Origin of the sequence: Paenibacillus sp. VT-400, from assembly GCF_001029205.1 — a bacterium.
GTDB classification, from domain to species: Bacteria; Bacillota; Bacilli; order Paenibacillales; family Paenibacillaceae; genus Paenibacillus; species Paenibacillus amylolyticus.
In genome coordinates, this window is record NZ_LELF01000059.1 from 288,357 (window position 1) to 345,906 (window position 57,550).

A 57,550-nucleotide genomic window follows, 5' to 3' on the forward strand; every position below is an offset into this window, starting at 1 on the left:
GAACCGAGTAGCACGATCGATTCAGCTCGCTTTTTAGAGTCATCCGGAGGAAATGAACGAATCGTACCATTTTGATACACATATTTGATATCATCATACTGATCATTTGTGATACTGCCTGTTCTCCAGATGTTGGTATCATAATCTGGCATACTGGCAGCAGATACGATTTTCCCCGTATCCACTTCCATCGCAACTGCAAATCCGGTCTTGGCATTCGGATGTAATCGACCGGAAACCTGATTCCGATGAAGCCAACTCAACTGATCCAGAATAGCCTGTTCTGTTTTCACCTGAACGTTTTTGTTAATGCTGGAAATCAGGTCGTACCCTTTCTGCGGCGGGGTAGAACCTGCTACACCTTCAGGCAAGTTACGCAAATCAACATCAACGGATGTATATCCGCTTTTGCCGCGGAGAGCATCCTGATATTGCAGTTCCAGTCCATCAAAGCCTACAAATTCATTCTCCGTATACACCAGGCCCGGATCCGTTTGCGTTTTATTGGCCTCGTCCACCTCTTTGTATTTGTTCAAGGACTTCGAACTTCTGAACTTCTTCAGATAACCGATGGTCTGAACCGCTACCGTATCCGGATCGTAGAATCGTACACTCTCCTCGACGATCTGAATACCTTTGAACTCGTCCTTGTGCTGTAGGAAATAAGCAACTTCTTCCTCGGACAGATCACTCTTGATCAGACGTGGCATAAAACCGTTCGCTTTGCGGGAGTTCAAGTCCATCTCTTCAATAATTTTCTCCACCGTAAGTGGCTCTGAGTCCTTCAGCTTGTACTGTTCAAACACATCATGCAACCGGGTTGCAATATCCTGCACTTCCCCTATGTTAGGACTCGGTTTCCCATCAACATCCCCATAGTTTTTATACAGTGTCAGGTAGAGAGACTGAATGGGCTTGGAGTAAGCCAACTTCACCTCACCTGTAGAATCATAGATCGTGCCTCTCACAGGAGGAAGTGGTACATCCTTGGTAATGTTACTTGCTTCTTCCTGGCTAAGTTCAGGCCCTTCCACGAATTGCAAAAAGGCCAAGCGTACAATAATAACGCTAAAAATAACAAAGGAAGCGAAGAAAAATACGTTCATTCGGTAACTGAAGCGCCGTTTGTCCGTAAGTTCATCCTTCTCATTGGAATGTTTTTTCATCCATCCTACCTCTTTCATGACTTGATGCATACCGCTCAAACTGATTCTCCGCGGCATGATAACCTGGCAACGTCGTCATATTCCGGACCCATGTCCGTTGTATTGCTAAGCTGATTGATCCTTTAGATGGGTGTCGGCAAAATTCGGAGGATTAAACCAGTCTCCACTGATCGCCCATGTCGGGTCAAGCGGAACCCAGCTCTCGGAACCACTCAAATACACCTCATTCCACGCATGCGGACCGTACCCTCCCTGGCCGTTATAACCAAGTCCTGTAACAACTTTGACTTCAAGTCCTTGTGAACGGGCCATCACGGCATAAAGACGGGCATAATCAATACATACGCCTTTGCGTGTATCAAATGTATTCTGTGGATTTTGTTCATGCCATATGCCCTTTTGCTCATAGTCATCCACTTTACCATAGTCATACTGAATACGTGAACCTACCCAGTCGTAAAGCGCTCTTGCTTTGGCTTCATCTGTCGATTGGCCTTTGACAATCTCACTCGCTGCAGATTCAATATCCGTCGGAATATTGTGGTCGATGACTTCATATTTGCGTTGCAGGATGCCGCCCAGTTCCTTCTGCACAGCCTGCGTAAATACGGGTAGCTTGTCCTTAATGAACGTGCCGGACAACGGTTCGATGACTGATTTGGCCCCTTGCATATAGATCGGGGATGCTTCCACATATCGGCTGAACATGCTTCCAGGGTAAAGACTGACAATCATGAACAAAACTGCGATGACAATCATTCCGCGGACGGAGCCTATGATCGTGCCAATGAATGCACCCGTCAAGCGACTAAACATACCTTTAGGCGCACTTTCCTCGGCTGACCTCTGCCTGCTACTAAAAATAAATGAAGAGAGAAACCCGAGAATCAGTCGGATGAGTCCATAGCTAAGTACAAATAATACAGCGAACCGCATCAGCGGAAAATCTGCAATCGCCGTAACCAACGTATAATACATCTGTTCCCACCGGTTCAACTCACGGTTAGGCATGGCTGAAGCATACTCAGACAGCCACTGCTGTACATATGGCGCAAGCCACAACGTTAAACCGATCGACAACAGAATACCAATGACCGCCATAATGCCATCCATCAGGAACCCAAAGAGTCTGCCTGCTGAACGCGAAGCCCCTCTGGACCAACCCTGCAATAATGAAGCAGCCACAATCAGCAACAGCATAATCGTGATGCCATTCAATTCCTTCAGGCTGTCCAGCCAATTCTGCAGCACGTACCGATTCCCCCTTTACTACGATGCTGGTGCTGTTTTGTTCTCCTGTGCCTGTTCGACAAACGTACGTATAGTTTCATTGTCGAGTTTCCATTCGCCAAGTGAAATTCCGCGGAAGGTCACATCAACTTTATCCGATTGAGTTCTGCCCTTAATCTCCACATTGGGACTTGTGATGGTGAACGCTCCATCCTGTCCTTTGACGTATTTCGCTTTGGAAGCCTCCTTAAGCATCATGCTGGTTGCTTCCTTCTTCAATGTGTCCATCGTGCTGGATTGTACGTCTGTCACTGTCTGTTTGATCTGATCAATGGAGATGCCGCTGTATATCAGTAGAGCCGCAATAATGATGATGGCAATCGCCCATTTCAATACGGTTTTGACCACATTTAGAACAAAGAACAATATGATCAATGCAACCACGATCACCAGCCAGTTCTGCATCACAAACTCTTTGATTACTTCTATGTTCATGACTACACCTTCCGTATTAGAATTCATTCGTAACACTCCCGAATATTATACATGATTTCCGAAGCTGCTGTCAGCTAAGCCCTCTCCCTTAAAAATAAACGGTCTAAGTTCGTCCCGCCGGGCGTACAAGTAGTACCATGAGGTTCTGCCGGGCGAACGGGGAACACGTTCAAGACCTGTAGTTTGAACATGCATCGCTTAACAAGGAGGGGCTTATGTGAAAACGGCCATCTGGCTATACCTGTTTTTGTTCCTTGCCGTATTTGATTTGCACGCCCAGTATCCCATTTTGACCCCTTTTGCCATCTCGCTGGGAGCCGCCCCTACTTTCATTGGCTGGATGATGGGCATCTATTCCTTAACACATCTTCCTGGCAATCTGATTGCTGGAACACAAATCGATAAACATGGCAGTCGCCGCTACATTGTATTCAGTCTGCTCGGTGCAGGATTCATCCTGCTCTTACAAGCCTATGTCCAAACACCATGGCAACTGCTGGCGCTGCGTTCCATCAGCGGGTTTGTGCTGGCCTTCCTGTCTCCTGCATGTCTCGCTCTGCTTGCACAGTTATCCAGCGATCCGGTGAAACAGGGGAAGTATATGTCGGGTCACGGGGTAGTGCATACCCTTGCATCTGTCGTATCACCAGCAGCCGGTGCGATCATTGTGGGTTCCATGGGATTCTCTGCTACATTCTCAGGTTTGGGCTATCTGCTTATTCTCACAGGTGTCATTGCTTTCATGACCATGCCCCGTGGTATCGTCAAACAGCAGGAGAGAGTAACTGAACCTGCTAAACCTGACGCTTCACCAGCAGATGCCACAAGCGCATTCCTGCCGGTGTCCTGGCGATACTTCGCCTTGCCTCTGGTGATTGCCTGTGCCCAAGGGATTCTCTTCTTCGAATTACCCCTGCGGGGCGGAGGACAATCGTCCATCATGTCTACCGGACTGCTGTTCTCTATAATAAGTATTGGGGCACTCTTCACCCTCAGCATGTTATTTCTCAACCGGTATTCCCCCAAGCTGCGTCTGGTTGCGGGCGTGCTGTTAATGTCCTTGTGTTTTTTTGTGATGGCAGCCATTCCGCAAGTTCCGTTGTCTACTGTATTATTTGTACTTGGGATGTCCAAAGGCATCATCTTTCCAGCTATGGCTACTCTATTTATCCGTCTGAGCGGAGGAAGCAAGTTGGGCCGCATTTTCTCGCTGCAATCCATTGCCACCTCCATCGGTTCTTTCATCGGCCCCATCACTGCCGGGCAACTCCGTGTCGGGTTATCACCCTATTTCATCGCGTTTCTTTTGTTAATGATTGGTATGCTACTGCTTCCATACTATACATCCAGACGCGAAGCTCCCCTGTCCGATCCGAAAAGTATATTGAATTAGGTCTGTATCAAGCTCTTCTTCCCTACTGTTATGACAGCAATTAGGTCTGTATTTTCATTAGCTTTGCATCATTCCCCCATTTACAGCTAAACTATATAAAATGGACTAACGTTTTACACGTTAATAAAAGCTAACTGGGAAATCTATCTTTTACAATCACCGAAGGTTTTATCTTATTGAAGATCATTAAGGTTGAACAATTAGCCAAAAGTAGTGAAGGGGACGGAATCGATTTTGAAGAAGCGGTAGCGTTCGCCTTTGTCTCCAAATATTAACTTTATAAAAGCAAATCAGAAATATATGGAGACAACAGCGATCGGAAGAACGACCCGTAACCGGAACGGCCACTGCTAGCTATTACTGACCTAATGATGCACATGAGATAAGATTTCAGAGAATTGTCTTAATGGGTTGTTCTATCCAGTTAGCAAACGCGTAAAGAAAGAAGTCCATTTTATATAATCAGTCGATTTTCGCTGCAACATTTCCCGGGGAATGTCGACATAAGCTCTCGAACAAGAGGTGAATATCATGCCTATTCATGTCATTGTGGAAGGTAAGAATGACCGAAGCAAACTGAAACGTCTGGTTGGACCCGAAATCAACATACTATGTACGTTTGGAACACTTAATTCCCTCAAGTTGGAGACCCTGCGCAAGCAAGTCGGTTACGACGAAGTCTTTTTATTTATGGATAATGACAGTTCCGGCAAAAAAATTAGAGGTGTACTTCGGGATGCTTTCCCGGATGCAGTACAGATGTATACACGACGAGGATATGCGGGTGTGGAAGGAACACCTGATGAGTATATCATTGCCCAGCTGGAGAAAGCCGGGTTAGAGACATACATCCAATACCCTGAACATCCTTCCTATTAAAATGAAATACCAAAAGGCTGCCTTTGGATTGATATCCAACCAGAAGGCAGCCTTTACAGTATGATGATCAGATGATTATTCCTTAATCAGATTGCGAATATCCTCGGCTATGACAGCAGGCACAACGTCCTCTGTATTAAATGCATTATATACCTTGCGCAGCTTGTTGTTCTCATCCACCAGACCAATCATATTCATATGGGCAAAATCATCCTTACTCTCCCCATCGATCAGGATCTGGAATGATTCCCTGGCAAACTGTTTGGTTTTGTCCATATCCCCTCGCAAGAAGTACCATCCGGAATAATCCGCGTGGAAGCGGTCCGCAAACGTCTTAATCTTCTCTCTTGTATCGACTTTCGGGTCGAATGAAATAGATACAAATGAGACATCTTTACCAAAGGTGTCGTCCTCTTTCAACAGATCCTGCACCTGGGATAACGTAAAGGTCGTAATAGGGCAGACATCCGGACAACTGGTGAAATAAAAGTAGAACAAGCGGACTTTCCCTTGGGTATCCTCCAGCGATACTGTACTGCCATCTACATTTTCCATAGAAAAGGATTGGATTTCACGAATCTCGGGTAATTTTTCCTTACTGGCAAAAACGGTGCCCCACATCAGATACACAGCCATAATCAGTGCGAGCCCGAGCAGCATCCATGTCCATTTGTACTTTTTCAGCATCTTCCTCGTCCCTTCTTTATCTCCTCTTATGAATACGCATACATATGTGAATCCAAAATCACGTTTGTTTCGCTTTATCCATCTACTGTGACATATGTATTCAAAGAAACCTACTTTTTATGAGATTCTATATTATTGTAACGGTTTAAAGGAACAATGCCCATAAATTATTTTAGCATTGTATATCATTCGAATAGTATCGTACGTTCTCTGGCGATTTTCTCACTGTATCCGATATAAAGTTTATCATAGGAAATACCAAAATAGTTTGACAAACTACGTACATTTATTGGGTATGGCACAGGAAATTGTCATAAATTTGAAATTAGGGATGTTTTGCATCCTGACAAACGGATATTATACACTATATATGGGTATCACCTAGATAGAGAAGTAATATGCCTTAGAACGATATACCACACAAAGGAGACGTTTATGGATACCTCTACACATTTTGTCATGGGGATTGGTCTAGCCGGTCTGGCTTATGTCGATCCTGTCGTCGCGGCGAGTCCCATGCTTGCAGCTGCGGTAATGGTTGGCACGATCGCCGGTTCCCAGGCCCCGGACATTGATACTGCGTTACGTCTCAAAAGCAACTCGCTTTACATTCGGAATCATCGGGGCTTGTCACACTCTCTGCCATTTCTCCTGTTATGGGTTTTGCTCATCACCGGCGTCATTGCACTGATATTCCCTGGTGTCCCTATTGGACACGTTGCCACCTGGACCGCTGTGGCCGTAGGCTTTCACGTATTCACCGATCTGTTCAACACCTATGGAACCCAAGCCGCCCGGCCTTTTACGGAACGCTGGATCGCCTGGAACATCATTCATATTTTTGATCCGTTTCTATTCACTACACATGTCATAGCTATCCTGTTATGGGCCTTTGATCTGATCGCCCCTGCACCACTCTTCGTTACGTTGTATAGTTTGACCGGTTTATATTATATATGGCGAACGATTGCTCGTGCACAAGCAGTCAGAAAAGTTAGACGTCTCGACAACAGCCCAGAGCAGGCAAGATACATCGTCATTCCAACGATATCCTGGAACCGCTGGCATGTGGTTAAACGAGTTGAGGACGGCAGTTATGTGATCGGTAAAATGGATGGTTCTAATCTGGTATGGAGTCTGCACGCCTCGTCTTCTACTCACGCGGCCGTTGCTGCTTCACGTAAATCGCCGGAAGTCAGTGCCTTCCTCTATTTCACCTCCTATGCGGTGGCAGAGGTTGAAGAACTGCCTGCTGGTTACAAGGTCCGCTGGGCAGATGTACGTTATCGACACCGGAAACAATATCCATTTGTCGCTGTGATTGTGATGGATCGGAATTTTGAGACGATTGATACGTATGTAGGCTGGTTAAGCGATGAGAAAATGGATAAAAAACTTTTATCTGCACGCCCTTGACGAAGTGAGCATGGCAAGGCACAATCAGACATAGGAACTGATACGCGAGAAAGCCCGGAGCGTTTCCGCTCCGGGCTTTCCGTTTATCCTGTTTTGTTGCTGTTGGTTAAAATAAATTATTTGCCAGACCCAGCCAGAGACTGCTCAGCGATTTGTACCAGACGTTTGGTGATATATCCACCCAAAGATCCTGTTTCACGGGAAGTGTAGTTACCATAGTAACCGTCTTGTGGGATAGTTACACCCAGTTCCTGTGCAGCCTCGATTTTCAATTGTTGCAGTGCTGAATTTGCCTGAGGTACCACCAAGTTGTTAGAACGAGATCCTTGAGCCATATTTATAATCTCCCTTCAATCTGTGTCTGTAATGTAATTGCAAGCTTGCAAGATTATTATGGCTCGTAGGCTACAGGTTATACGGAGTTTTACTAAATTTGTAGATGGAGGTTTTTCCCAATGAGTAAAGGCTTGTCCCTATGGTTCGCATTCTCTTCGATTATCTTGTTAACGGTTTCAGCAATTATGATCTCCTACTCCGGTTGGTTTGCTGCACTACTGTTTGTCCTGTCCATTGCCAACATTGGCTGGGGATTTGTGATTCGCGCCAAAAAAGAACGTCAGGAAGTTCGCTCGGCTGCTTCAGAGCCCACTTCTTGAGCAGGTCATTTGATAGTTCAATAATGAACACATGAATAAAGAGGAGTCCTTCAATAGGGCTCCTCTTTATTTATGTTAACTATTCATTGCATGAAATGAAGATCTTTGTTCACGACTACTGTTTACGTCTCGGAACAAATCCCATACGTTCTTTCACTGCATCCAACGTTTGAGCAGCAACTTCTTCTGCACGACGGGCTGACGTATCCAGAACATCCGCCAATTCGCCAGACTCACGAATCTCATTATATCGTTGTTGCAGCGGTTCAATCACAGATACAACCACTTCAGCCAGTTCCTTTTTGAATGGACCGTACATCTTGCCTTCATAACGCTCAGCTACTTCCTTAAGCGTCATACCTGCACATTCAGCATAGATACTCATCAGATTGCTGACTTCCGGTTTGTTTGCCGGATCATACACGACTTCACGTCCCGAATCTGTAGTGGCACGACTGATTTTTTTGCGAATCACATCCGGCGGATCCAGCAGGGCAATATAGCTGCCAGCGTTAGGGTTACTTTTGCTCATTTTCGAAGAGGCATCATCAAGTGACATTACCCGAGCACCCACCTGCGGAATATACGGATCTGGAATGGTGAAGTACTCCCCATAACGGTGGTTAAAACGTCCTGCCAGATCACGTGTCAGTTCCAGATGCTGCTTCTGGTCCTCACCTACTGGTACAAGGTCAGCATTGTATAACAAGATATCAGCCGCCATTAATGATGGATACACAAACAGTCCGGCACCAACCGAATCTTTACCGGATGATTTATCCTTAAACTGAGTCATGCGTTCAAGCTCACCCATGGAGGTCAGCGTTGTCATCAACCAGCCCAATTCCGCGTGCTGCGGTACATGGGATTGCAGAAATACGTTAGATTTCGAAGGATCAATACCTGCTGCAATAAACAGTGCAGCTACCGCTTCCGACTGTTCACGCAATGCTGCTGGCTCCTGAGCCACGGTGATGGCATGAAGATCAACCACCATGAAATGACATTGATAGTCATGCTGGAGTTTTACAAAATTTTTGATTGCACCAATATAGTTGCCCAATGTGAGCTTACCGCTTGGCTGAATACCTGAAAGTACTGTTTTCATTACACATAACGCCTCCCTGATTGTATATAAAAAACTCCTGCCATTCTCTGCGAACGCAAAAAGGCCCCACATCCGCAAGGGACGTGAGACCGTGGTGCCACCCTTATTCGCTTTTCTTCGATTGCTCCTGACCCTGGATCAAGTCAAGCCGAAGAAATGCCTTCATTGTTCCGTAACGTGGATTATACGGCAGACTCTAGTGGGGCAAGCCCATCTCTGGCTTAACCTGTTCAAACCTACACTCAAGGGTCCATTCGGTAAAGAGCTCACACCGGTTCACATCAACCACCGGCTTTCTGGAGAGGATTCTCTTGGCCTACTTATCCCTGTCATCGATTTCATGTCATTTAATTCTAATAAATGCTTTTAGAGTTCCATCTTAATGCGCACAGGCGTGAATGTCAAAATGAGTTGAACTTTTTTACCCGAGACATCAAAATCTGTTATGATGGAATTGCTTATCCTGTTGCCTACTTCACACGAAATAGCGCAGGAAATCGCTGGCATGTACACAACGACACGCCTGCAGCAGTAGCTTCATCACAACTGCTTGCAGACAGATTTCAAGTGGGAAAAGGAGCATCGATATGAAACAAGTGACCAAAGGCCAATGGAATGGTTACGACACGTATATCCTACATAGCCGTGAATTGGAAATCACCCTGCTGCCGCGTCTTGGAAATAATATTATTTCTATTCGCGATTTAGTGCAGGACAGAGATGTCGTCCGCCGTCCGGATGAAGACGATCTTGCCTTTTATCTGCAGAAGCCGTACCATTTTGGCGTTCCTCTCCTGATTCCACCAGGGCGCATTCATCGTGGACAATTCGAATATGAAGGCGTTCGTTACCAGTTTGATCAGAACACGGCGAATGACAACCATATTCACGGTCTCCACCGTACCCAATCCTGGTGTGTCAGTGACATTGAGGAAGATGAAGACGGCTGTGCAATTACGACTGAATTACTGACCGAAAATGAAGAGCATTGGATGGCCCAATTCCCGATTCCCCTAAAACTTGAGATGACGTTCAGTCTGCAAAACGCTGTATTTAGCCAGCGTCTGCGAGTCACCAATCTGAGCTCAACACCTGCTCCTTTTGGGATGGGATATCATACATGGTTTTTGTTAGACGGCAAACCTGCCGACTGGACACTGCAACTGCCTGTTTCCGGAATATACGGACAGAATGAAGAACAACTACCGACAGGTGAACTGGAATCCCTGGGTGAATGGTCTGCTCTGAACGAAGGCATCAATTTGCAGAGACGTAACTGGGATACCCTGTTGAAAGCTACCGAAGGTGAACCGGCTACGGCTTACTTACGCAGGCAAGATGGATATACATTGAAATATTCAGCAGATGAAGCATTTTTCAAACATTGGGTTCTCTTTACCAAAGGTGAATCCGATCAGTTCTTGTGCATTGAACCGTACACTTGGCTCCCGGATGCACCTAATTTGGCTTTATCGGATGAACAAACCGGGTTGATTCGCTTGGAACCGGAACAGCCTGTTGAGTTATTTACACGTATTGAGGTTATACCTCCTACAGACTAAGCGAGCTGATCATGCTCTATTTTGCTTTTACGCATATCACCCTATATTTTGATATCCAAATACAACTTGCCGACCCGCATTGGGTCGGCTTTTTTATGTGTCCTGTGCACTGATAGTTATCCATATTTTCCCTTACGCCATATCATGTATATTTCCGTATTCTCTAACCATACTAACATCACCAACCCATAAGGAGGTGACACATATGTACGGAAGTCAAAACCAAGGTAGCGGTAGCCGCTCCAACAACCTGGTCGTTCCCCAAGCAACAGCAGCATTGCAACAATTGAAAATTGAAGCTGCTCAAGAGCTGGGTGTAACTATTCCACAAGATGGTTACTACGGTAACTATACTTCCCGTGAGACAGGTTCTCTGGGTGGATACATCACTAAACGTCTGGTGCAAATCGCTGAGCAGCAATTATCGGGTCGTTCGTAAGCTCGTAATTATTGCTTGAGCCTAAGCAGAATCCAAAAGTAAAAGCGGCCTTCTTCGGAAGTGCCGCTTTCTCTTGTGCAACTAATTAGGAGGTCGACTCCATATCTGATTCCTTGTATGTATTGGTTCTAGGGTAACGAATCATCAGGCTCGCCATATTGTAATTAGACTCCATCGTTGCATCTACCAAAATCATACCTTGTCTTACTGTGAAGTCGTACGATATTTCGCCATGTGTCCAATTGCGTTTGAATTTCAACGTCTCCAGTGCCATTGACCGGAAAGAAGTTCTCTGGGTTTCATTTAGCCCCCCTTCCTCCACATCCATCTGCCCATCTCGTCCAGCTATCGGATTATGTCGAATACCGAATTTCCCAATTACGTTGTTTCGTATTTGCACAAAAACTACCCCTGAATCTAACCCTGATAACTCATTATCAAGCTCTTTGAATACCAGATCCAACTGTCTCGCTAATGAAAGCTCATCAATTTTCATATTAACACTCTCCTTATATGCTTATAGTCCTATACAGCAAGGACTTACGACTCATTATATGACATCATATGTGCTCATTCAACAAAGAACGGCAAAGTTGGGTATTTCTAACTATGATTTGCACAATTAATTGCCATTCCACTCCCTTAAACTGAGCTTTTTCACTTAATTACGACAAAATCTTCGAGAATCAAAAATGAGGATTCTGTACAAAAAAAGGCTGCAATCCTGTGTCTGTTAACACGGAATTGCAGCCTTTTCATATATATTCAACCTATTCTATTCAACCTATTTTTCGGTTGCTGTCATCTGCAGAAACTGCTCAATATCGGCAATAACCAAGTCCGCAGCATTTTGCCAGAATTCCGGTTGTGTCAGGTCCGTACCCAGATGTTTCTGAGCAAGTTCTTCGACCGTCATACGCCCTGTATCCCGCAACAAATCATCGTATTTATCTGCAAATGCCGTTCCTTCTTGCTGTGCTCTCGCATAGATTCCCGCACTGAACATATAACCGAACGTGTATGGGAAATTATAGAATGGCACACCAGTCAGATAGAAATGCAGTTTGGATGCCCAGAAATGAGGATGATCTGATGCAAGTACACCGCAGAACGCTTCCTGCTGCGCCTCCACCATTAATTTGGATAATTCATCCGCGTTGACCAAGCCTTTTTTGCGTTGTTCATAGAAACGATTCTCAAACAGGAACCGGGCATGGATGTTCATAAAGAAAGCCACACTTCGCTGTATCTTGTCTTCCAGCAAAGCCAGCTTCTCTTGCTCATCTGTTGCCGCCTGCACCAGGGCATCTGCTACAATCAGTTCAGCAAACGTGGACGCTGTCTCAGCCACATTCATCGCATAACGTTGATTCAATGCAGGCAACTCTTCCATAATGTGTTGATGATATCCATGCCCAAGTTCATGCGCAAGAGTCGACACATTAGATGGTGTCCCGGAGAAGGTCATGAAAATTCGGGTTGCTTTGCTAAGTGGCAAAGACGTACAGAATCCGCCTGGACGCTTGCCAGGACGGTCTTCTGCTTCGATCCAGCGTTTCTCAAAAGCCATCTCTGCAAACGAGGAAAGTTTAGGACTGAACTTGGCAAACTGTTCAACAATATTGATGGCTGCCTCATCGTAAGTGATTTTGCCACTTGATTTACCTACAGGTGCATCTACGTCGCTCCAGCTGAGCTTGTCTACCCCCAGCAGTTCTGCCTTGCGCTCCAGATATTGAACAAGCGCAGGTTTGGCACCGTTAATCACATCCCACATCGTATCCAGTGTCTGACGTGACATCCGGTTGATGGCCAGAGGTTCTTTGAGGATATCATCCCAGCCACGTTTCTCATATAACTTCAGACGGAATCCCGCGAGGTGATTCAGCGTGTCAGCGCAGAAATCTTCAACATCGGTCCAAGCCTGCTCCCAGTTTGCGAATACCGTCTCGCGTACATTCCGATCACTATCGCTCAGCTTGTTGGCAGCCTGTCCTGCGGAGAGCATCACCGTTTCCCCATCTCGCTCAAATGGAATGTTCACCTTGCTGACAATCGTGTTGTAGAATTTGCCCCAACCATGGTAACCATCCACACCCAGATCCAGAGCAAGACCTTCCAGTTCAGGCGACAGCTTCTCACGAGCCAGCGTGCGACTCTCGTTCAGTACAAATGCCAGCGGCTGAATATCTTCCCGAGCAATCCAAGCGTCCCACACCGAATCCGATGTCTGACTGAGTGTATTATCAAACTTCGATTTGCTACCGTTCAGCATCGCTGCAATAGAACTGATGGCGCCTTGAAGCTGCGTTGCCTTTTTGTCCTTCTGGTTTTGCGATGAGAGGCAGGATACAAACGCAGATCCTTCCGATATGCGGATATAACAGCTTTGCAGCAGTTCCAAAATCGGATCAAATGCAGCCGTCTCTTCTAATGAAGTCGGTGCAGCTGTTTCGTTCAAGAGATGTTGCAGTTTACGTACATCCTCTTCCAGTTCAATCAGATACGCAGCAAATGTCTCGGAGGAAGAACCTCCACTAAAAATGGACTCCAGATCCCATACGGGGTGTAATGGCGTTTTCATTTAATAAGGCACCTCTCTCTATAAATTGGATGGTTAGGATTGAATTAAAAACTGGTTTTCTGTCAGCCATATCTCTATACTAGAGAAATACTTATAGCAACCTTCAGGAGGTAAACGTATGAAACCTTTACAAGTATCGGCTGATACAGCCGTCAAATTAGCAGAATCCCTGGGCGTACCTTTGGAGCACCTGATGCACATGCCCCAACATATCCTGATGCAGAAGATTGCGGAACTCGCCAAACAAGAAGCCTCCAAACCTTCCGCACCAGAAGGCGAACAAGAATGATTCCGTTTGAGAACAGCTGGCCTTACGATATTGTGATGGGAGACATCTATGTACAGCAATGTCCCTACTGTCACGCAAGCAACGTGCTGCTCCCCCTCAAACCCAAAGAGCTTGTGCTCATTCGCGAAGGCAAAAAGAAATTACTGGTCTTTCCCTGCTGTAATACAAGCATGACCGTGATCGACAACGACAGTGACTATTTGTTATCCAGCCGTCCTGTCCGTAACTAATGTAAGATCAACCTAGAGGGGGCTGCGCTTTGCAGCCTCTTTGTCTGTTTCCAGCATCTCTTCAGGGAGTTCCAACTTACTTGAAATCATCTGCTCACGCAGCACGGCCCACTGTTCCCTTGAAGCACGAATCATGGCCGCATCTGTGATCCGCTTGTCATGAATGACCTTGCTGAACCATTGCACTGCTTCATTAAACCGTCCTACCCTGCGGTTCAATTCCCCGAGCAAATACAACAGTTTGGCTTCATTGCCACCCGTTCCTTCACGTTCGAACACCTTCACATAGGCTTCCAGGCTAAATTCAAGAAAACGATGTTCCTGTGCATGGTCCTCCATATAACGATACAACCAAGCTATATGATGCAACAGACCAGCGACGACACGATCTTTCTCCTGGATAACCTGTGCGCACAGCAAGGCAAGCTTGTACGTTGCCAACGCATGTTCCAGTGTTCGTGCTCCGCTATAATCACGTTTAACCCAGCGGTTACCGATCTGTTCCTTAAAAGCCTTGCGCTGAGCATCATTTAAATGCTCCGTTGCGTTCTCCGTCGTGGCAAACCCGCACTGCGGACAGATGCGAACCACATAAAAATCTGGATTCTCCAGTTTGTAGTAAGCACAAAAATCCGAATCCGTCCGGTAGGGCCTTTTCAAACTCGGTCTTACCCGTGAGGTTTCATACTCGGTTTCGCAATAATGGCAGGTCACTTTCACCTTATACAGCGGCTCTAATTCCAATCTATTCCATCCCTCTCCCGTACGCTTGTAATCATATTCGGATCTACGGTGTATTCACAAAATGATGTGCAGGCCCGGATAAACGCTGCAGGATAAACGAATGCAAGGGCTCCTCCACACCAATCTGTGTTAAGGCTTGATCCATACATGCAAGCCAAGCCTCAGCCCGTTCAACCGTCACTTCAAAATGCATATGACGGGCACGCATCATCGGATGTCCAAACGCCTCGGAAAACAGCCCTGGTCCTCCAAAAAACTGAGACAAAAACATATACTGCTTGTCGATGACCGGCTGAATATCTTCCGGGAAAAGCGGAGCCAGCTGCTCATTCTGCTGAACGATCGGATAGAAAGCCTCGACCAATGCGCGAACACCTTTCTCACCGCCAAGATTATCATAAATACTCAAACTGGGATTCATTCGTCTGATTCCCCTTTCTGATGTCGAATTTTGCCATATATTACACGTTCCGTGAACATTGTGAAAACAGTAACAATATCCAGGCCACAAAAGCCTTTATCTCCATTCTATCAAAAAAAACCAAAAAGTCCTATATAACATGAAATCATCAGGACATGTAACCTGCCATCTGTATATAGGACCTTATTCGAAACATAACACAAAAAAAGCGCCAACCGCTTGGGTTGGCGCACTAGATATTTCATTAATAACTCCGCCAGTCCTCTTCCTCAGAGCGTACCAGCGAGGCACGTATCACATATACAAAAGCACAGACCAGGATTCCGGTGACAAGACTCATGATCATCACTCCATCCGAATTGAATTCCACCTTGGAGACAATTAGGTGACGTTCAGGCGTTTTTCTCATTTTAGCACACATCACTCAAAAACACAGCCACTTTTGCAAGCGCTTTCCACGTATAATTTTGTACTGTTTGTCCACTTTTTTTCATATATTGATGGCAATAACATCACAGACTTCCGCACACCGACCATTCCAAATATAAAGGAGAAGAATTCATGGCTGCTTCACAACGACTCACCCATGTCCTGGTCACAATCGCTCTCCTGATCCTTTGTGTGTTAATGGTCTTGTATCCAGCGGAAACCTGGCATGCAGGTGTACGCGGACTGTCCATCTGGTGGGACGTATTGTTTCCCTCCCTTTTTCCTTTTTTGGTGCTGTCCGAGCTCCTACTCGGCTTTGGCATTGTTCATTTTCTAGGTACCTTGCTGAATCCACTGATGCGTCCATTGTTTCGTGTTCCCGGAAGCGGTGGCTTTGTATTTGCCGTGAGCTGTGCATCCGGTTATCCTACAGGGGCGAAACTGACCGCTCAGTTATGGGAACAAAAGCTAGTTACCCGGGAAGAAGGAGAACGGCTCGTTGCCTTCACTACATCATCCGATCCGATCTTCATGATTGGAGCGGTATCGGTTGGATTCTTCCATAATGTCGCCATTGCTCCAGTATTGGTTGCGAGCCATTACGCTGCAGCTTTTCTGGTGGGTATGCTCATGCGTTTTCACGGGGGTACAGCAAAAGGCTCACACCCAGACAGTTCTTTTGGATCTCCATCGGAGGGGATACCTAGAAACAGACTGGTCCGGGCCATCTATGCGATGCATGAAGCAAGAAAAGCTGACGGACGGGCATTCGGTGAACTGCTGCGCCAGGCAGTCTCCTCATCCCTTCGCCTTATTATTATCGTAGGAGGGCTGGTTGTATTCTTCTCGGTCATGATGGAGCTACTTGTCCAGACCGGTTGGCTTGGCGGATTATACGGGATAACCGAGCAATTGTTACGACATAGCGGACTGCCTCCATCCTTATCTCCTAGCTTGGTCGGTGGGCTGTTTGAAGTAACGCTGGGGAACAAAGAGGCTGGGAGTGCCGGGGCATCCATCCCACTCGTCTATAAAGTAGCAGCAGCAGCCTTTGTTCTCTCTTGGGGTGGATTATCCGTCCATGCACAGATTATGAGTGTTCTTAGCAACACACCCATGAGATACGGTCCATTTCTATTTGCCAGAGCAATCCATGCGCTAATCGCACCTATGCTGGTCCTGCTGTTGTGGACACCCCTGATGGGGCGTTCCTCTTCACCCGTTCTCATGGAGCCCGGTTTCATCCCATCGTTATCAACGTATACACCGGACTGGGGACTTATTTTCTTATCCGGAATGATTGTTTTTGTAAGCCTCATCGTGTTGTTGTTATTCCTCGCGATATTAAGTTCCATTCTCAAGCCTAGACGACATACCAAAAAATAAGTGAACGATTCATCTGTATTTAACTGAATATGCGCCCAAACGTTGTGTTCTTCCGCGGAATTGATTATCATCGGTAGTATAATGACCACAAAGGAGCTTTCATCTTGAGATACTATGTTCAAGACCGCGGAGACCAGTTATCGATTGATCTCAGTCAGCAGTTTCACGCGCTGGCGAAGGAAGAAGGGTTCAAGCTGGATGCAGAATCGCCGGAGATTGTTATCTCCATCGGGGGCGATGGTACGATGCTACAGGCATTTCACAATTTCATCGACCGCATTCCGGATATTGCTTTTGTTGGGGTTCATACAGGCCATCTCGGCTTTTACGCCGATTGGAAGAAGGAAGAATTACGGGAGTTAGTCAGGCTGATGAGTGGCAAAGGAGATCCGGAGCGTCTCAAACCACGCATTGTACAATACCCGCTACTGGAGCTTGAGATTCGGAAAAAGTCAGGGAATTCCTCTTACATCGCCCTTAATGAATTTACGTTAAAAGGTGTAGACGGTACCGTCGTGGCCCAGGTCGATATTAACGATGTGACATTTGAGATGTTCCGTGGGGATGGCATCTGTGTATCCACGCCATCAGGCAGCACGGCATACAACAAGGCCCTTGGCGGTGCCATGGTTCATCCAACCATCGAGGCGATTCAGATTGCGGAGATTGCATCGATTAATAACCGGGTCTATCGTACACTTGGTTCACCGGTTATTTTGCCCAAGCATCATCATTGTGATATTTTCTCCCGCAAGGATCAGCGGTTATTGATGACGATTGATCATGTGAATGTGATGGTGGAGGATCTGATCTCCGTCCGTTGTCAGGTATCCAGTCACAAGGTCAGTTTTGCACGTTTCCGCCCTTATCCATTCTGGAACCGGGTTCGCACGGCATTTCTTGACTAAAATAACACACCAAAAAAGCGGTCCTTCTCAGGAACCGCTTTTTGCTTTGGCTTGAGGCTGATCCTTGCTCTTCTGAAGCACAAAGTACGCACAGCCAAAGTTACAATATTCATTGATATAATCCACCATACTGGCGATTGTGGAATCCTTCGTCGCTTTTGGATGGTTATCACGGTAAAAACCTTTTAACCTCAACTGGCTATAACCCCAGTCCCCGATAATATAATCATAACGCTCCAGCACTTCACTGTAACGATCACGGAAGACCTCTGGATTCCAGCCCTCTTTGTGGTTCTGGACGATTTCATAATTTTTGCCGCCGATCTGTACAATGACCGGTTCTTTGGGCTTTTCCTCAACTGATTCAACAACTGATTCCTGAACCGGCTCCTGGATCTGCTCCTGAAGTTGGTCCTGAATCTGTTCTGTGATTTTTTCTTCTTCCAATCCGGTATCCTCCATCACGCGTGTGTTGCCGCCTGTTCAGCATGTTTGGTAGCCGATTTCACCTGTTCATGCGCATGGTAGGAGCTGCGTACCATCGGGCCGGATTCGACGTGGCTGAATCCACGTTTTAATCCTTCCTGTTTTAATGCAGCAAACTCCTCTGGCGGATAATACTTTTCAACATACAGATGTTTCTCCGATGGCTGTAAATATTGACCAATCGTCATAATATCACAGTTCACCGCACGAAGATCATCCATTGTTGATAAAATTTCATTATATTCCTCACCTACACCAAGCATGATGCTTGATTTCGTAGGGATGTTAGGTTGCATTTCTTTGGCACGAGCAAGCAATTCCAGTGAACGTTTATATTTTGCCTTGGCACGCACTTTGTCTGACAACCGCTCAACCGTCTCAATATTGTGATTCAGAATGTCCGGTTTGGCATCCATTACAATCTGCAAAGATTCCCGATCGCCCAGAAAGTCTGGAATGAGTACTTCAACGCTGCACAATGGCAACCGTCGCCGTACGGCCTTCACCGTCTCTGCAAAAATCGTAGCTCCACCATCTTTCAGATCATCACGGGCTACACTTGTAATTACGCAGTGTTGCAGATTCATCTGCTCTGCTGCTTCCGCCACACGTTCTGGTTCCTGCAAATCAAGCTCCGTTGGCAAGCCTGTATTCACCGCGCAAAAACGGCATGCCCTTGTGCAAATGTCGCCCAAAATCATAAAAGTGGCCGTTCGATTGGCCCAGCATTCATAAATATTCGGACACCTTGCTTCCTCACATACCGTATGCAGCGTTTTGGAACGCATCATCGATTTCATTTCCTGATAGTTATCGCCGGTTGTCAATTTGATCCGAATCCAATCCGGCTTCGGTTCTTTAACACGTTTAGCCAATGCATAAACCTTCTTTCTACTGAAGTTAGGCTGTTGCTCGGAACATATTATACCATGAAAGCGCTGGAAAAACCCCCATTTGTCACATCTTGTGCATTCATGCCCGATATGGACAATTTGTATAATTGGATCCCCCCCAAGAGCTTACATGGATAAAATGAGAACTTTTGAAGAACGCTAATCTTTAGCTTGGTTCATCGGGTACCTTGTATCATTCTAATGGAAAGGGGCTGCATCCCAGTGCAACAACGCTTGACCTTCAGGCACACGTACCGCTTTTGGATCAAAACATTACTTGCAGGTACTCTGCTTCTCCCATTCTTGCCTGTTGAAGTTTACGGTGAACCCGCCCAGGCCGCTCCCAAACCACAGGCTGCCGAGTTAAAACCCGCAGAAATTTTCGCTGCACGTCGCCATTTATATGAAACCATTGGTCAGATGACCCAGATTCCCTGGTATAGGCTGGCCGCCATTGATCAGTATGAACGTACGATTACTCGCGCACATCCAAAGGATCGCAAGCATCCGGAGCGGCTTACGGGTATCTTCGTGACCCCTCCGGCCTGGAGAGGATGGCTAAATCCCGATGAGACGGATCAACATCCGGAATCCATTCTTTTTTTCAAAGGATATGGACGTGATGGTTCAGGAGACGGTATAGCGGATGCCAACAATGATCAGGATGTGCTGTACAGCATGGCTTCTGTTATTCAAGGTTACGGGAACAAACAAGAGGACTTCAACATTGCCTTGTGGGAATATTATCACAACTCCCGTGCTGTGCAACGGATACAGCAATTCGCGAAGTTATATGAGCATTTTGACAATCTGGATCTATTCGGACATGCCTTTCCGGTCCCGCTCGGAACCAACTACTCCTATCGCAGTACCTGGGGGACAAAAAGAAGCTGGGGCGGTTATCGCATTCATGAGGGAACAGATATTTTCGCTCCGCATGGCCTGCCTGTACGCAGTACCTGTTACGGTGTCGTGGAGATCAAAGGCTGGAACCCGTTTGGCGGCTGGCGCATCGGAATTCGGGATTTGAACAACCATTATCACTATTACGCCCATCTTTCGGGTTTTGACAAAAGTGCACGCATCGGTGAAGTTGTGATCCCCGGTCAGGTTGTAGGTTGGGTTGGCAGTTCGGGTTACGGGAAACCTGGAACACAGGGCAAATTTCCTCCGCATCTGCACTATGGTATCTACCGGGACAGCGGACTGCACGAATGGTCGTTCGACCCTTATCCACAACTGAAACATTGGGAACAGGATGAACGCAAACAAAAGAACAAGAAAAGTAATTGAGACGAGGATATGCACGATAAGTATTCGAAAAAGGGACCTCTTTAATAGAGGCCCCTTTCTTTGCTTACAATTCAAATTTGTGTGTATCATGGGTGCGCGTCCTTATTGAGCTGTAATCCCCCATTCACATCAGGCAGATCATCCGGTTCAATTTCTTCAAGTTCATTCCCTTGCAAATGGTCTGACGGCGTCTGTTGCTGATTCTGGCTAGGGGGATTCGTAGTTACTCCATTACCGCTTGATACACCCGTATGACCTGATGGCAGCGCAATAGCTGGGGCATTACTACCGTTACTGCCCACTGGCTTGCCCTGATTATCGTAATAATACATTGGCACATCCCCGACAACCAAAAGGTAGGAAATCGGGATTTCCGTATCAACCGTTTCGGGCTCCATGTCGAAGGGCACCACGACCGCGACCTCAGCAATGATGTGAATGTACACTTCCACCAAAATCATGTTAATACCCGCATTCTGTTGACGGGTGTTCAGATCCACTTTGACAGCGCCTTGGGGCTCAATACGAACCGGTATACTCGGGCCAAATGAAGCCAACACCGGACTGCCCAGCGCCTGCCCCAGCGGGATTTTTTCTTTTAACATGTGTACATTCTGCAGCGTCGATTGCACAATATTCATCGTACTTGCGGTGATTCGCATATGCTCATTGTAGTTCAGCATGAAACCGGACACTTTCCCGGCGGTATCCGTCTTCCAGTCAATCAGTCCTTCGTTGGTTTTGCCATCTGCAACCTGTGCTGTAATCGCCTTGTTGATCGCTTCAGTCGCAATCTGTTTCACTCTGATCTTGGCCAAGTGCATGATGGGGGGCTTCATCTTTTTATCCACATAAGCAAAGCCCTGCATCAAACAAAACGCGGTGACCAATAAAATGATCAACCACATTTTGCGTTTGCCGCTTGGCGGCTTACGGCGTCTCCGGCTTCGCCATTTTCTTCTCATCATCGAAGTGTCCCTCCCCTACGGGATGAGCTATAGGCTATATGTTAACCTTATGCACCGTTGTCCCGAAAAAGAAGGACAGTACGTGGACACTGGACAGAAAGTAACAATAACATGAAAGGGACAAGTACTCCTCATTGGTTAAACTAACCTCGAATCGGAAACTACATAAACAGAGATAAAAAAACCTTTCGCCCGCAAATTACTTTGCAAGGCGAAAGGTTTTATGTTCAGACCACCCAAAGATTCAGGCCAGGTCTATCCTTTTATTTCGGAACAGATTCCCAGTCTTTCAGGAAACGTTCAATCCCGCTGTCTGTCAGTGGGTGTTTCCAAAGTGTCGGCAGAAGCGAACCCGGAATGGTGGCAATATGCGCACCGGAAAGGGCTGCATCCTCTACATGTTTGATATTGCGAATGCTTGCTGCGATAATCTCGGAAGGCAGATCATACATGTCCAGAATAAGACGCAGATCACGAATCAATTTCATACCATCCACCGCAATATCATCCAAGCGACCAACGAATGGACTGATGTAGGTTGCACCGGCTTTCGCCGCCATCAGGCCCTGTGCTGCGGAGAAAATCAGCGTTACATTGGTTTTGATCCCTTTTTGCGTCAACTCATGACAAGCGTACAGCCCATCTTCGGTCATCGGCAATTTAATGACTACATTCGGTGCCCATTCTGCAATTTCATAAGCTTCCTTCAACATATCCTCGGCTTTGAGACCGATGACTTCAGCACTGACCGGGCCTTTAACAACGCCACAGATCTCCTGAATGACTTCTTTAAATACGCGACCTTCTTTGGCAATCAAAGACGGGTTAGTCGTGACTCCATCCACCAGACCCAGACGTTCGATCCGTTTGATTTCTTCCACATTCCCTGTATCCAAGAAAAATTTCATGATATGTTACCTCCACTTGATGAATTCGTAAACACGATATAAGTCATTACCCGATTCTCATCATATGTTAACAGTTATATATAAAATTAATTTTTCTCTACAGCGTGACCGCCAAATTCGTTACGCAATGCTGCTACCACTTTACCTGTGAATGTGTCTGTTTCAAGGGAACGATAACGCATCAGCAAGGACAAAGCGATAACCGGTGTTGCGGTTTGAAGGTCAAATGCCGTTTCTACCGTCCAACGTCCTTCACCGGAAGAGTGCATTACGCCTTTAATCTCATCGAGGTTTGCATCTTTGGAGAAAGCACGTTCTGTCAGCTCCATCAACCAAGAGCGGATAACGGAACCGTTGTTCCATACGCGAGCCACTTGTTCGAAGTCGAAGTCAAATCCACTTTTCTCCAATACGTCAAAACCTTCACCGATGGATGCCATCATACCGTACTCGATACCATTGTGAACCATTTTGAGGAAGTGACCGCTGCCCGCTTTACCAGCATACAGGTAGCCATTCTCCACGGAAGTATCTTTGAATGCCGGTTCAACAATTGCCCAAGCTTCCGGGTCTCCACCGATCATATAACATGCTCCATTACGTGCGCCTTCCATACCGCCAGATGTACCTGCATCCATGTAGTGAATGCCTTTAGGTTTCATCTCTTCGTAGCGACGGATGGATTCTTTGTAGTGGGAGTTACCCGCTTCAATAATGATGTCGCCTTTGGACAACAATGGGCTAACTTCAGCCAATACTGCGTCTACCACGTTGTGGGGAACCATGATCCACAATACACGTGGGGATTCGAGTGAAGCCACCATCTCTGCGTAAGAAGATACGCCTTCAGCGCCATATTCTTTCATTTCATTTACTGCTTCAGCGTTCAGGTCAAAGGCAACCACTTCGTGTTTGTGATCAATCAGGTTTCTACCCAGGTTCAATCCCATTTTTCCTAATCCGACAAGTCCAAGTTTCATTTCAAAATCCTCCTGTTATGAACAATGTTTAAATTTCATTTTGTTGCAGAGCGCCAGACTACATTGCCGTTTCGCAGCAACCGTTCCGGTTACGGCTCGTTCTTTCAATCGCTGTTGTATCCAAATTTCTTTTCATCAACCTTTAAATTGATGAAATTTGGATACAAAGGCGAACGCTTTGCTTCTACAGAATCGATTCCGTACCCTACACTACATCGCTACTTAGGCAAAAAATTCAGTGCGTCCGCTAATCTATATTCAAAAATTTTCACGGCCTTCCGGCAATCATAACCGGAAGGGCTTATGCAAAATTGGAACGGTATGATTCGTAATAGTTACTTTGTTATATCAGCAATTTGCTTCCATCCAACTCGCTTCTGAGTACAAGCTCTAGGGGAATAAAACATTTCGTTCTATATCCTGTTAACTTGGAAAGGTTTGTTTGGATTTGTGCAAATGATTATTTGTGAGCAGAACGGATTGTAAAGTTGTTTTTACTATTTGTGTTCTCTTATGCTCACTATTTCGTTTCACTTACCACCAACGGAAGCCGTCTGCTGCTGTCAAACGATCTGCTGACTCTGGTCCATGCGAACCTGCACTGTACGTATCCAGTGGCACGCTGCCTGTTTCGAATGCTTCCTGAATCGGTTGCACCCATTGCCAAGCCAGCTCCACTTCATTCCAGTGTGCAAAGAAGGTGGAATCTCCACGCATCGCATCATAGATCAGATTCTCGTAAGCTTCAGGGATGTTACGTTTACCTGAGTTGAAGGTCATATGCATTGGTTCCACTTCACCATGGTTCAATGGATTCTTCGCATTTAATTGAAGCGAGATGCTTTCTCCCGGACCAATTTCAATCGTCAGCAGGTTAGGTTCCGTTGTATTTTCGGATTCATGACCGGTCTTCAGTGGTGCCTTGAACTCAACAACGATTCGGGTGGATTTCTCAGCCAGGCGTTTACCTGTACGGATATAAAATGGAACCTCGCTCCAGAACGGATCATCGATCCAAAGTCTTGCAGCAACATAGGTCTCGTTCTGAGATCCGGCTGGAATGCCAGGCTCGTCCAAATATCCAACAACCGAGGAACCTTGCAACTCACCTGCTGCATATTGCGCACGAACAACTTCAGAAGCGATATTTTCTTTTGTCAATGGACGAAGTGCTTCAGCAATTTTTTGCTTTTTGAATTGAATTTCTTCCGGTGTGCAACGTTTTGGCAAATGCAAACCAATCATCATCAGCAACTGAAGCATATGGTTCTGGAACATGTCACGAAGGGCACCGCTTTGGTCGTAATACGCGGCACGTTCTTCAACACCCACCGTCTCACTTGCCGTAATCTGTACATTGGCAATATAACGGTTAGACCACAACGCCTGAATCACCGGATTTGCATAGGTGAGCGTCTCAATATTTTGAACCATCGGTTTACCGAGGAAATGGTCAATGCGATAGATTTCTTCTTCCGCAAAGGTATTGCTCAGTTTTTCGTTCAGATCACGAGCCGATTGCAGATCGTGTCCGAATGGTTTTTCGATAATCAGTTTCTTCCAGCCTTTGGTGTTACCCAGGCCACTTTCTTGAATGTTCAATGCGATTGGCTCAAAGAATTCCGGTGCCACCGACATGTAGAACATGCGGTTTTCGGGAATGTTAAGCTCTTGTTCACGCTGTTGAACCAGTTCCAACAGTTTGGTGTAATCTTCAAGCTTCGTATTATTTAAAGAACAATAACGGAAAGCTCCAATGAAATCACGAACCTGAGATGCTTCTTCCGGAGTCTGACGTGAGAATTCATGCAGTGACTTTTCAACATTCGCCTGGAAGTCCGTATCCGACAATTCACGTCGTCCCAATCCGATAACGGAGAAGGATTTCGGCATTTTCTGATCCATGTACAAGTTATATAATGCAGGGTAAATCTTGCGTTTGGCTAAATCGCCTGTTGCCCCGAACAGGACAAATGTCATTGCATCCATTGGAGTGCCTCCTGTGATCTGTGCAGTATAGTATATGATGTTGCAAAATGTTCAAATCCAAGCATGACAAAAGACGGAATAAGTGGGTGTGTTCCCCGCCTTGCCTCCGTTTATATAACGCACCTGAATTCAACCATGGAACATTCCTTCTCTCCACAACCTGTGTTTAGGTTATAAATTGTAACCATTTGAATTAACGTTACCCATATTACACCTGTCGTCACAATTCGTCAATAATCGTGTCGAACCTGTGAACTCCAGTGTTTATAGGGTTTTTATTTGATGATAACGCTTTATGTGGTAACATTAAGAACAATTGGTATGTGACATTTTACACATATGGCCTGTGGACAAGTAGGTTACAATAAGTATACTAATGATATTACAAGCAATACTAAACCAAAGGAGTACAATCATGAGCGATGATGAGAATGCCAAGCAAATATGTACAAAAGTGGAACAATCTTATCAGATCATTGGCCGAAAATGGGTAGCCCTCATTATCCATGCGTTGATGGAGGAACCCAAACGCTTCAGTGAGATTCACGCTTATATCCCTGACTTGAGCAAACGTGTGTTAAATGAGCGAATGAAGGAATTGGAGGAAGAAGGACTTGTGGTTCGCCATGTGGTCACGGAACGTCCAGTTCGGACTGAATATATGTTGTCACGAAAAGGAACGGAACTTGGGAGAGCGCTAAGCGCCGTGGAACGTTGGGCTGATAAGTGGCTGTAACAGCTTGAGGAAAACCTTAATGTTTATTTAGCTTGAAGGTTACCGATGTGTAATCCCGGAGGTGAGTATCGCATTTAGCAACTGGCTAGTGCAATCCACAGCCGGGATTTATTTACTTCAAACGGTAAATACTAATTGTATATATAGAGACGTAATAACGCTATTATTTTGCAAACCAAATTAATGCCTACTGTTCCGTTCAAATTGTTGCCGATACTGAATTGGGATCGTCCCAGCAGTTTTGCGAAATAACTGGATGAAATACGGTCCATTTGGAAACCGGCGCGTCTGCCCCTCCTCTTCCACCCAAAGTGATGTTGTCTCAAGTAGTACTTAGTCCTGCTTCAACCTCTGGACTGTGATGTAGTTCGTAATGTTGCTATCTATCTCTTGATGAAAAATGCGGGAAGCATACGATTTGGACAGGTGAACATCTGCCGCCATCTTGCCCAATCTGATCTCATAATCCAAATGCTTTTCAATCCACCACATCATCTTCTACAAGTGTCTAAAATGACGTGAATCCGCTAACTGTGAAGGCGTTACATTTGCACCCTCTTTCTGTTGAACCAACACGCTCAAAAGCTGAAGCTAAACAGCACTGATTCTTCCTATTCTCCCTCACACGACTACGAGACTGATTGTAGCTCTCATCGATCCAATCCCTGACTATGGAGATTATGATCTTGAAGTGAATACGAGTTACATGGATGGAAAAACCAAGTGTATTGATTTTTTATGGTGATGTAGGTGTAATCGACCTAGTACAAAAAAAGATGCCCATTCTCACTTATGTGAGGGGCATCTTTTTCACGTAAAACACTACGAATCCAACTTCCGCCCGAGTGTAATACTCGAATCCTCGAAGTTGTCCACCGTCGTCTTTTTTTCATAAAAGTGTACGGCATGTTGCATAATTCCTTCTCTTGTGTAAAACGCGTCTTCCGCTCCTAGTGGAAAAACAACCTTTTCTCCCGTACTTGCCGACTTATAGATACCCACAATCAGTTCAAGCGTATTCCGACCACTTTGGCCATCCACCAGAAGGGGAGATCCTGTCTCAATAGCATTTAACACATTCTCAACTTGCCCAGCGTGACCGACATGAGTAACATCCGGTAATTCGTCAGCGAGCTTCTGAATCTGGTGTTCCAACTCTCGATTCGGTTCCGGAAATCCGTTATTCCGCGCGGTAGAAGCAACCACTTTCCAAGGTGCAGATACCCGGGCTTCTTTGCCCTGAAAAATTAACTGTTGCTCCTCTCCGTGATGTACGACGGAACTGGTAATCATGCCAAGCGCCCCTTCCTGGAAGCGAAGCATCGACATGGATATATCCTCAACTTCGGCATTATCATGTGCCGTATTTGCCATCATGGCCTGTAATTCCACTGGAGGTCCCATCATCCAAAGCATGGCATCAATATGATGCACCGCATGATTAAGGGTACAGCCTCCGCCTTCTTTTTCCCATGTCCCGCGCCACCACAGATCATAATAATTGTGGCCCCGCCACCAGAACGAATCAACCTGCACATGTACAATCGGTCCCATCCGTTTACTGTCCAGCACACCTTTTAGCTTCATCATTGGTGTCGTAAAACGATTCTGTGCTACTACGGATAACAACTTGCCACTTGCTTGCGCTGCTCTCACCATCAGATCCGCTTCCTCCAGGGAAGATGCCATCGGTTTTTCAACCAACACATGCGCACCTGCTTGCATGAAATCACAAGCAATGGGAGCATGCGTATATGGCGGCGTACAAACTGATACCAGATCAATGTTTTGGGCAAATAACTCTGTGTAATCCGTGACAGCTTGTGCACCTTTCAGACCATATTCATTAATTCGCTTCTGTGCTTTTTCCACGTAAATATCGACCACAGCAACAATCTGACATCGCTCAGGGAATGCCAAATATGCTGAGATATGTGCTCCACTAATAGCACCTGCTCCGATAATCGCCACTTTTAACATCGTTGCATACCTCCCTTATTCCCTTCACAATACACAATAATAAAGCGCTTTTATGCGTTCATCTTGTGCTAAAATAAAACTATCTTGCGCATGATAAGGGAGGCATTCATGAAGTCCATCTTTCTGGGAGAACAATTTAATCTGGTCTGTCGTCGTACATCCAACACTACGTCTCGCGAAGTGTTCCATGCTCATTCGCAGCTGGAGATAACCTATATTCACGAAGGATATGGGCAGTTGATAACCGAAGGTCAGGTTTTCTCCCTTGAACCCGGTATGCTCATGATTTTTCGACCTTTTCAATTGCACCACATCCAGATTCAAGTATCCAGACAGCAGCCTTTCATTCGAAATGTACTCATGGTTGAACTTGATCTACTGAAGGCACATTGGCCCCAATTTATCGTTACTTACGACTTCATACAGGATCTGCTGGAAGAGCAATCCCCCATTCAGCCCATCCGACTTGCTGCCACATCTCCACTCGTTCAACGAATGGAACAATATGCAGATACGTATCCAGATCTGCTTCCTCACGAAGTAGAGGAGGATACACGCCTCTTTTTATTGGATCTGCTCGCACAACTTCGCTACCTGTGGCAAGACGGGCAGCAACGCCGCTCCGAAGATGTACTCTCGTCCAGTGCAAACGTTCTTCACCCTCATGCCGAAGCCATCATGCAATGGATTGAGCAGCATTACCAGGAGCCTTTTCGTTTGGAGCATATCGCAGATACTCTTCATCTATCCCCCTATCATCTATCTCATGTATTTAAAAAAGCGACTGGCACCACGATTGTTGCTTATGCTCAAGCCACCCGCATTCGTCATGCCTGTGTGTTGCTTACCCGTTCCTCGCTAACCGTTCCCGAAATCGGTCACCGTGTCGGTATGACCAGCCCCTCCTACTTTTGCAAAGTATTCCGTACTACCACAGGCTCAACACCACATCAATATCGGCTGAAGGTGCAGGGGAGGAAGTAACAAAAGAGCGAGAGGAATTGGAGCTCCTCTCGCTGCTATAAACAAAAATACTATTTTAAATCTACATATATTGTATATCCACTTGTAAGGCTTAATTTAAATTGTCCAGGTTGTAAATCACTGGTATCGAATTCGAAAATTTCTCCTTCAAAACGTTGTGGAATAACTAATTTCATACCATGGCCATCAGTGACTTCCTTATCAAAATTTGCATATGAACCATAAGTATCCCTATAAACTAAATATGCTGTATCCCCACCATAATTAACTGTGAATTTAATTACAGTTCCTACTGGGACTTGAATAGTTGATTTAGTCGGATAATCTACAAAAACTGGACGAGTGAATGAAACAAATTTAGATGACGTGAATACTTCGTTTCTGTACACGCTGTCTGTTGTTGAAACTGCACCTTCTAATATTCTAAAATAAGTACTTTTCCCTAAGTTCATCTGTTTAGGGTGTATTTTGATTTCATTGTATCTTATTGAAACCACATCTTCTGGATCCAGAGAAACGAATACAGGTGTTTGAGAGTTTGTAGATACCTGAATATGATCTCTTAGACTGCCAAGTTCGGATTCCATAATCATACGATTAAAAAAAATTGAGTACGTTTCTATGCTATCACTCCAGCTTCCCCTCATACTTGATCCGTTTTGAACTAAACGTTGATTTGGGCCATCCAATACTGTCACATATTGAGTTTGAGAACTCTTATCTTGTGAATCAAGAACGAAAATTCTAAGTTGTCCATATTTTGTGATTAGCGTTTCGGTTTGGATTTCAGTTCTCTCGTTTGCAACAATAGGAAGCTTCATAGCTGCGCCAGCATTAACTGCTTCTTCAAGGAGGATAAGATTACTTCCATCAATATTTTGAGTAGTCACATATGCATAACCACTTCGAGGACTGTATAAATATACTGATTCCGTTACTGTTATTGTGTTTGACTCTACACCGAGCAAGAAGAATGAACCACCCTCATAACTACCATATTCATTTCCCGGTAAAGGAGTAGTTGGTGTAGTTCCTCCGCCATTGCCCGTACCCGGATTTACAGGAGTTGCACTACCACCACTTCCTTCTGATGAACCTGAGGATGATCCTCCACTAGCTGATGGAGCAGGCGTAACTGGAGGTGTAACTGAAGTCACGGGTTTACTTGTCCCACCAATTTGTACTGTTGTATCGGCAGGTACACTCTCTCCCAAGTTAACCTTATTTGGTGCTGTCTCCATGGTCACGCCTACAGCGTTAACTGTAGCCTGCTCAATGGTTCCTGTCCCTAACATTCTTACAGCTGCATTAAGAATAGCTGATATAATTTTGGCTTCCTGATTAGTCTGAACCGTAGTTCCTGACGCAGAATCGTCAACGTTCAGTTGATTAATCGTACCCGATGGAATTTGAATGTTAATGCTTTTGGCAACCACATTAACCGTTTCAAAATTACCTTTAAGGTATACTCTTGATTTTTCCGGCAGTGCCTCGGACAATGTCAGTTTGTCGATCTTTGCCCCCATGTCAGACTCGATGTTGGCCGCCGTTTGAACAGTGATTTCCTGAACCTTTGTTTTTCCTGTTGCAACCAAACGCACAGTACCATCCTGTTTATTCACAATAACCGTCAACAGGACCGAATCTTCCAGATGTACGCTATTTTCACCGCCACCATATACATATGTTTTCCCCTGCACAGTTACGTTTTTGAGGAACACATCGCCATCACCGACCGCTTTACTAATGATCAAATCACCTGTAATATTCATATTCTGAAGTGTAACGCCTGATGTACCGATCACTACACTGCCAGATATCTCTTCCCTTTTTTCTGTAGATCCATAGGTTCCTTCTTGCCCATACCAACTGCCATATGTACTAAAAGCTCGATCCAAAATCTGTACTGCTTCAGCTCTAGTAATTGCCTTGTTCGGCATAAAATTGCCGTTACTGTAACCAACGATAATCTTTTTGTCAGCTGCTCCACTTACTGCTTCTTTACTCCAACTTTGGATATCCTTATCATCGGCAAAATTAGACTCCCCACTTCCCTGCAATTGCAGTATCCGTGAGATCGTAGCTGCTGCTTCTTGCCTTGTCACTGAACCAGTCGGCCGAAATGAGTGATCTGCATATCCTCGGATATATCCGGCTTGTACTCCTTTAGCAATATCTTGAGCATACCAACCCGATGATGTTACATCTGAAAAAGTAGTATTGCTTACCTCTTCATACTGGAAAATTCGGTTAATCATCGCGACCCACTCAGCACGCGTAACTTCTCCTTTGGGCAAAAACGTATTTCGTTCATTTCCTTGGACGATTCCACGGTCAGCCCACTTTTCAATTACTTCCTGAGCCCAGTTGCCCTCCACATCTTTGAAAGATTGTTGAGCTGTTTTTAAGGATGATTCATTCCCAATCCATCCGTCTTTGGTTACTTCAGCCTGTACTGATGTAGCCATACCACTAAATAACAATACTCCTGATAAAAATAGACTTCCCCACTTTTTCACGTTTCAATTTCGCCTCCATTGGTTTTAATTCTATAGACCTACTACTTTAGTATCATAAGCCTCTTAAAAAGGTATCACAGAAATTTAAAACTAACAATATTTTCATTCATTTGTATACTTTATTTTTAATCAAAAAAAAAAGATCTTCACTTAACTAAAAACATTTAAAGTACTTATTGTGTCTTTGTCATCAACCTCCTTTTTTTTTCATTTCTGCACATCGCAATAAAGAATAATCATAAACTCATGATTATCCTTTATTGCCTAACTCAACGCACATTGAGCTCCAACCGTTTCAAGTAGGGAATTAGGAGTCTCTCTAGATACCTTAAATCATCCTTCTGCTCCGCTGACAAGCGTTCCTCATGGATACTTCCATCCTTGTCCATCACCATAACTTTGTATTTTTTCATTTGTTCATAGACAGACTTGAACTCCCGATATTGTTCCTTGGTAAATGTCTTTTCTGCCTGTTCCAACTGTTCCGTCCAAAATTGCTGCTCGTCCATCAGTTTTTTGGAGGACCCTACACTCACAGCTTCCAGCTTCTCAAAAAACGGTTCCAACTCAGCTACAAGAATGTTATATCGTTCCTGCTCCACTGTACTCCACTGCTCTGGATGCATATTGCCCCGAGAATCGGCAAACTTCACGGCCATTTGCCCTAATTGCTTCAGCAAGTCCATATATTGAACAAATTCTTCTTCGCTGAAATGGGCCTTGGCCGTCTGCAGCTTTGCTTCCAACCTCATATAATCCTCAGCTGTTCCCCCCATAGCTTTGATATTCTCCTGCGAACCATATATTCCGTCTGCGAGATAGGTGTATCCTGCGTAGGCTCCGGTGGGAATAATGAGCACAACAGCTAATAGTCCAGTGATCAGCCATTTTTTTCGATTTCTTCTGATGTGTGAATCATTTCGAATACTATCCATCATTTTATGTTTAATTCTCGCAGGAACGGACCAATCATTGGTCTCTTCCTGGTAGGCTCTTCGCAACTGTTCATCGAGTTTCATGCAGATCCTCCACCTTTCCCCGCAATCTTGGATTCATCTTCTCTTTCTGTCTTAACTTCGCCAGCGCCGCATGTATGCGCGATTTTACGGTTCCAAGCGGAATCTCCAATATGCCAGCAATCTCCTCTTGCGTGTATTCATTCAAATAATGAAGTGTAACCACCTGCTGTAGCTTGTACGGCAAACGGTGCACCTCTTCCAGCAGAGGACGATTTGCCAGTTTGTTGACCAGATCAGTGGAAAAATCATATTCTAGTCCAACGTCAGATTTCTCGATCCGCTTACCAAACCGAAACTGCATCAATCTTTTGCGTCGATAACTCTGAACCTGTCGCATCGTCACCCCCATCAACCAGGGACGAAAAGCACGCTCCGCATCATATCGCGCCAATGATCGATACGCCTGAATGTAAATCTCCTGTACCACATCCTCCGCGTCAGACTTGTCCTTGATGAGAAATCGCACAGTTTGATATATCCTCGTCACTGTTTTCTCATATAATTCTCCATATGCTTCTTCATGCCCCGCCCGTATTAACGTTACAAGTTCTATGTACTTATCTTGTTCACTCATTATCCATTCCCCTCCTCCTTACACTATATATTGGCATGCCAGCATCATATCGTTCGATTTATTTATTGAATGAGTAGGTATGGCTGAATCTGATACAAAAAGGTCCTCTGGTGTTTATCATGATATAATATACCTGATTTTGATATAATTGGAGGTTCTGCATCTGAGTTATAAGATCCCCTTTGGTCTTTTGCTATTATCTTATTTCGATCATCGGATTGGTAATCGCCAGAAGCTACTTCGAGGCCTACGCCACGGTATACAGACTTATTGGGATATTGGTTATCTTATCGTCTCTTTTTCTTTCGATAGCGGAAATAAGGGAGCAACTTAGCAGGGGTGGTCACTACTGTAATGAAACTTTTCAGCAAATTGTACTCAGAATATCTCCTGATTCCACGACCTCTACGTTTGTTGTTTTTATGGGGATGGATTGTTTTGTTTATTGTTGCTGGTACCAAATTCAGATGGTTCTACTTCCTACAATAAGCTGATTCAAAGAAGTCTGATCCCCTGGGACATAAAAAAAGAGCTGAGTCGTCATTATGACGTCTCGGCTCTTCTTTGATGCTCATCCTCTTCCTTACAGATAAAGATATAGGTAATCAACTCGAGCTAGCTTATACGTTCCTTTTTAAGGCAAACTTTATTTGATATTCAGAAATTCATATCACTTGATCACCGCTTCTGAATAGTTCTACCTGTTCAAGTCTTGCCAGTACGTTGGCAAGGCTTTTTTCTCTTAAACATAAGTTGTTTGGCTTTGCTTATGTATTCTTTAGATTTTCTTCAGAAATATGCTCATTAATTCCTTAGTTTTTTTCATTATGATGTCAATATCAACAAGAGAGGAGGCAAAACAATGATCAGTAATACGATCTTAGAGCTACTTCATCAGTATGGTTATCTGATTTTTTATTTTGCCTTCTCATTAGGGCCTTTCGGTATTCCAATTCCAAATGAGATCACGATAATCAGCGGTGCCATTTTGAGTCACACAGGAGTTATCAATTCATGGATCACATACTTCTGTATTTTATCAGGACTATTAACAGCCATTACCTTTGCTTATTTTGCAGGGAAGTTATTTGGAACCAAGATAAAACACAGATTTCAACATCATAAACACTTCGTTAAGGCTGAACTGATTCTGAATAAAAAAAGTGGCAATTGGGCGATGTGCGTCGGTTTGTTCATTCCAATCGTGCGGTATGTTCTCCCTTTGGTGATGGGACTCAGTGGCGTGCAGTATAGAAAATTTGCTCTTATCTCCTATTCCAGTGCTTTGTTATGGACCATAACGTATTTTACAGCGGGAATTTACTTCGGTGGCCCCATTCTATCTACGCTTCATTTATTACATTTCTAACTGGTTTGGATAACATACCATCACATTATGGAGGAACCCTATGAATTCCAATGAACCTGTTTTATTTTTGAAAAGCTTTCTGCAAAGCCCTAAACATGTCGGCAGTATCATACCCAGTTCCCGGTTTCTCGCCAGCAAAATGGTGAAGCAAGCCTCTTGGCTAGAGGCAAAAGCTGTCGCCGAGCTTGGATCGGGTACAGGTCCTATCACTCGTTATATTCATCAACAAGTACACGATTCCACCAAAGTCCTATTGTTTGAGATGAACGAAAAGATGAGGAATACTCTTCAGACGGCATACCCGGAGTTCTCCTGTTATCCAGACGCTGCTCGATTGGTAGAATCCATGAATCAAGAGGGCGTTCAGCAACTGGATTACATTTTTAGCGGACTGCCCTTCTTCAACTTTGAGCCTGAATTAAGAAATACGTTGGTAGACCAGATCTATAAGGCACTCAAACCTGGAGGGTTATTCATCGCCTTTCAATATTCACTTCAAATGAAAAAAACATTATCCGAACACTTTATCATCGAAAAAATAGAATTCGTGCCTTTGAATATCCCACCTGCGTTCGTTTATGTCTGTCGCAAAAAGGAAACAATTTAAACATTCCGGACGATCGTTTACACTGATGTTATCCTAATTTTTAAAGGAGTGTTGAATTATGAATACCGTTCTCGTTGTTGATGATGAACCCGATATCCGGGATGTCATTCATGTCTATTTACGTAACGAAGGATATCATGTCATTGAAGCAGCCAATGGTGAGGAAGCGCTAAATATTATCAAAACAACATCGGTTCAACTCGTTATTCTGGATGTTATGATGCCCATTATGGATGGAATTAAAGCCTGCTTCAAAATAAGAGAAGTATCACCCACTCCCATTATTATGTTATCCGCCAAGGAAGAAGACATTGATAAAATCACGGGCCTGACTACCGGGGCTGATGATTATATGGTCAAACCGTTTAATCCATTAGAGTTACTGGCTCGCGTTAAAGCTCAGTTACGACGTCAAACCCTGATTGGCAAAGCCGAATTCAATTCACTTATCCTGATCAAGGACCTTGTCATTGATACAAGTAAACATTCTGTGAAGCTCAAAGATAATGACATTTCGCTTACACCACTGGAGTTCTCCATTCTGGTGTTGCTTACCAGCCATCCTGGACAAGTATTTAGCTCCGAGAAAATTTACGAAACCGTATGGAAAGAACCTTACGGGTATTCAGATAATACGGTGATGGTTCATATTCGTAACCTGCGAGAGAAATTGGAAGTAAATCCGCGGGAACCTCATTACATTAAAACGGTATGGGGAGTGGGATATAAAATTGATTAAACGATTACCACATTTTAAAAAAAAGATACAGATTAACATCCTATATCAAATGTTGATCAGTTTATTGATTTCGTTTGTTGGCTCTGTGGGTGTCAATAATATGTTAATCATAGGTGCTGCAAAAATTAGTGAAAGATTTAATTGGCCTTCGCTTCTCTACATCTTTCCTTATGTTCTAACACCAATCTTCATCGGAATTTTCACGTTGATTTTTTTGTTTTCCACACGAAAAATTGTGAGAGATCTCATTACATTAGAGCAAGGGCTTCAAATCATATCTGAAGGAAATCTGAATTATAGGGTGCCCGTTAATCGACAAGATGAACTTGGACGCGTTGCTTCCAACATCAATCATATGACAGAACAGTTAAAGCAACAGATTGCTAAAGAACGTGAATTGGAGCAATCCAAGATGGACATGATCACTGGCATCTCACATGATCTGCGTACACCGCTTACCAGCATAATTGGCTATATTGAGCTTCTCAAATCAGAATCATTTCAAGACAAAGCAGAGTATGATCGTTTCATCCAAAATACCTATAACAAAGCAACGCATTTGAAGAAGTTACTTGATGATTTATTTGAATATACGCGTCTTAACGAAGTGAACACCCAATTGGATTTGAAAAATATTGACCTCTGTCAGCTATTGGACCAATTGTTGTTTGAATTCGAACCTTTAGCTCAGGAGCATGGGATTCGTATTGAAAAAACACTCGGTAATGCTCCAATCATGGTTTCCCTGGATAGTGATAAGATCGCTAGAGCCATCGACAATCTCCTCATGAATGCACTCAAGTATTCCTTTAAACCGGGCACGATTCATGTTCGAATGAGTGTGCAGCATAATCACGTTACCATTGAAGTAGAGAATAAAGGCATACCACTAACGATAGAACAAAAAAACAGACTGTTTGATCGCTTTTATAAGGTGGATTATTCGAGGAATAGCGAAGGTATTCAATCAGGATCTGGTCTAGGACTTTCTATTGCGAGAAATATTGCGGATTTACATCAGGGGACTTTAACACTAAAACATACGCGTAACGTATTTATATTCCAACTAAGCTTGCCTTCTAACATCCAGTGATACATCAATAGCTTGATAATGGAGGATACCGCGATGAAAACATTCGAACCACTTCTTTTTCTGCAAGGATTTCTGAGGAACCCCAAACGAGTAGGCAGTGTCCTCCCCAGCTCCAAATATTTGGCTAAGAAAATTGTCCAGTCTGTACGATGGGATGAGGTAAGAACCATTGCTGAGCTGGGGCCAGGAACAGGGGCCGTCACACATCTCATGAGAGCACATTTACCGAAATCTGCAACCGTGTTTTTATTTGAAAGAGACCCCAAAATGAGAAGTAATTTGAAGAAAACATATCCTGAATTCATGTTCCATTCCAATGCATCCTATCTATTAAAAAGGATCAATCAAGAACATGTGCATCAGTTGGATAGCATCGTTTGCGGACTGCCCTTTTTTAATTTTTCCAGAGAAATGAGACAAAACATCCTGTCACAGATCCATACAGCGCTCCGACCTGGAGGCACGTTAGTTTTATACCAGTACTCCCTTCATATGAGGAAACAATTAGCTGAGTTATTTGAGATGGAGAAAATTCAATTTGTGCCCTTCAGCTTCCCTCCTGTTTTTGTATATGTTTGTCGTAAAAGACAAGATGAAGGACAACGTGTAACGATCGACTTGAGGAAGACTTGATTTATCCTCTTTATATGTTTAATGTCCTGTCTTGTCCTGTGAGGATCTAATCATGCGAGTCATCATCTTACGCGGCAACAACCGCGGCATAAACGCGATGAATCGGTTTCGAGCACCAGGCATAATTAACGTCTTGCCACGTAAGAAACCTCGATACCCTTCTTCGGCCACCTGTCCGGCTTCCATGATCGGGCCCTGCAACATCTTCGAGACACCCATACCCGAACGATCCACAAACCCGGTGGATGTCAGGCCTGGACACAGTGCCGTTACCGTAACGCCCGTTCCGCTTACTTCATTCTCCAAAGCCTCGGTGAATGATAGCACGTATGCCTTTGTTGCATAATATACCGACATCATCGGTCCAGGGAAAAAACCTACCAACGAAGCCACATTCATCACACCGCCGTGTCCACGTTGTATCATATCCGGCAAGAATAGCTTTGTCATGACGGTTAAAGCCTTGATATTCACGTCAATCATATTGACTTCTTGTTCCATATCCGTTTCCATAAACGTCCCGAACAGACCGAAACCTGCATTGTTGACAAGATAGTCAACAACAATGCCCTTTTCCTTCAGCTCATGATAAATCTCCTGTGGTACCCCAGGTGCCGCTACATCTTTGGCAATAACCGTCGCCTGAATGCCATACTTTTTCTGATACTCCTGAGCTAGATCCTGTATTTTACCCTCGCTTCGTGCTACCAGCACAATATGATGACCACCTTTGGCAAACCGATCAGCTAACTCTTTACCGATCCCACCCGATACCCCTGTGATTAGAACTGTCTTTCTCATGTTGTTGCCTGCCTCTCTTTTCTATAAAATATGTTTCATCTGGAACATCAATATTTGAACGAACGTTCTATAATAGTGAAAAAAATAGACTACCTCCGTATGAGATCCATGGATAGCATCGCTATACGAAGCAGTTTTTCCTTGGTCATCGAAGTCTTGGCCATCCCCCTTAAACCAATGCTTACGTTATGCAGATATTCCGCCAATACCTCGGCGTTGTACTCCGTTGTGAATTCACCTTCTTGCTGTCCCCACACCATAATGTCCTTGATTAGTTTCTCCGTATTTGCAAACATCTCCGTTGATCGGTTGTTCATGTCTTCATCTCGTGCCGCCAATTCTACCGTCGAATTAACAATGAAGCAGCCTGATGCTGGAGATTCCTCTCCATGAATTAAAGAAAGAAATATAAACTGAAGTGCTTCCGTTGCCGTTTTAGAACGCTTTACGCCTGCTGCAAGAGCGGAGCTGATTTTGTGATCATACAGATCTACTGACTTTAGAAACAAGGTATGTTTATCACCAAATGTGTCATACAAGCTTTTACGATGAATTCCCATATGATTAACCAGATCCGTCATAGACGTCTTCTCGTAACCTTGTTCCCAAAAAAGTCTCATCGCTTTATCCAGTACAACAGACTCTTCAAACTCTTTGCTTCTCGCCATTGGCTTCCCTCCTGTTCAGAAAACGAACATTAAATAGCATGAGCATGATCTTAACGAGCCTTTAAAAGGTAACAATGACTTTGCCCTGGGAGTGACCCGTTGATACTTTAATCAATGCCTTTTCAATGTCCTCAAACGTATACGTAGAATCGATCGAAGGTTTAATGTCTTCTTTTTCTACAAGAGCTGTGATTTCTTGCAATTGAATCCCACTGGAATGCACAAATAAAAAACGATATTCATTTTGATTCTTACGCGCTAAAGAATCCAGGCGTGCACCTACGAGACCGAACAATGCTCTTTTCCACAACGGGAATTGACTGTCCACTGCAAAGCGATAATTGGGTCCTGCCTTCAAAGAAACTAATTTGCCATGTGGTTTCAAAATGCTCAGTTCAGCTTTGATCTCATCCGCACCCAAGGTGTCGATCACATAATCGATATCGGACAGAATGTCAGCATACTGCTCAGTCTTATAATCAATGAATTGATCTGCTCCAATGGATAGAGTACGTGCTCTGCCCCTCTCACTGCCACTTGTAATAACCGTTAATCCCATGGACTTGGCAATTGGGATAGCCATCGCACCGAATCCCCCGGTTCCGCCAGGAATAAACAACTTTTTATTCGGTTCCGCTCGGAGCACATCATGCAATGCTTGATACGCGGTCAAGGCAGTAAGGGGTACTGCAGCAGCTTCGATAAAAGACAGATTTTCAGGCATCATGGATAAAGCATCCTCATGTACAGCCGCATATTCAGCAAAAGCACCAATTTTATTTAGTGGCAACCTCGTATAAACCGAATCCCCCACTTTAAAATTCAAAACATCATCACCGACAGCTTCAATGACACCCGATAATTCATTCCCTAAAGTTAAAGGTAACGTATAGTCGGCAATCATCCGAACACTGCCATTCATATTCAAGATATCCAGTGGATTTACACCCGCAGCTTTTACTTTGACGAGGACCTCACGGCTATGAATCTGAGGTATCTCAATATCATTGATTTCCACTTGGATTTTTTTGGAGTATTTCTGTATTTGAGCTGCTCTCATCATTTATCCTCTTCCTTTGCTTATAGACTATAAAAGTTGAACTCAAGATTATTTACACTGACACTACGATGACAGAACAACCCTCCAATCGCTGTTATCGTGTAAATAAGTAGTTCAACTTATGTAGGAACATGGCGTGCAATGTTCAGTTGTACGCCATGCTCCATACTTTGTGCTAGTGTAGCCCCTCTTGCGACTTTAATTCTTCCAACGTAGGATAATCCGTGTAGCCCTTACTTCCCAATCCAAAGAATGTTGTCGGATCTGCTTCATTCAGTGGCGCACCTTGTTGAAGTCGTTCCACCAAATCTGGATTAGCCAAGGACCATACACCTACAGGTACCACATCAGCGAGACCACGATCTAAATCGACACTGAGATCATCCAAAGTTCTTCCGGCCCGGTTAACCAACAGTGGATTTTGCCAGATCGAACGAATGTCTTGGAGTAAGTTCTCATCTCCAAGATGCATAACATGAAGGTAAGCCAAATCCAATTGAGCCAATTCTTTTACAAGATAGCGGTAGAGTTCAGGACCTTGTTCTCCATCTTGAATTCCACCCAGCGGTGTCCCTGGTGAGATGCGGAAGCCTGTTCGTTCTGCCCCTATTTCCTCCACAATGGCTTTGGTTACTTCAATCGCAAAGCGAGCACGATTTTCAATAGATCCGCCATACTCATCTGTGCGTGTATTTGAATTTTCTCCTAAAAATTGATTGATCAAATAGCCATTGGCTCCATGAATTTCGACGCCATCTGCCCCCGCTTTGATCGCTGCGGCAGCTGCTTTTCGGAAATCGGAGATGGTCGTTTGAATATCCTCCTGACTCAATTCCCGGGGAACGGGGATATCCTGCATCCCTGTAGCCGTAAACATTTCTACACCCGGTGCGATTGCTGATGGAGCAACCGGTTGACGATGATGCGGGGTATTATCCGGATGTGACATGCGACCCGCATGCATTAATTGGATATATACATATCCGCCAGCTTCATGCACCGCATCCGTTACCTTTTTCCATCCTTCAATATGCTTATCGGTGTAGATGCCCGGTGACCATAAGTAACCCTGTCCATCATCGGAAGGTTGTGTTCCTTCCGTAATCAGGAGTCCCATCGTTGCGCGTTGAGCATAATAAAGTGCCGCCAACTCTCCAGGTGTACCATCTTCTTGTGCTCGACTACGTGTCATAGGTGCCATAGCTAGTCGATGAGGCAATTCCATGTTGCCAATCTTTGTTTTACTCCATATCTTTTCCAATCGAATGTACTCCTCTTCTTATTTGAGATTTTGTAAATGTATCCTCTGGATTCTGCTGTATTAATTCAATTCTGAAATCACCGGGTAGATTGCACCTGTCAGCTGAAAATCATAGTTCTGATCTACAATCCCTACAACCACTTCATTGTGATCATACAGATCGATCATGAAGCCTGCCATTTCTTTAGCTGTGTGATATTTGGGCATATTCGCTTTGTAATCAAATCCTTCAGCATCTATTGATTTTTGCACAAATTCTGTTTCCGTGATCGCTGGTGCCAGGATCTTCGCTTTTAGTTTTGCACCTTTCAGTTCCAGTTCTTTGGCAAGACCTTCTGTGAAGGCACTAACGTAGTATTTCGATGCAGAATAAGCAACACTGCCTACAGCAATGGCATATCCAAGTGCGGATGAGACGTTGATCAATTGAGTGCCTTCCACATTCGCATAATCTCGCACATACAGTGTAGATAGAATGGTCAAAGATTCGATGTTAACACGCAGCATCGTCTCCACTTTATCCAAATTCTGTTCAGCAATGAACGAGCCTTCTCCGAGCCCTGCATTATTGATCCAAGTCTCAATTTCATATTCCTTCAAATCGTTATATAGCGTGTACGCCTCTGCGCTAACAGACAGGTCGCTTGTATGAACGATAACATTTACTTTAGGGTCGATACCCTGAATAGTTGATTTAAGTTCTTCAAGCTTATCCAATCTTCTGGCTACCAAAATCAAGTTTTTGCCCCGTGTTGCAAATGCCAATGCTGTTTCATATCCAATTCCTGAACTTGCTCCTGTAATCACTGTGTATTTCATCATATTCTCTCCCTTATATTCTTTAGATTAGTGTACTTTTGTTTCAAGAACGATCATTCTTTAATGTGTAAAAAAAACTAGTTAGATCTAACTTGCTGTTAGCATATCATTTATAGAACGATCAGTAAAGAATTGTTTTATATGTAGAAAACATGTTTGGAACTTACTTAAATGAGAAGAGAAACGCTATATAAACCATTTTATATCATAAATTAAGAATTCCTATATCGTTTCACTCCTTCAATTTAAGCAGCACTAACTTTTCCTTCATTGGTTAATCTAATGTCAGGCCAATGGCCATAAGTATAACCATCAACCTTTCCTGGCTATGCTAATCTGAATTCGACATCATCCATCCCAGAAATTCTCCAAACGAATCGGATACCTTTTCAACCTCTTCAAATTCAGGCTCACATCCACGGACAATAGCCCCACTGTCGGTTGTTAAGTCAATGGCATAGAAGGAATATCCATCTTCCACAGACATTACGATCGGCAAGTGATGATCCCACCAGGCCGTTATCTCTGACTGCCAAATAGAATCACCCTCTGCTGCCTCCAAACTAAGCATTTCAAATTCATTCCATTGGAATGCGGTCTCTGTGCTATTGTTGAACTCAGCCTCACAAATAAACCAAGTTTGCTCATCCGGTGCAACGCATTTTTCAACTACATTTAGAAATTCTAAATATTCATCTGGAAGTCCTTTATATCTTGAAGTAACGCTGCTGTTTAAATGTGACTGCGAACCGGATTTACTCATTATGTCCCAGCCCTTTTCCCCTGCCCAAGTCATAAATTCCCTAAAGTGATTGTTTCCTTTTCCATTATTCATTTCCAAATTATACACCTGCCCATCAGCTTAAGAGATAGAAACTATATCACCTATTCGGGATTTGAATGGAAAATCCCTGCTGTCGTGCTTCAAAGAGAAAGACAAAAAGACTGGAAACATGGCCCGAGAAAAGCGGCAACCAGGTTCCAGCCTTTGGTGAGTTGCGGAAAGTTAATTTTAGTTAGGGACAGTTAATTGGGAAATGGACAGGAATTATTAGTTAGTTAAATATCCGCTGTCTCATCGCCTCAAACAGCAAAATCGTTGCCGCCATTGCCGCATTAAGTGACTCAGCCTGTCCTTGCATCGGAATCGTAATCGCATCATCCACCAAACGTGCCGTAGAATCCGAGATACCCTTGCCTTCGTTACCAATGACAAGCCATACCGACTGCGTAAAATCATAACTATAACATGAATGTTCTGCCTGCAAAGAAGTACTTACCAGCTTCACGCCCGCAGCCTTCGCTTCGGGAAGCAAAGATTCCAACTGGCCCTCCACAATGGGCAAATGAAACAATGACCCCATCGTCGAACGAATCGTCTTCGGGTTATATACATCAGCACAGCCAGCGCCAAGTACAACCCCCGCGGCTCCAGCTGCGTCCGCACTACGGATGATTGTCCCTACATTACCTGGGTCTTGAACTCCGTCCAGCACCACAACAAGCCCGCGCGCTCCGGTAATTAGGCTTTCCAGTGGCTCACTGCCTTTACGCACAATCGCGAATACAGGCTGTGGAGTCATTGTATCCGTACATTTGGCGATAACCGCAGGAGATACACTGACCCACTCCACACGCTGTAGCGGATTCTCAAGCCCGGCGAGTTCGCTAGGTACGCCTTGCTCTCCATCGTACACGATGCACTCCAGATCTGCTCTGGCACGCAGTGCTTCCTGTACCAGATGAATGCCCTCAATGATATATTTATGTTGACGGGTACGATGCTTTTTCTCCAGCAACTGTGCCCATTCTTTTACACGTGTATTTTGCGGTGATACAATATCCATCTTTCCATCCTTCCCATCTGCATCCATCACTTCGGATACGCAAGCTCCATTTTCGTCAAATGATCCTTGTGACCCACAATGATCAGTACATCTCCAGCTTCGATCCGGTCCTCCGCGTACGGCGAGATGTTCATCGAATTCCCACTGCGAATCGCCATCACGTTACAACCAAAACGTGCACGGATGTTTAATTCCATCAGGTTTTTACCGATCATTTGCTCGGAGGCTCTCATCTCCAGAATGCTGTAATCCTCAGATAACTCGATGTAATCCAGTATATTAGGCGAGGTCAGATGATGGGCTACGCGTAGTCCCATATCCCGCTCAGGATAGATGACTTTATCTGCCCCAATCTTCTGCAATACCTTACCATGAAGCTCATTTTGGGCTTTTACGATCAAAACCGGTACACCCATATCTTTCAATATCAGGGTTGTCAGAATGCTCGCCTGAATATCTTCACCAATCGCCACAACGACAACGTCGAAATTCCGTATGCCCAGCGCACGCAGCGCTTCTTCATCTGTTGAATCTGCCGATACCGCATGGGTCACCACATTGGACATTTCCTGAGTCCGTTGCTCGTCCGCATCAATTGCCAGCACGTCGAATCCCATGCCACTCAGTGCATTGGCAACACTTGATCCGAACCGTCCCATGCCAATTACGGCATACTGTTTCTTGGCCATTAGGGTCTTAACCTCCCGCTGCACTTCAGCATGACGCATCATTACGGATACCCATGCTAACGTAAATAATCCTTCGTAGTATACCACAAAGCCTGATAAACTTGAATGCGCTAGCGCTTCCCAGGGAACAGTATTAGAGCAGCCGAATATACGAGGAGGGAATTGCGATGCCCATTACATTAAGCCTGCGTGAAGCGATTGTTCATAAAGTTCATGACAAGAGTGATGATCAGCTCCGGGAGATGATTGAAGGTTCAGTAGATGGACCGGAAGCTGCATTACCTGGACTTGGCGCCATTTTCGAGATGATCTGGAAGAACACAGAACCTGCCAAGCAGGAAGAACTCATTCAAATCGCGCAAGAGCATCTGCACACCATTCCCGTCCAACCGCTTAGCTAATCGAAGCAGTGGAGGGTAAGGTAACCATCATTACGTTTGTTCTGTCTGCAAAAGAAAGCTTTCCCTTATTCGGCTGGATCATACCCGCCTCCAGGTAAGGTGTATAGCAATAGATCCCTCCGCCAATCGGCGGAGGGATCTTATTTTTAACAAGCTATCTCATCACATGAGCTTGTCACGTTTAATTAATTTTTTAACAATTCCAACGAAATACTTCTGTCTTCACTTAAGGCGCAGTCTCCAGGAATTGAGCTGTAGGATTTTTATCCATAGCCGTTCTCATTGCGTACTCATTTTCGAAGAGCACTACATAATTTCCTTTTTTATCTTTTACAAGCGCAGAGTTAATCCGGAATTTGCTTGGGTCCAGATTCTCGTCCACGATCCAGCGAGCGAACTGATAAGGCATACGCTGCAATTGCACATCTACCCCATACTCGCCTTTCATCCGGTATTCAAATACCTCGAACTGAAGTTGACCAATTACGCCGAGGATTGTCTCGTCGAAACTTGCCGTCTGGAACACCTGAATGGTTCCTTCCTCCGTCAACTGATCAATTCCCTTTTGGTACTGTTTATGTTTCAATGCATTTTTCACAGTAACTTTGGCGAAAATCTCTGGTGAGAACGTTGGCAACTCCTCAAAGACAATCTCGCTGCCTTGGCTCAGTGAATCACCAATCCGGAAGATACCCGGATCGAACAAACCGATAATATCGCCAGCATATGCCTCTTCGACAATATCCCGGTCTTGTGCCAGGAATTGCTGTGGCTGTGACAGCTTGATTTCTTTGCCCACACGAGTATGCTTCACACTCATTCCACGTTGGAACTTGCCTGACACAATACGCAGGAACGCAATACGATCCCGGTGTGCCGGGTTCATGTTTGCCTGAATCTTGAACACATAACCGCTGAATTTCTCATTTGTTGGCTGAATCTCTCCTGCCGTACTGCGACGTGGTTCAGGCTTCGGTGCCAGTTCCAGGAAGTTCTCCAGGAAAGTCTGTACGCCGAAATTGTTGATCGCACTACCGAAGAAAATAGGTGTCAATTCGCCGCGTTGAACTTTCTCCATGTCGAATTGGTCGCCCGCAATATCCAGCAACTCCAGATCCTGACACAATTGATCATGCAGGTATTCTCCTGCCATCTCACGGATAATCGGATCTTTGTAGCCATCTACCTTTTGTACTTTAATCGTCGAGTGATCGTCCCCTTGGAACAATTCCACCTGATTTTTCATCCGGTCATAGACACCACACAGCTCGCGACCTGTACCAATAGGCCAGTTCATCGGAACCGAACGAATACCCAGTACATTTTCAAGCTCTTCCATCAGGTCAAATGGGCTTTTACCCTCACGGTCGAGTTTGTTGATGAACGTAAAGATTGGAATGCCACGCTTCGCACATACCTGGAACAACTTGATCGTTTGTGCCTCGACACCTTTCGCCACGTCAATCAACATTACCGCGCTATCGGCAGCCGTCAGTGTACGATACGTATCTTCACTGAAATCCTGGTGACCCGGTGTATCCAAAATGTTGACGCGATGATCCAGATAATCAAATTGCATTACGGAAGAGGTAACCGAGATCCCCCGTTGTTTCTCAATTTCCATCCAGTCACTTGTTGCGTGTTTGCTGGCTTTCCGAGCTTTTACCGTTCCCGCAAGGCGAATCGCGCCCCCGAACAGCAACAGTTTCTCGGTTAATGTAGTTTTACCCGCATCCGGGTGAGAGATGATGGCAAACGTCCGGCGTTTGTCCACTTCCTGTTGAAGAATTTCATTTGCAGCTTTGCTCATAGGTTTAATCCCTTTCGTCCGTTCATTCACGTTAATCCGGCATGGCCGGTCCATCATTCAATCTTTATGCAATCCGGCGAGGCCGGTTGATTGTACACGAGTTTTTACGTTCTAGGTATTTACACACTAGATTAATTTTACACATTTACAATGGAGTTCATCCTCCTCAAATCTGTGCTTTCATGTATACCGTGAACTGCTTCTTAACCCAACTCTCCTATTGTACCATAATCTGTACCGAAAATAACCGATTACTACCGCAGATTCTTCTCTTTTCACTTGCAAAAAAAAAGCACCCTTCAGCCATTTCCATGGCATCCAGGCACTCCTCATTCATTTTTATTTATCGGGTTTAGAAAATCAATGCATCCAGCGCGTATTGTCCGCCACCCGTCAGGGCCAGCGCTACACCAATCACCAGAATCGCGAGATTATATTCGAATCCGTTCTGTGTGGACCAGTATCCGTTCGCTCCATGGACTTTCACAATCGCAATGACCATCGTCAATGCAATCAGAATGCCACCTACCGGTGTAAGCAGACCCAGGGCCAGCAGCAATCCGCCCCCGAATTCCGCGAGTCCAGCCAGTAACGCCACCAATGCACCGGGCTTCATGCCCATCGACTCAAACCAGCCACCTGTACCCTTGATCCCGTAACCTCCGAACCAACCAAACAGCTTTTGAGCCCCGTGCGCCATGAACGACAATCCAATCACCAAACGAATCAACAACAATCCTACATCCAACATCATTTTCTTTTTCCTCCATTCGATATATACAAAATAGTATTCTTAGATTAAAGATATTATGCACATTTTTTCTTCATGATTCTCTGTGACGCAAACCCCTTCAACTGGTTTACATTTTATCTCATGAATGATAACTTATCCGAAACGTTTGCCCGAATGAAGTTTGTCATTTGCGTAACTCTTTAACTCATGTGTTGAGTATAAGTTACATACTTACTTTTTGTCAACAACTTAATTTAAATTACTTATTTCCTTAGGATGGATACCTACCTTTTCCCCCACTAAAAAGCCTGGGTACACCGCAAAATTTGCGATTTCCCCAGGCTCAGTCATGTTGTGTATGTTGTTAATACTGTTGTTAATGTCCTTACCCTACCCTAACCATTCACTTGCCAGATCACACTGTCCTCGTCCTGACCATTCACCGGCCACCAGTGGAATCCGTCCTGCTCCAGCAGCTTATCTGTCGCTTCTGGTCCCCAAGTTCCAGCAGGGTACGTATGAAGCTCTCCTTGATTCTGCCCCCAGGCTGCTACAATCCGATCCACAAAGGACCAGGCTGTTGCCACTTCATCCCAACGGGTAAAGTACGTAGAATCGCCCTCTGCTGCGTCGTGCAGCAGACGTTCATACGCTTCAGGCGAGTTAATTCCAATCATGCAGCTCTGACAGAAATCCATTGCGAGTGGCTGAATCTCAGAATCCGAGCCTGGCTTCTTGGCATTGATTTTGATATATATGCCTTCCATCGGATTCACCCGAATGACTAGCAGATTCGGTTCCAATTTATACTTTTTCCCAAGGTACACGTTGTTTGGCATCGACTTGAACTCAACTACGATCTCGGTTGTTTTCACCGGGAGACGCTTGCCTGTCCGAATGTAGAATGGTACACCCGCCCAGCGGAAATTATCCACGAATACACGTGCTGCAAAATAAGTTTCCGTATTCGACTGCGGATCAACCTTGTCTTCCTGGCGATACCCCGGAAGCTGCTTGCCACGGTACTCCCCTTCGGCATATTGCCCCCGCACAACGTTGTTGCTCACTTCCTCATCCGAGGTGAACGCCCGTAGAGAGCGTAATACCTTCACCTTTTCATCCCGAATGTCTTCCGGGAATAGGCGACTCGGCGGTTCCATCGCAATCATCGTCAGCATCTGAAGCATATGATTCTGCCCCATGTCACGCAGTGCACCGGAGTGATCATAATAACCGCCACGTTCTTCCACGCCTACGGTCTCACCCAGCGTAATCTGAACGTTGGCAATATGTTTGTTATTCCAGAGCGGTTCAAAAAAAGCATTTCCGAAGCGGATCACTTCAATATTTTGCACCATTTCCTTGCCCAGATAATGATCAATCCGATAGATTTCCTCTTCACGGAATACTTCACGAATCTGCTCATTCAGATGTTCGGCGGATTGCAGATCATAACCAAATGGTTTTTCGATCACCAAACGGTTCCACCCCTGACTTTCCAGCATACCGCCGTCCCGCAAACTGTACGAGACACTGCCAAACAGCTCAGGTGCCAGTGCCAGATAGAACAGCCGGTTCCCCGGCGTGTTAAACTTCGATTCCAGATGCTCCGTCTGCGCACGTAGCTCTTTGAATCCTTCCACATTATTGATATCCAGTGCTTTGTATTCAAAATGATCAACAAAAGCGTTCCACTCATCAGGTTCCCCCGCTGGATAACGGCAGAACTCTTTAATGGATTCATAGATGTCTTCCCGGAATTCTTCTGGGGACCGCGGACGACGTGCTACGCCAATAACCGCAAAGTCTTCGGCAAGCTTGCCTTCACGGTAAAGACTGTAGATAGCCGGAAACAGCTTCCGGCGGGCCAAATCACCCGTTGCTCCAAAAATGAAAAATACTGCGCCTGGTGTCTGTACTTCATCTTGCAATTGTTTTTCAACCATGGGCTCCTCTTTCTTCCGGGAAGATAACCTTCACGCTCTCCCCGAGCTATGTAATGGTGTTATATATGCACGACATACAACTGTCAATTACCAGCAAGTTCCTTCTTGGATGTGATGCCATTTTAGCATATCAACTGAACGGATGCACTATTTCAAACTCATTTTTCTGATAAAGATTCTCAATATTGGGTCCCAATTCATGAAAAATCCATCCCTTAGTATTCAATCGTAATCACCGGAAACCCCACTGTAATTCGATTATCGACCTCGTCCCCAACCTGGTGAACTGCGAGTTGCATATTCAACATATGCGAGCCACTCTTGATCGACAAGGGCAGCTCGGCCACCTCATAAGAGACACTTGCGCTGGCTACATCCGTATATCGTTCAACGGAGGTGATATCCACCTTTGTGGACAGCTGTTCTTCGATCAGTTCCAGTTGCTGACTCGCATCATGTTCAGTAGCAGTAACTGCTGTACCTTGTACAGACATATTCCAGGTTGCCTTCATCCCTGAGTCTACAAGCAGTTGATCGACCTCTTCATGTAATGTCATTAATGCCTTCCGATCCGTGTGTGCATCCCCTGAGAGTTGTACGATGGCATAGTAACCATTGTCTCCTGTATCGACGACATTGACCAACATGCCTGCACCTCCAGTAGCCGTATCGACAATCTCTTCACTGCGGTACACATCGTGGCTCGTCTGACGTACCTGCATAGGTGGTTCAAGCCCCAAGTGACTTGCCAGTAACACGGCCTGCGCTTGTGCATCTCCCTTGCCTTCTCCTTGCCATTTAATCACCAGACGATCCACATTATCAATCACGCTGTCAGCAGTATAGATTAACTGTTCCAGTTGGGCTGCTTTGGATTCGTTCTTCTCTGCATATACCTGTGTCACACCGATAAGAATAATGATTGCCATTGCCAATATACCTGCTGTCATCCAACGATTTAACATTTGAATCCCCCGCTTCTTTCTTGCATTCTATGAATCTATCAACAGCATGCCCCTTTCCCGCATTAGCTATACTTCTTCTGCACACAACAAAAAAGCCCCACCCACCATATTCATGGCAGAGCAGAGCTTTTCATTCATACTTTTCTATATAAATTGAACTACACAATATTTACACTCGCCACTCCGATGACAGAACAACCTTCCGATCGCTGTTATCCCCCAATTTTTTTGATTCTTTTCATAAAGGGTACATCCGGGGATAAAGGCGAAGTGTATGCTTCCGAAGTAGCTTTCTTTCAGAAAGCTTTTGCTTCGCTTCTTCTGGTTCTTTCTGTCCTCTCCGTTATGTGCAAATCTTTAGTTCAATTTATATAAATCATCTCTTATCTATAACTTCCGCACATTAAAAGTACGGTTCTTTGGCTTAATTATGTTATTGCATATGATCCTGCTTACTCTGCAAGTCCGTTTTTATAAGCATAGATCGCGGCCTGTGTACGGTCGTCTACGCCCAATTTTGCCAGTAAGTTTGTAACATGGAACTTGACTGTCTTAATGCCGATGATCAGATCATCAGCGATGTCCTGATTTGATTTACCTTTGGCGAGCAACCGGAGCACATCCATTTCACGGTCTGTCAATTCATCGTGCAAAGGAGCTGCTGCCTGTGGCTGCCGGAAGCGATTCATCATTTTCGAAGCCACCTGTGACTCCAGAACGGATTGCCCGCGAGCGGCTGCGCGAATTGCATCTGCCACTTCATTGGCTCTTGATGTTTTCAACAGATAACTGAATGCACCTGCTTCAATGACAGGATACATTTTTTCATCATCCAAGTAACTGGTCAATACAATGACTTTGCACTCTGGATACATTTTAAGTACCTGACGAGTAGCCTCAATGCCGTCCATTCCTTCCATAACCAGGTCCATCAGAACAACATCAGGCTTATATTCCTGTGCAAGCCGAATGCCTTCCTCTCCACTACCTGCTTCACCAACAACTTCAATTCCATCTTCGGTATCCAGTACCGCTGCAAGACCAATACGTACCATCTCATGATCATCCACGAGCAATACTTTGATCGACGTTTCCGTCTCCGTTTCGACTTCCGGTTCCATTGACATGTTCTTCCTCGCTTTCATCGTTCATCAAAGGTATCGTAATCTCAATCCGCGTTCCCTTACCAGGCGCTGTTACAAAATGTATGGCCCCGCCAATCTCCGTAACACGTTCACGCATGTTAGCCAGACCGTAAGAAGCTTGTTTATTCTCATCCAGATCAAAGCCTTGCCCATCATCACGAATCAATACCCGGATCGCATCAGTACGGCGCTGGATCCGTATCTCCATTTTTTCCGCTTTTGCATGCCGTAACGTATTGGACATAGCCTCCTGAACGATCCGGAACAGATGATTCTCGATGCCTTTGATCAGATCAATGTCTTCGTCCATTTCGAGCACAATGTCCATGGGTACTTTTGTTTTCAGTTCCATCACCAGATCACGCAGACCTTGTTCGAGATGTTTACCCTCCAGATAGACTGGACGCAGATGTAACAGTAACGCACGCATCTCGGACTGAGCTACCGAAGCCATCTCCTCAATCAGAGCCACCTGCCTCTGAGCACGTTCAAAATCCTTCTCCATCTTCCGTCCAACGGCCGTTGCTGTCATGGATATCGCGAACAATTGCTGTGATACCGCATCATGCAGTTCCCGTGCCAAACGTTGCCGCTCTTCCACAATAGCCGTAATTCTGGCTTGTTCAGCAAGCTGTGCATTATGAGTAGACAATCGCTGGAGCGTAGATATCTGATCTTCCCACTTTTTGCCGATTCGTCCGAGTTGCTCACTTAAACGGCCCACATCATCATCGCCCAGATCAGGTACAGTGCGTGATAGAGAGCCCTTCTCCCACAGTAGAAGTGTTTCCCGCAGCAGTTCGAGCCGGCGTTTAACCCGGTAACTCTGATAGAACCCAAAGACCGCACCGATTCCAATCAGAAGCAGCAATAAGGCCAGACCCGATTGAATCAGATGACGCCAACCTGTAAACGGAGCAAGATAACCATATGTATACAATACATACAAAATAACAGCGAGCACAATGAAAACCAGGAGGATCCCTTCACCCATACTTCGGGTTACCATGTCGGTATGTCGTTTTGTCTTCATCGGGGTCTCCTCCTTCTCTTCATCTATTTTACTACGGATTACTGATGTTTAGGTCGCCAACAATATAAGAAATGACAAATTTTGCTTTATGTTCACTGAATTCATATCCAGGCGTTCTCCATACTAATTTGTTCATCATGCCGCTATCTTGTTCTCCAAGAAGATTAATCCGGCCGAAAAGAACCGATGCTTCAATCTCCACACCATAATCTTCTGGTAGTGTAAGGCGAACATTACCCATAACACCTTGCAGCAGCACAATTGTTTGTTTCTCCTCCGGAATCGAAAGAGATAGATCCGCGTTAACCTCACCTATGGCATGCCACAGACTCATACTACGTAACGTCCAGGATGATTGATCCCAGTAGTACCGAGCCATGAAATTCTGTTTCTTCATAACGCCTTCGTCCAGATGAATCTTTTTGTTTTTTGAATAAAAGTAAGCTAAAGAAGCCAGTACAATCAAAAATACAATCATTAAATTATCCAGCAATAACAGTGCCGCACCAATGCCAAGATACCGATGACCTTTGCGGGTATCCCCATTGCGGACTTGAAGCATTCCAACCGTTAACAGAATCAGTGCGGCAGCGGTCAGGAAGTTAATATTGTCATTCAATAACATCATTGTGCCAATAATCATAATGACAACTGCAAGCCATTTACTCTTTTGATTCATCCCCGCCGCACCTCCTCTGTAAGTTAATCTCTCTTTATTCAACGGAAAAGCCATACCAGGCAATGAAGTCCTGTATGGCTTAACTTTTGTTCTACCAACCGTACATTATACACGATTTATAGAATATCATATTGTCCACTAAGCGAACAGTTATTCTTTTGAAGTTCCGTTCGCTTCATTCTTGGAACCATTGCCCATTTTGTTCTTGAGGGCTTGTAATTGCTGATCCACTTTGAACTGTTTCTCCACATCTACAGGATTCGTGTACGTGGATGAAGTGTTGCGATAAGGTGCACGAGCTACGTCAGCTTCAGCTTCCAGCTGCATGATTTTCTCTTCCATGCGGTGGAATCCAAGTGATGCGCCGCCACTTTCGATCGAATGCAAGCTGTTGATGGAAGACATTTGTTTTTTGGCTTTTGCCATTTGTGCACGGGATACAAGTTCATTACGTTTGTTACGCATTTTGTAGAACTCATCTTTCATATCATGCAACTGTTGCAACAGATCTTTTGCTTGTGCTTCGGACTGTGCATGCAGTTCGCTGTACTCCGTAATTTTTTGATCAAAGTAGATTTTCTCTTCCAACAATTTGCGTGCCACTTCTTCCTGACCGTTAGACAGAGCAGCTTCTGCTTGGGACTCACGTTGTACCGAAGTACGCTCCGCTTCATCCAAACGTTGTTTCATGCGGCGCTCATTTGCCATTTGTTTAGCAACAGTTACCTCTGCCTCATGAATCTCAGCCTCCATATCACGCAAGTACTGGTTCAACATTACAATCGGGTCTTCTACCTTATCCAACATATCATTTACCGATGCTTTCGTCATATCCTTAATCCGTTTAAATACTCCCATTTTACTTTTCTCCCTTCTCGTAACGAGATAATTTTTGGCGAAGCTCTTCAACTTCTTTTTTCAGTGCTTTTTTCTCGATATCTTTCATCATGGAATCAAGTTCACTTTCTTGCGGTGCTCCTGCTCCGTAGGCGTTGTTGTCATAAGAACGGGGACCAGATTGAGGTCTGCCGTTGAATCCAGGGCCGGGACCGAAGTTACCAGGACCTTGCTGGTTGTGATTATTTTGAAAAGGACCTCTTGGTGGCTGATGATCATAGTTGTCGTATCCTCTGCCAGGACCAGGGCCTTGGCCCGGACCGTAGCCATATGGATCATAAGGCGGATACGGTTCTTTTGGTACCACCAGTGCTGCAATAAAGTATATTAACAACGACGTGCCGCCAGTTACGAAGATACTGATAACAAAGATGATACGCAGCAGGGTGGAATCCATTCCGATGGTTTCGGAAATTCCGCCGCACAAGCCGGTTAACATCCGGTCACGCGTTGAGCGGTATAATTTGCTCATGTGCTTGCTCCTTTCGTTTACTTGTATCCTCTTACGTTGGAATCATAAGCATATGGATCAACGTGATTGGATTCCTTGGGTACCACCAACGCAGCGATGAAGTAGATCAACAATGATGTACCTCCCGTAGCGAAAATACTGATGAAGAAAATGATACGTAGCAGCGTGGTACTCAATCCGAGATTTTCAGAAATGCCGCCGATCAAACCTGTTAGCCTTCGATTACGCGCCGAGCGGTATAATTTACTCATTGTGACTACTCCTTTCTGTCATTGTTCAATTTTTGTCTTAAGCGTTCCAGTTCCTTATCCAACGTAGAGGATGACATGCTGCCAGTCACTCCTGAACCATCTTGATTCATCCGCCGGATATCGCGGAGACTTTGTGCTTCATATTCGAGATCAGAGACTTGATCATCCAGTCGGTTAAACATACGGGGTACATTCTGACCGTTGTGATTACCTCTCTGGTTCATACGTTGCTGTAACTGAATCGTCTGCATACGAGCGTAGTAATATTGGCGTTTGCTGTATACATTCTGATATTCAACCTTCAGCTGGTCGATCTGTTCATCCAACTCCTGTAATGCCGCATAACTTTGTGCATACAATTCATTGTACTGTTCCATTTTTTCCTCGTGGAGGATTTTCTCCTGCAAGGCCAGCTTAGCGAGATGTTCTTCCCCTGCTTTCAGAGCCATGGAAGCCTGTTCTTCCCGTTTGTTCACCATACCTGCTGCCTGATCGGCTTGTTGTTTCATTTGTCTGGTATGGCTTGCATATTGATGACGAAGTTTCTCGGCTTCACCGATGTCTTGGCGGGTCGAGACCAGGAACTGATCAATCAGTTTGACTGGGTCCTGACTTTGCTCCAAATGTTCGTTCAGATTGGCTACGGTAATATCCCGCATTCGACGAAATACACTCATTATGTTCTGTCCCTCCTTTTCATAATCGTGAAAGCTTAGTACCGACCACGATGACTGCGGTTATTGCTTAGCATTGAGATACCAAAGATGATTAACCCGATCGCGATGATCGGTCCGATCAACCATGCCAGTTTACCCATCAGTGAGATGATACCGATGATGAGAACAATCCAGCCAAGCATCACATTCCCTCGTTTAACTCCGTAGTATCCCAGTGCAATCATCAGGACCGGAATCAGATAACCCATTAAGTGTCCAAGAAGTGGAGTTAACTTTCCGAAGAGGAGTAGTGCACCCAGCGCAATCAATACAATCGCCCAGCCATTTCCCTTATTCAATCTCATAATTGTTGTTCACCGCCCTTTCCATTCGTTCCTTTTAATGTGTTGAGTCATTTGTTCGTTTGTTTCTTGTTTTTTGTTTCCGTGTTTCTTGTTTAACCTTATGTCCTTATTCTAGGGGATTCCGCGACTTTTCAAAACAGACCGTGGACGGTTTTTCATCCTAGACTCAGGTCGGGGATCTAGTTGGACCTTTGACTGTCCCTATATAAGACCAACGTTCCACTTAAGCTGAATAGCACTCCAGATACCTTCTATTACCCGTATTCAGGCTACCCTTTAGCCGATATCGACCTGTAGAGAGAATGATGTCCATGTCTCTATTTACGTTCACACTGCAATTTCGTTTCTCATGATTCCGTATTGGATAGTCATTCCAAGCCGTTTCTCTAACCTTTTCTGCAAGATCATCTATCAGCAATCCCTTATCTCTACTTCTATACCTTCTTGTGAAATTACTTATTTATCCAAATAAACAAAATTTAGATTGTTCTATATGTAAGCGTTTACTAAAATAGAAAGTGTTACTATTTCTAATGTCAGGGGTGGAACTGAAACTGTGCGACCAATCAGCTATCTCCATAAAATGATCATCTTTGGAATCCTGTTAAGCACCCTGCCCATTTTGTTAACGGGAATTGCCGCATTTATCTATTCATCAAACCAAACAGAGCTGCATCGTACGCAGGCCAACAGACAGTTGCTGGAACAAATGCAATCCAACGTAGAACACAAACTCGCTACAGTCAGTTATATGCTTGATCAGGCCGTTCGCTCTCCGGTAACCCTCCGTTCCCTGTCTGCTTCTTCTTCACTAGAAGGGAATGGACCATTACTTGCCGACAAACTACAGAGCGAATTTCAGAATATGAGATCATGGGAACCTTTGCTGGACATTACCCTGGTGAATCAATCTCAGAATTGGCTCATTGATCATGCCGGATTGTACCGTAATACGGATTTTCCACTGGCTCTTCCCATGAAGGAATTGATATCGGATACGTTAACCTCTGGATGGCAGCTCTCCCCTTCATCGGTGTTCAGTAATGATGAGCGTTCGCCCGGAACAGGCTGTATTTATCATATTGCCCTTGCAAGGTCTATTCCGAATCTGAATACGTCTTCCGATGCTGCCCTGATTGCGGGAATCCCTGCATGCTCTTTGCAAAACACACTAGGAGAAGCCTCCTTAGGCAATGCTGCCTCAGGACTGATCATTTTGAATCGGGAACAACGTATCTTGGTGCATCCCGATCCTGTATA

61 protein-coding genes and 1 other annotated feature (2 of these 62 only partly in view) are annotated in these 57,550 nt (G+C 44.8%); of the genes, 20 read left to right on the forward strand and 41 right to left on the reverse strand.

Annotated features, from left to right (window positions below; translation table 11 throughout):
• From EL84_RS08115 to EL84_RS08125, 3 genes are all read right to left on the reverse strand, one after another.
• A protein-coding gene (locus tag EL84_RS08115) for a peptidoglycan D,D-transpeptidase FtsI family protein (protein WP_047841307.1) crosses the window boundary here: on the reverse strand, positions 1 to 1,166 show its 5' portion. Its footprint begins 871 nt before the window's first position; only the first 1,166 of its 2,037 coding nucleotides appear in the window; the start codon lies at positions 1,164 to 1,166; its stop codon lies beyond the left edge, outside the window.
• Positions 1,167 to 1,271: 105 nt separating this feature from the next.
• On the reverse strand, positions 1,272 to 2,417 hold the full coding sequence (locus EL84_RS08120; RefSeq protein ID WP_036605735.1) for a transglutaminase domain-containing protein: 1,146 nt from the start codon (positions 2,415 to 2,417) through the stop codon (positions 1,272 to 1,274).
• An 18-nt stretch (positions 2,418 to 2,435) separates the two neighbouring features.
• Positions 2,436 to 2,918, reverse strand: coding sequence for an ATPase (locus tag EL84_RS08125; protein WP_174806458.1), 483 nt, complete (start codon positions 2,916 to 2,918; stop codon positions 2,436 to 2,438).
• A 190-nt stretch (positions 2,919 to 3,108) separates the two neighbouring features.
• Between EL84_RS08125 and EL84_RS08130 the strand changes: the two genes are divergently transcribed.
• Positions 3,109 to 4,284 carry an MFS transporter gene (locus EL84_RS08130; RefSeq protein WP_047841308.1) on the forward strand — a complete coding sequence of 392 codons (1,176 nt, stop codon included), beginning with the start codon at positions 3,109 to 3,111 and terminating at the stop codon, positions 4,282 to 4,284.
• Positions 4,285 to 4,815: 531 nt separating this feature from the next.
• Entirely contained in the window at positions 4,816 to 5,163 is a 348-nt protein-coding gene (locus EL84_RS08135) for a toprim domain-containing protein (protein ID WP_036605733.1), read from the forward strand.
• Positions 5,164 to 5,238: 75 nt separating this feature from the next.
• Here EL84_RS08135 and EL84_RS08140 read toward each other — a convergent pair whose 3' ends face one another.
• On the reverse strand, positions 5,239 to 5,850 hold the full coding sequence (locus EL84_RS08140) for an SCO family protein (RefSeq protein ID WP_053061422.1): 612 nt from the start codon (positions 5,848 to 5,850) through the stop codon (positions 5,239 to 5,241).
• Positions 5,851 to 6,285: 435 nt separating this feature from the next.
• On the opposite strand from EL84_RS08140, the gene EL84_RS08145 reads away from it, so the two are divergent.
• Positions 6,286 to 7,266 (forward strand): metal-dependent hydrolase, encoded by a 981-nt coding sequence (locus EL84_RS08145; RefSeq protein WP_036605731.1) that lies wholly within the window; start codon positions 6,286 to 6,288, stop codon positions 7,264 to 7,266.
• Positions 7,267 to 7,382: 116 nt separating this feature from the next.
• Here the strand turns inward: EL84_RS08145 and EL84_RS08150 are convergent, their stop codons facing one another.
• On the reverse strand, positions 7,383 to 7,601 hold the full coding sequence (locus tag EL84_RS08150) for an alpha/beta-type small acid-soluble spore protein (protein ID WP_017692386.1): 219 nt from the start codon (positions 7,599 to 7,601) through the stop codon (positions 7,383 to 7,385).
• Positions 7,602 to 7,721: 120 nt separating this feature from the next.
• Between EL84_RS08150 and EL84_RS08155 the strand changes: the two genes are divergently transcribed.
• Positions 7,722 to 7,922 (forward strand): hypothetical protein, encoded by a 201-nt coding sequence (locus tag EL84_RS08155; RefSeq protein ID WP_017692385.1) that lies wholly within the window; start codon positions 7,722 to 7,724, stop codon positions 7,920 to 7,922.
• A 115-nt stretch (positions 7,923 to 8,037) separates the two neighbouring features.
• On the opposite strand, the gene trpS is transcribed toward EL84_RS08155, so the two are convergent.
• Positions 8,038 to 9,030, reverse strand: coding sequence for a tryptophan--tRNA ligase (gene trpS, locus EL84_RS08160; protein WP_036605729.1), 993 nt, complete (start codon positions 9,028 to 9,030; stop codon positions 8,038 to 8,040).
• Positions 9,031 to 9,104: 74 nt separating this feature from the next.
• Positions 9,105 to 9,372: a binding site (T-box leader), on the reverse strand.
• A 245-nt stretch (positions 9,373 to 9,617) separates the two neighbouring features.
• On the opposite strand from trpS, the gene EL84_RS08165 reads away from it, so the two are divergent.
• Together EL84_RS08165 and EL84_RS08170 are read left to right on the forward strand one after the other, a co-directional pair.
• On the forward strand, positions 9,618 to 10,592 hold the full coding sequence (locus EL84_RS08165) for an aldose 1-epimerase (protein ID WP_047841309.1): 975 nt from the start codon (positions 9,618 to 9,620) through the stop codon (positions 10,590 to 10,592).
• A gap of 205 nt (positions 10,593 to 10,797) precedes the next feature.
• Positions 10,798 to 11,031 (forward strand): alpha/beta-type small acid-soluble spore protein, encoded by a 234-nt coding sequence (locus EL84_RS08170; protein ID WP_047841310.1) that lies wholly within the window; start codon positions 10,798 to 10,800, stop codon positions 11,029 to 11,031.
• A gap of 85 nt (positions 11,032 to 11,116) precedes the next feature.
• Here the strand turns inward: EL84_RS08170 and EL84_RS08175 are convergent, their stop codons facing one another.
• Together EL84_RS08175 and EL84_RS08180 are read right to left on the reverse strand one after the other, a co-directional pair.
• Positions 11,117 to 11,527 carry a hypothetical protein gene (locus tag EL84_RS08175; protein ID WP_047841311.1) on the reverse strand — a complete coding sequence of 137 codons (411 nt, stop codon included), beginning with the start codon at positions 11,525 to 11,527 and terminating at the stop codon, positions 11,117 to 11,119.
• Positions 11,528 to 11,815: 288 nt separating this feature from the next.
• Positions 11,816 to 13,615: a M3 family oligoendopeptidase gene (locus EL84_RS08180; protein ID WP_047841312.1), complete on the reverse strand. Its 1,800-nt coding sequence runs from the start codon at positions 13,613 to 13,615 to the stop codon at positions 11,816 to 11,818.
• 118 nt (positions 13,616 to 13,733) lie between these two features.
• Between EL84_RS08180 and EL84_RS31240 the strand changes: the two genes are divergently transcribed.
• Together EL84_RS31240 and EL84_RS08185 are read left to right on the forward strand one after the other, a co-directional pair.
• Complete coding sequence (locus EL84_RS31240; RefSeq protein ID WP_017692379.1) at positions 13,734 to 13,904, forward strand: YycC family protein; 171 nt, start codon at positions 13,734 to 13,736, stop codon at positions 13,902 to 13,904.
• On the forward strand, positions 13,901 to 14,134 hold the full coding sequence (locus EL84_RS08185; RefSeq protein ID WP_017692378.1) for a hypothetical protein: 234 nt from the start codon (positions 13,901 to 13,903) through the stop codon (positions 14,132 to 14,134). The genes EL84_RS31240 and EL84_RS08185 overlap by 4 nt, the downstream gene beginning before the upstream one ends.
• 12 nt (positions 14,135 to 14,146) lie before the next feature.
• Here the strand turns inward: EL84_RS08185 and EL84_RS08190 are convergent, their stop codons facing one another.
• The 3 genes from EL84_RS08190 to EL84_RS32125 form a co-directional block, all read right to left on the reverse strand.
• The gene (locus EL84_RS08190; protein ID WP_047841313.1) at positions 14,147 to 14,878 is read right to left on the reverse strand and encodes a DUF2225 domain-containing protein; all 732 of its coding nucleotides are present in this window, start codon (positions 14,876 to 14,878) and stop codon (positions 14,147 to 14,149) included.
• 43 nt (positions 14,879 to 14,921) lie between these two features.
• A complete protein-coding gene (locus EL84_RS08195; RefSeq protein WP_036605723.1) occupies positions 14,922 to 15,299 on the reverse strand; it encodes a globin in 378 nt (125 codons plus the stop codon).
• A gap of 244 nt (positions 15,300 to 15,543) precedes the next feature.
• Entirely contained in the window at positions 15,544 to 15,708 is a 165-nt protein-coding gene (locus tag EL84_RS32125; protein WP_155984997.1) for a hypothetical protein, read from the reverse strand.
• A 152-nt stretch (positions 15,709 to 15,860) separates the two neighbouring features.
• Here EL84_RS32125 and ylbJ point away from each other — a divergent pair, with 152 nt between their 5' ends.
• Positions 15,861 to 17,114: a sporulation integral membrane protein YlbJ gene (gene ylbJ, locus EL84_RS08200; protein WP_047841314.1), complete on the forward strand. Its 1,254-nt coding sequence runs from the start codon at positions 15,861 to 15,863 to the stop codon at positions 17,112 to 17,114.
• Positions 17,115 to 17,218: 104 nt separating this feature from the next.
• Complete coding sequence (locus EL84_RS08205) at positions 17,219 to 18,022, forward strand: NAD kinase (protein ID WP_036673293.1); 804 nt, start codon at positions 17,219 to 17,221, stop codon at positions 18,020 to 18,022.
• A 27-nt stretch (positions 18,023 to 18,049) separates the two neighbouring features.
• Here the strand turns inward: EL84_RS08205 and EL84_RS08210 are convergent, their stop codons facing one another.
• Both EL84_RS08210 and lipA read right to left on the reverse strand, forming a co-directional pair.
• Positions 18,050 to 18,469, reverse strand: a complete 420-nt coding sequence (locus tag EL84_RS08210; RefSeq protein WP_235200693.1) for a YutD family protein — start codon at positions 18,467 to 18,469, stop codon at positions 18,050 to 18,052.
• Positions 18,470 to 18,483: 14 nt separating this feature from the next.
• The gene (lipA, locus tag EL84_RS08215) at positions 18,484 to 19,383 is read right to left on the reverse strand and encodes a lipoyl synthase (RefSeq protein WP_036605720.1); all 900 of its coding nucleotides are present in this window, start codon (positions 19,381 to 19,383) and stop codon (positions 18,484 to 18,486) included.
• 240 nt (positions 19,384 to 19,623) lie between these two features.
• Here lipA and EL84_RS08220 point away from each other — a divergent pair, with 240 nt between their 5' ends.
• Positions 19,624 to 20,694, forward strand: a complete 1,071-nt coding sequence (locus EL84_RS08220) for a M23 family metallopeptidase (RefSeq protein ID WP_047841315.1) — start codon at positions 19,624 to 19,626, stop codon at positions 20,692 to 20,694.
• An 86-nt stretch (positions 20,695 to 20,780) separates the two neighbouring features.
• Here EL84_RS08220 and yunB read toward each other — a convergent pair whose 3' ends face one another.
• The 4 genes from yunB to zwf (EL84_RS08240) all read right to left on the reverse strand — a co-directional run bounded on the left by yunB (position 20,781) and on the right by zwf (EL84_RS08240) (position 25,539).
• Positions 20,781 to 21,662 (reverse strand): sporulation protein YunB, encoded by an 882-nt coding sequence (gene yunB / locus EL84_RS08225; protein ID WP_051446910.1) that lies wholly within the window; start codon positions 21,660 to 21,662, stop codon positions 20,781 to 20,783.
• Between the two features lie 263 nt (positions 21,663 to 21,925).
• On the reverse strand, positions 21,926 to 22,570 hold the full coding sequence (gene fsa, locus EL84_RS08230) for a fructose-6-phosphate aldolase (RefSeq protein ID WP_036605718.1): 645 nt from the start codon (positions 22,568 to 22,570) through the stop codon (positions 21,926 to 21,928).
• Positions 22,571 to 22,656: 86 nt separating this feature from the next.
• Positions 22,657 to 23,550: a phosphogluconate dehydrogenase (NAD(+)-dependent, decarboxylating) gene (gene gnd / locus EL84_RS08235; protein ID WP_017692367.1), complete on the reverse strand. Its 894-nt coding sequence runs from the start codon at positions 23,548 to 23,550 to the stop codon at positions 22,657 to 22,659.
• A gap of 534 nt (positions 23,551 to 24,084) precedes the next feature.
• The gene (zwf, locus tag EL84_RS08240; protein ID WP_047841316.1) at positions 24,085 to 25,539 is read right to left on the reverse strand and encodes a glucose-6-phosphate dehydrogenase; all 1,455 of its coding nucleotides are present in this window, start codon (positions 25,537 to 25,539) and stop codon (positions 24,085 to 24,087) included.
• Positions 25,540 to 25,954: 415 nt separating this feature from the next.
• Between zwf (EL84_RS08240) and EL84_RS08245 the strand changes: the two genes are divergently transcribed.
• Positions 25,955 to 26,275, forward strand: coding sequence for a winged helix-turn-helix transcriptional regulator (locus EL84_RS08245; protein ID WP_036605715.1), 321 nt, complete (start codon positions 25,955 to 25,957; stop codon positions 26,273 to 26,275).
• A gap of 822 nt (positions 26,276 to 27,097) precedes the next feature.
• Here the strand turns inward: EL84_RS08245 and EL84_RS08250 are convergent.
• Complete coding sequence (locus EL84_RS08250) at positions 27,098 to 28,255, reverse strand: Gfo/Idh/MocA family protein (RefSeq protein WP_047841317.1); 1,158 nt, start codon at positions 28,253 to 28,255, stop codon at positions 27,098 to 27,100.
• Positions 28,256 to 28,363: 108 nt separating this feature from the next.
• Between EL84_RS08250 and EL84_RS08255 the strand changes: the two genes are divergently transcribed.
• Complete coding sequence (locus EL84_RS08255; protein ID WP_047841318.1) at positions 28,364 to 29,239, forward strand: AraC family transcriptional regulator; 876 nt, start codon at positions 28,364 to 28,366, stop codon at positions 29,237 to 29,239.
• Between the two features lie 50 nt (positions 29,240 to 29,289).
• Here the strand turns inward: EL84_RS08255 and EL84_RS30760 are convergent, their stop codons facing one another.
• From EL84_RS30760 to EL84_RS08270, 3 genes are all read right to left on the reverse strand, one after another.
• Complete coding sequence (locus tag EL84_RS30760; protein WP_152682981.1) at positions 29,290 to 31,758, reverse strand: S-layer homology domain-containing protein; 2,469 nt, start codon at positions 31,756 to 31,758, stop codon at positions 29,290 to 29,292.
• Between the two features lie 269 nt (positions 31,759 to 32,027).
• Complete coding sequence (locus EL84_RS08265; protein WP_047841319.1) at positions 32,028 to 32,777, reverse strand: DUF3600 domain-containing protein; 750 nt, start codon at positions 32,775 to 32,777, stop codon at positions 32,028 to 32,030.
• A complete protein-coding gene (locus tag EL84_RS08270) occupies positions 32,764 to 33,351 on the reverse strand; it encodes a sigma-70 family RNA polymerase sigma factor (RefSeq protein ID WP_047841320.1) in 588 nt (195 codons plus the stop codon). The genes EL84_RS08265 and EL84_RS08270 overlap by 14 nt, the downstream gene beginning before the upstream one ends.
• An 862-nt stretch (positions 33,352 to 34,213) precedes the next feature.
• Between EL84_RS08270 and EL84_RS08275 the strand changes: the two genes are divergently transcribed.
• From EL84_RS08275 to EL84_RS08295, 5 genes are read left to right on the forward strand one after another with little or no spacing between them, the layout of a single operon-like run.
• Entirely contained in the window at positions 34,214 to 34,720 is a 507-nt protein-coding gene (locus EL84_RS08275; RefSeq protein ID WP_053061424.1) for a DedA family protein, read from the forward strand.
• 40 nt (positions 34,721 to 34,760) lie between these two features.
• Complete coding sequence (locus EL84_RS08280) at positions 34,761 to 35,327, forward strand: class I SAM-dependent methyltransferase (RefSeq protein WP_047841321.1); 567 nt, start codon at positions 34,761 to 34,763, stop codon at positions 35,325 to 35,327.
• Positions 35,328 to 35,385: 58 nt separating this feature from the next.
• A complete protein-coding gene (locus EL84_RS08285) occupies positions 35,386 to 36,066 on the forward strand; it encodes a response regulator transcription factor (protein ID WP_047841322.1) in 681 nt (226 codons plus the stop codon).
• A gap of 49 nt (positions 36,067 to 36,115) precedes the next feature.
• Positions 36,116 to 37,159, forward strand: coding sequence for a sensor histidine kinase (locus EL84_RS08290; protein ID WP_082218916.1), 1,044 nt, complete (start codon positions 36,116 to 36,118; stop codon positions 37,157 to 37,159).
• A gap of 33 nt (positions 37,160 to 37,192) precedes the next feature.
• Positions 37,193 to 37,792 carry a class I SAM-dependent methyltransferase gene (locus EL84_RS08295; protein WP_047841324.1) on the forward strand — a complete coding sequence of 200 codons (600 nt, stop codon included), beginning with the start codon at positions 37,193 to 37,195 and terminating at the stop codon, positions 37,790 to 37,792.
• A gap of 18 nt (positions 37,793 to 37,810) precedes the next feature.
• Here EL84_RS08295 and EL84_RS08300 read toward each other — a convergent pair whose 3' ends face one another.
• The 8 genes from EL84_RS08300 to EL84_RS08335 form a co-directional block, all read right to left on the reverse strand.
• Positions 37,811 to 38,593: an SDR family NAD(P)-dependent oxidoreductase gene (locus EL84_RS08300; RefSeq protein WP_047841325.1), complete on the reverse strand. Its 783-nt coding sequence runs from the start codon at positions 38,591 to 38,593 to the stop codon at positions 37,811 to 37,813.
• Between the two features lie 89 nt (positions 38,594 to 38,682).
• Positions 38,683 to 39,261: a TetR/AcrR family transcriptional regulator gene (locus tag EL84_RS08305; RefSeq protein WP_047841326.1), complete on the reverse strand. Its 579-nt coding sequence runs from the start codon at positions 39,259 to 39,261 to the stop codon at positions 38,683 to 38,685.
• Positions 39,262 to 39,322: 61 nt separating this feature from the next.
• Positions 39,323 to 40,321, reverse strand: coding sequence for an NADP-dependent oxidoreductase (locus EL84_RS08310; protein ID WP_047841372.1), 999 nt, complete (start codon positions 40,319 to 40,321; stop codon positions 39,323 to 39,325).
• 175 nt (positions 40,322 to 40,496) lie between these two features.
• Positions 40,497 to 41,582, reverse strand: coding sequence for an alkene reductase (locus EL84_RS08315; protein WP_047841327.1), 1,086 nt, complete (start codon positions 41,580 to 41,582; stop codon positions 40,497 to 40,499).
• A 60-nt stretch (positions 41,583 to 41,642) separates the two neighbouring features.
• A complete protein-coding gene (locus EL84_RS08320) occupies positions 41,643 to 42,401 on the reverse strand; it encodes an SDR family NAD(P)-dependent oxidoreductase (protein ID WP_047841328.1) in 759 nt (252 codons plus the stop codon).
• Between the two features lie 331 nt (positions 42,402 to 42,732).
• Positions 42,733 to 43,236, reverse strand: a complete 504-nt coding sequence (locus EL84_RS08325; RefSeq protein ID WP_047841329.1) for an SMI1/KNR4 family protein — start codon at positions 43,234 to 43,236, stop codon at positions 42,733 to 42,735.
• Positions 43,237 to 43,456: 220 nt separating this feature from the next.
• Positions 43,457 to 44,248, reverse strand: coding sequence for a TrmH family RNA methyltransferase (locus EL84_RS08330; RefSeq protein ID WP_047841373.1), 792 nt, complete (start codon positions 44,246 to 44,248; stop codon positions 43,457 to 43,459).
• A 26-nt stretch (positions 44,249 to 44,274) separates the two neighbouring features.
• Positions 44,275 to 44,976 carry a potassium channel family protein gene (locus EL84_RS08335; protein WP_076211287.1) on the reverse strand — a complete coding sequence of 234 codons (702 nt, stop codon included), beginning with the start codon at positions 44,974 to 44,976 and terminating at the stop codon, positions 44,275 to 44,277.
• Between the two features lie 128 nt (positions 44,977 to 45,104).
• Between EL84_RS08335 and sspI the strand changes: the two genes are divergently transcribed.
• Positions 45,105 to 45,338, forward strand: coding sequence for a small acid-soluble spore protein SspI (gene sspI, locus EL84_RS08340; RefSeq protein ID WP_017692323.1), 234 nt, complete (start codon positions 45,105 to 45,107; stop codon positions 45,336 to 45,338).
• A 226-nt stretch (positions 45,339 to 45,564) separates the two neighbouring features.
• On the opposite strand, the gene EL84_RS08345 is transcribed toward sspI, so the two are convergent.
• The 12 genes from EL84_RS08345 to EL84_RS08400 all read right to left on the reverse strand — a co-directional run bounded on the left by EL84_RS08345 (position 45,565) and on the right by EL84_RS08400 (position 56,290).
• Positions 45,565 to 47,148, reverse strand: coding sequence for a peptide chain release factor 3 (locus EL84_RS08345; RefSeq protein WP_047841330.1), 1,584 nt, complete (start codon positions 47,146 to 47,148; stop codon positions 45,565 to 45,567).
• Between the two features lie 352 nt (positions 47,149 to 47,500).
• Positions 47,501 to 47,899, reverse strand: a complete 399-nt coding sequence (locus EL84_RS08350) for a DoxX family protein (protein WP_024634146.1) — start codon at positions 47,897 to 47,899, stop codon at positions 47,501 to 47,503.
• Between the two features lie 377 nt (positions 47,900 to 48,276).
• Positions 48,277 to 49,827, reverse strand: a complete 1,551-nt coding sequence (zwf, locus tag EL84_RS08355) for a glucose-6-phosphate dehydrogenase (protein ID WP_047841331.1) — start codon at positions 49,825 to 49,827, stop codon at positions 48,277 to 48,279.
• A gap of 215 nt (positions 49,828 to 50,042) precedes the next feature.
• Positions 50,043 to 50,792, reverse strand: coding sequence for a YwmB family TATA-box binding protein (locus EL84_RS08360; protein WP_047841332.1), 750 nt, complete (start codon positions 50,790 to 50,792; stop codon positions 50,043 to 50,045).
• 452 nt (positions 50,793 to 51,244) lie between these two features.
• Positions 51,245 to 51,913, reverse strand: a complete 669-nt coding sequence (locus EL84_RS08365; RefSeq protein ID WP_091020933.1) for a response regulator transcription factor — start codon at positions 51,911 to 51,913, stop codon at positions 51,245 to 51,247.
• On the reverse strand, positions 51,855 to 52,970 hold the full coding sequence (locus EL84_RS08370; protein ID WP_036605687.1) for a sensor histidine kinase: 1,116 nt from the start codon (positions 52,968 to 52,970) through the stop codon (positions 51,855 to 51,857). Before EL84_RS08370 ends, EL84_RS08365 begins: the two co-directional genes overlap by 59 nt.
• A gap of 31 nt (positions 52,971 to 53,001) precedes the next feature.
• Positions 53,002 to 53,649 (reverse strand): cell wall-active antibiotics response protein LiaF, encoded by a 648-nt coding sequence (gene liaF, locus EL84_RS08375; protein ID WP_047841333.1) that lies wholly within the window; start codon positions 53,647 to 53,649, stop codon positions 53,002 to 53,004.
• A 150-nt stretch (positions 53,650 to 53,799) separates the two neighbouring features.
• The gene (locus EL84_RS08380) at positions 53,800 to 54,507 is read right to left on the reverse strand and encodes a PspA/IM30 family protein (protein ID WP_017692315.1); all 708 of its coding nucleotides are present in this window, start codon (positions 54,505 to 54,507) and stop codon (positions 53,800 to 53,802) included.
• A 1-nt stretch (position 54,508) separates the two neighbouring features.
• On the reverse strand, positions 54,509 to 55,018 hold the full coding sequence (locus tag EL84_RS08385) for a PspC domain-containing protein (protein ID WP_017692314.1): 510 nt from the start codon (positions 55,016 to 55,018) through the stop codon (positions 54,509 to 54,511).
• A 17-nt stretch (positions 55,019 to 55,035) separates the two neighbouring features.
• On the reverse strand, positions 55,036 to 55,269 hold the full coding sequence (locus tag EL84_RS08390; RefSeq protein WP_047841334.1) for a PspC domain-containing protein: 234 nt from the start codon (positions 55,267 to 55,269) through the stop codon (positions 55,036 to 55,038).
• A 5-nt stretch (positions 55,270 to 55,274) separates the two neighbouring features.
• Entirely contained in the window at positions 55,275 to 55,946 is a 672-nt protein-coding gene (locus EL84_RS08395) for a PspA/IM30 family protein (RefSeq protein WP_017692312.1), read from the reverse strand.
• A gap of 35 nt (positions 55,947 to 55,981) precedes the next feature.
• The gene (locus EL84_RS08400) at positions 55,982 to 56,290 is read right to left on the reverse strand and encodes a LiaF transmembrane domain-containing protein (protein WP_036673253.1); all 309 of its coding nucleotides are present in this window, start codon (positions 56,288 to 56,290) and stop codon (positions 55,982 to 55,984) included.
• Positions 56,291 to 56,846: 556 nt separating this feature from the next.
• On the opposite strand from EL84_RS08400, the gene EL84_RS08405 reads away from it, so the two are divergent.
• Positions 56,847 to 57,550: the 5' end (the start) of a helix-turn-helix domain-containing protein gene (locus EL84_RS08405; protein WP_047841335.1), read on the forward strand. The gene runs 1,690 nt beyond the window's last position; the window shows 704 of its 2,394 coding nt (coding positions 1-704); its start codon is at positions 56,847 to 56,849; the stop codon falls past the right edge of the window.

Bases quoted from the DNA above. Each gene is read 5' to 3' on its own strand.
- EL84_RS08125 (WP_174806458.1), bottom strand. From the start codon at position 2,918: ATGAATTCTAATACGGAAGGTGTAGTCATGAACATAGAAGTAATCAAA.
- EL84_RS08135 (WP_036605733.1), top strand. From the start codon at position 4,816: ATGCCTATTCATGTCATTGTGGAAGGTAAGAATGACCGAAGCAAACTG.
- EL84_RS08140 (WP_053061422.1), bottom strand. From the start codon at position 5,850: ATGCTGAAAAAGTACAAATGGACATGGATGCTGCTCGGGCTCGCACTG.
- EL84_RS08145 (WP_036605731.1), top strand. From the start codon at position 6,286: ATGGATACCTCTACACATTTTGTCATGGGGATTGGTCTAGCCGGTCTG.
- EL84_RS08150 (WP_017692386.1), bottom strand. From the start codon at position 7,601: ATGGCTCAAGGATCTCGTTCTAACAACTTGGTGGTACCTCAGGCAAAT.
- EL84_RS08155 (WP_017692385.1), top strand. From the start codon at position 7,722: ATGAGTAAAGGCTTGTCCCTATGGTTCGCATTCTCTTCGATTATCTTG.
- trpS (WP_036605729.1), bottom strand. From the start codon at position 9,030: ATGAAAACAGTACTTTCAGGTATTCAGCCAAGCGGTAAGCTCACATTG.
- EL84_RS08165 (WP_047841309.1), top strand. From the start codon at position 9,618: ATGAAACAAGTGACCAAAGGCCAATGGAATGGTTACGACACGTATATC.
- EL84_RS08170 (WP_047841310.1), top strand. From the start codon at position 10,798: ATGTACGGAAGTCAAAACCAAGGTAGCGGTAGCCGCTCCAACAACCTG.
- EL84_RS08175 (WP_047841311.1), bottom strand. From the start codon at position 11,527: ATGAAAATTGATGAGCTTTCATTAGCGAGACAGTTGGATCTGGTATTC.
- EL84_RS08180 (WP_047841312.1), bottom strand. From the start codon at position 13,615: ATGAAAACGCCATTACACCCCGTATGGGATCTGGAGTCCATTTTTAGT.
- EL84_RS31240 (WP_017692379.1), top strand. From the start codon at position 13,734: ATGAAACCTTTACAAGTATCGGCTGATACAGCCGTCAAATTAGCAGAA.
- EL84_RS08185 (WP_017692378.1), top strand. From the start codon at position 13,901: ATGATTCCGTTTGAGAACAGCTGGCCTTACGATATTGTGATGGGAGAC.
- EL84_RS08195 (WP_036605723.1), bottom strand. From the start codon at position 15,299: ATGAATCCCAGTTTGAGTATTTATGATAATCTTGGCGGTGAGAAAGGT.
- EL84_RS32125 (WP_155984997.1), bottom strand. From the start codon at position 15,708: ATGAGAAAAACGCCTGAACGTCACCTAATTGTCTCCAAGGTGGAATTC.
- ylbJ (WP_047841314.1), top strand. From the start codon at position 15,861: ATGGCTGCTTCACAACGACTCACCCATGTCCTGGTCACAATCGCTCTC.
- yunB (WP_051446910.1), bottom strand. From the start codon at position 21,662: ATGATGAGAAGAAAATGGCGAAGCCGGAGACGCCGTAAGCCGCCAAGC.
- fsa (WP_036605718.1), bottom strand. From the start codon at position 22,570: ATGAAATTTTTCTTGGATACAGGGAATGTGGAAGAAATCAAACGGATC.
- gnd (WP_017692367.1), bottom strand. From the start codon at position 23,550: ATGAAACTTGGACTTGTCGGATTAGGAAAAATGGGATTGAACCTGGGT.
- zwf (WP_047841316.1), bottom strand. From the start codon at position 25,539: ATGGATGCAATGACATTTGTCCTGTTCGGGGCAACAGGCGATTTAGCC.
- EL84_RS08245 (WP_036605715.1), top strand. From the start codon at position 25,955: ATGAGCGATGATGAGAATGCCAAGCAAATATGTACAAAAGTGGAACAA.
- EL84_RS08250 (WP_047841317.1), bottom strand. From the start codon at position 28,255: ATGTTAAAAGTGGCGATTATCGGAGCAGGTGCTATTAGTGGAGCACAT.
- EL84_RS08255 (WP_047841318.1), top strand. From the start codon at position 28,364: ATGAAGTCCATCTTTCTGGGAGAACAATTTAATCTGGTCTGTCGTCGT.
- EL84_RS08265 (WP_047841319.1), bottom strand. From the start codon at position 32,777: ATGAAACTCGATGAACAGTTGCGAAGAGCCTACCAGGAAGAGACCAAT.
- EL84_RS08270 (WP_047841320.1), bottom strand. From the start codon at position 33,351: ATGAGTGAACAAGATAAGTACATAGAACTTGTAACGTTAATACGGGCG.
- EL84_RS08275 (WP_053061424.1), top strand. From the start codon at position 34,214: ATGATCAGTAATACGATCTTAGAGCTACTTCATCAGTATGGTTATCTG.
- EL84_RS08280 (WP_047841321.1), top strand. From the start codon at position 34,761: ATGAATTCCAATGAACCTGTTTTATTTTTGAAAAGCTTTCTGCAAAGC.
- EL84_RS08285 (WP_047841322.1), top strand. From the start codon at position 35,386: ATGAATACCGTTCTCGTTGTTGATGATGAACCCGATATCCGGGATGTC.
- EL84_RS08290 (WP_082218916.1), top strand. From the start codon at position 36,116: ATGTTGATCAGTTTATTGATTTCGTTTGTTGGCTCTGTGGGTGTCAAT.
- EL84_RS08295 (WP_047841324.1), top strand. From the start codon at position 37,193: ATGAAAACATTCGAACCACTTCTTTTTCTGCAAGGATTTCTGAGGAAC.
- EL84_RS08300 (WP_047841325.1), bottom strand. From the start codon at position 38,593: ATGAGAAAGACAGTTCTAATCACAGGGGTATCGGGTGGGATCGGTAAA.
- EL84_RS08305 (WP_047841326.1), bottom strand. From the start codon at position 39,261: ATGGCGAGAAGCAAAGAGTTTGAAGAGTCTGTTGTACTGGATAAAGCG.
- EL84_RS08310 (WP_047841372.1), bottom strand. From the start codon at position 40,321: ATGAGAGCAGCTCAAATACAGAAATACTCCAAAAAAATCCAAGTGGAA.
- EL84_RS08320 (WP_047841328.1), bottom strand. From the start codon at position 42,401: ATGAAATACACAGTGATTACAGGAGCAAGTTCAGGAATTGGATATGAA.
- EL84_RS08325 (WP_047841329.1), bottom strand. From the start codon at position 43,236: ATGAATAATGGAAAAGGAAACAATCACTTTAGGGAATTTATGACTTGG.
- EL84_RS08330 (WP_047841373.1), bottom strand. From the start codon at position 44,248: ATGGATATTGTATCACCGCAAAATACACGTGTAAAAGAATGGGCACAG.
- EL84_RS08335 (WP_076211287.1), bottom strand. From the start codon at position 44,976: ATGCGTCATGCTGAAGTGCAGCGGGAGGTTAAGACCCTAATGGCCAAG.
- sspI (WP_017692323.1), top strand. From the start codon at position 45,105: ATGCCCATTACATTAAGCCTGCGTGAAGCGATTGTTCATAAAGTTCAT.
- EL84_RS08345 (WP_047841330.1), bottom strand. From the start codon at position 47,148: ATGAGCAAAGCTGCAAATGAAATTCTTCAACAGGAAGTGGACAAACGC.
- EL84_RS08350 (WP_024634146.1), bottom strand. From the start codon at position 47,899: ATGTTGGATGTAGGATTGTTGTTGATTCGTTTGGTGATTGGATTGTCG.
- zwf (WP_047841331.1), bottom strand. From the start codon at position 49,827: ATGGTTGAAAAACAATTGCAAGATGAAGTACAGACACCAGGCGCAGTA.
- EL84_RS08360 (WP_047841332.1), bottom strand. From the start codon at position 50,792: ATGTTAAATCGTTGGATGACAGCAGGTATATTGGCAATGGCAATCATT.
- EL84_RS08365 (WP_091020933.1), bottom strand. From the start codon at position 51,913: ATGGAACCGGAAGTCGAAACGGAGACGGAAACGTCGATCAAAGTATTG.
- EL84_RS08370 (WP_036605687.1), bottom strand. From the start codon at position 52,970: ATGAAGACAAAACGACATACCGACATGGTAACCCGAAGTATGGGTGAA.
- liaF (WP_047841333.1), bottom strand. From the start codon at position 53,649: ATGAATCAAAAGAGTAAATGGCTTGCAGTTGTCATTATGATTATTGGC.
- EL84_RS08380 (WP_017692315.1), bottom strand. From the start codon at position 54,507: ATGGGAGTATTTAAACGGATTAAGGATATGACGAAAGCATCGGTAAAT.
- EL84_RS08385 (WP_017692314.1), bottom strand. From the start codon at position 55,018: ATGAGCAAATTATACCGCTCAACGCGTGACCGGATGTTAACCGGCTTG.
- EL84_RS08390 (WP_047841334.1), bottom strand. From the start codon at position 55,269: ATGAGTAAATTATACCGCTCGGCGCGTAATCGAAGGCTAACAGGTTTG.
- EL84_RS08395 (WP_017692312.1), bottom strand. From the start codon at position 55,946: ATGAGTGTATTTCGTCGAATGCGGGATATTACCGTAGCCAATCTGAAC.
- EL84_RS08400 (WP_036673253.1), bottom strand. From the start codon at position 56,290: ATGAGATTGAATAAGGGAAATGGCTGGGCGATTGTATTGATTGCGCTG.